37 protein-coding genes and 4 pseudogenes are annotated in these 41,911 nt (G+C 71.3%); 21 read left to right on the top strand and 20 right to left on the bottom strand.

All coding sequences use genetic code 11. From position 1 onward, the window contains the following. Window positions 1-887 precede the first annotated feature (887 nt). The 5 genes from ADK52_RS38545 (at window position 888) to ADK52_RS44715 (ending at window position 5,839) form a co-directional block, all read left to right on the top strand. The gene (locus ADK52_RS38545) at window positions 888-1,616 is read left to right on the top strand and encodes a DUF1775 domain-containing protein (protein ID WP_053694512.1); all 729 of its coding nucleotides are present in this window, start codon (window positions 888-890) and stop codon (window positions 1,614-1,616) included. Window positions 1,617-1,894: 278 nt separating this feature from the next. After that, entirely contained in the window at window positions 1,895-3,805 is a 1,911-nt protein-coding gene (locus tag ADK52_RS38540; protein WP_053694511.1) for a copper resistance CopC/CopD family protein, read from the top strand. A gap of 82 nt (window positions 3,806-3,887) precedes the next feature. Then, a complete protein-coding gene (locus tag ADK52_RS38535) occupies window positions 3,888-4,472 on the top strand; it encodes a TetR/AcrR family transcriptional regulator (protein ID WP_063784056.1) in 585 nt (194 codons plus the stop codon). Window positions 4,473-4,529: 57 nt separating this feature from the next. After that, window positions 4,530-5,537 (top strand): zinc-binding dehydrogenase, encoded by a 1,008-nt coding sequence (locus tag ADK52_RS38530; RefSeq protein WP_234344435.1) that lies wholly within the window; start codon window positions 4,530-4,532, stop codon window positions 5,535-5,537. 179 nt (window positions 5,538-5,716) lie between these two features. Further along, window positions 5,717-5,839: a hypothetical protein gene (locus tag ADK52_RS44715; RefSeq protein WP_267887325.1), complete on the top strand. Its 123-nt coding sequence runs from the start codon at window positions 5,717-5,719 to the stop codon at window positions 5,837-5,839. 163 nt (window positions 5,840-6,002) lie between these two features. Here ADK52_RS44715 and ADK52_RS38525 read toward each other — a convergent pair whose 3' ends face one another. Further along, window positions 6,003-6,344, bottom strand: a complete 342-nt coding sequence (locus ADK52_RS38525) for a hypothetical protein (RefSeq protein WP_053694508.1) — start codon at window positions 6,342-6,344, stop codon at window positions 6,003-6,005. Window positions 6,345-6,575: 231 nt separating this feature from the next. On the opposite strand from ADK52_RS38525, the gene ADK52_RS42015 reads away from it, so the two are divergent. Beyond that, window positions 6,576-7,616, top strand: a complete 1,041-nt coding sequence (locus tag ADK52_RS42015) for an ArsR/SmtB family transcription factor (RefSeq protein WP_053694507.1) — start codon at window positions 6,576-6,578, stop codon at window positions 7,614-7,616. A 112-nt stretch (window positions 7,617-7,728) separates the two neighbouring features. Then, window positions 7,729-7,887, top strand: coding sequence for a hypothetical protein (locus ADK52_RS43240; RefSeq protein ID WP_199828619.1), 159 nt, complete (start codon window positions 7,729-7,731; stop codon window positions 7,885-7,887). A 206-nt stretch (window positions 7,888-8,093) separates the two neighbouring features. Here the strand turns inward: ADK52_RS43240 and ADK52_RS38515 are convergent, their stop codons facing one another. The 4 genes from ADK52_RS38515 to ADK52_RS38500 all read right to left on the bottom strand — a co-directional run bounded on the left by ADK52_RS38515 (window position 8,094) and on the right by ADK52_RS38500 (window position 11,559). Beyond that, window positions 8,094-8,738 (bottom strand): response regulator transcription factor, encoded by a 645-nt coding sequence (locus ADK52_RS38515; protein WP_053694506.1) that lies wholly within the window; start codon window positions 8,736-8,738, stop codon window positions 8,094-8,096. Further along, window positions 8,702-9,982 (bottom strand): sensor histidine kinase, encoded by a 1,281-nt coding sequence (locus ADK52_RS38510; RefSeq protein ID WP_078988932.1) that lies wholly within the window; start codon window positions 9,980-9,982, stop codon window positions 8,702-8,704. Before ADK52_RS38510 ends, ADK52_RS38515 begins: the two co-directional genes overlap by 37 nt. Continuing rightward, a complete protein-coding gene (locus ADK52_RS38505) occupies window positions 9,979-10,815 on the bottom strand; it encodes a CPBP family intramembrane glutamic endopeptidase (RefSeq protein ID WP_107090281.1) in 837 nt (278 codons plus the stop codon). The genes ADK52_RS38510 and ADK52_RS38505 overlap by 4 nt, the downstream gene beginning before the upstream one ends. A 267-nt stretch (window positions 10,816-11,082) precedes the next feature. Continuing rightward, window positions 11,083-11,559 carry a hypothetical protein gene (locus tag ADK52_RS38500; protein WP_053694505.1) on the bottom strand — a complete coding sequence of 159 codons (477 nt, stop codon included), beginning with the start codon at window positions 11,557-11,559 and terminating at the stop codon, window positions 11,083-11,085. 225 nt (window positions 11,560-11,784) lie between these two features. On the opposite strand from ADK52_RS38500, the gene ADK52_RS38495 reads away from it, so the two are divergent. From ADK52_RS38495 to ADK52_RS38480, 4 genes are all read left to right on the top strand, one after another. Continuing rightward, the gene (locus ADK52_RS38495; protein WP_234344434.1) at window positions 11,785-12,036 is read left to right on the top strand and encodes a hypothetical protein; all 252 of its coding nucleotides are present in this window, start codon (window positions 11,785-11,787) and stop codon (window positions 12,034-12,036) included. 417 nt (window positions 12,037-12,453) lie between these two features. Continuing rightward, window positions 12,454-14,178 (top strand): BCCT family transporter, encoded by a 1,725-nt coding sequence (locus ADK52_RS38490; RefSeq protein WP_053694516.1) that lies wholly within the window; start codon window positions 12,454-12,456, stop codon window positions 14,176-14,178. A 382-nt stretch (window positions 14,179-14,560) separates the two neighbouring features. Next, window positions 14,561-14,794 (top strand): hypothetical protein, encoded by a 234-nt coding sequence (locus ADK52_RS38485; protein ID WP_053694503.1) that lies wholly within the window; start codon window positions 14,561-14,563, stop codon window positions 14,792-14,794. 368 nt (window positions 14,795-15,162) lie between these two features. Then, window positions 15,163-15,513, top strand: coding sequence for a VOC family protein (locus tag ADK52_RS38480; RefSeq protein ID WP_053694502.1), 351 nt, complete (start codon window positions 15,163-15,165; stop codon window positions 15,511-15,513). A 142-nt stretch (window positions 15,514-15,655) separates the two neighbouring features. On the opposite strand, the pseudogene ADK52_RS41010 reads toward ADK52_RS38480, so the two are convergent. After that, window positions 15,656-15,855: pseudogene (locus ADK52_RS41010) on the bottom strand (transposase family protein); the annotation flags it as partial. A 130-nt stretch (window positions 15,856-15,985) separates the two neighbouring features. Next, window positions 15,986-16,396: a response regulator transcription factor gene (locus tag ADK52_RS45195; RefSeq protein WP_078988931.1), complete on the bottom strand. Its 411-nt coding sequence runs from the start codon at window positions 16,394-16,396 to the stop codon at window positions 15,986-15,988. A 73-nt stretch (window positions 16,397-16,469) separates the two neighbouring features. On the opposite strand from ADK52_RS45195, the gene ADK52_RS38470 reads away from it, so the two are divergent. From ADK52_RS38470 to ADK52_RS38460, 3 genes are all read left to right on the top strand, one after another. Further along, complete coding sequence (locus ADK52_RS38470) at window positions 16,470-16,877, top strand: hypothetical protein (RefSeq protein ID WP_078988930.1); 408 nt, start codon at window positions 16,470-16,472, stop codon at window positions 16,875-16,877. A 235-nt stretch (window positions 16,878-17,112) separates the two neighbouring features. After that, window positions 17,113-17,325: a hypothetical protein gene (locus ADK52_RS38465; protein WP_053694499.1), complete on the top strand. Its 213-nt coding sequence runs from the start codon at window positions 17,113-17,115 to the stop codon at window positions 17,323-17,325. A 134-nt stretch (window positions 17,326-17,459) separates the two neighbouring features. Then, complete coding sequence (locus ADK52_RS38460) at window positions 17,460-18,617, top strand: RICIN domain-containing protein (protein ID WP_159046135.1); 1,158 nt, start codon at window positions 17,460-17,462, stop codon at window positions 18,615-18,617. Window positions 18,618-18,650: 33 nt separating this feature from the next. Here the strand turns inward: ADK52_RS38460 and ADK52_RS38455 are convergent. Further along, window positions 18,651-19,025, bottom strand: a pseudogene (locus ADK52_RS38455) (substrate-binding domain-containing protein); the annotation flags it as partial. Between the two features lie 790 nt (window positions 19,026-19,815). Continuing rightward, a complete protein-coding gene (locus ADK52_RS38450) occupies window positions 19,816-20,289 on the bottom strand; it encodes a DUF2000 domain-containing protein (protein ID WP_053694496.1) in 474 nt (157 codons plus the stop codon). 49 nt (window positions 20,290-20,338) lie between these two features. On the opposite strand from ADK52_RS38450, the gene ADK52_RS38445 reads away from it, so the two are divergent. Beyond that, window positions 20,339-21,166, top strand: a complete 828-nt coding sequence (locus ADK52_RS38445) for a helix-turn-helix transcriptional regulator (RefSeq protein ID WP_053694495.1) — start codon at window positions 20,339-20,341, stop codon at window positions 21,164-21,166. Window positions 21,167-21,421: 255 nt separating this feature from the next. On the opposite strand, the gene ADK52_RS38440 is transcribed toward ADK52_RS38445, so the two are convergent. Next, window positions 21,422-21,949: a 2'-5' RNA ligase family protein gene (locus ADK52_RS38440; RefSeq protein ID WP_053694494.1), complete on the bottom strand. Its 528-nt coding sequence runs from the start codon at window positions 21,947-21,949 to the stop codon at window positions 21,422-21,424. Window positions 21,950-22,096: 147 nt separating this feature from the next. Between ADK52_RS38440 and ADK52_RS40995 the strand changes: the two are divergent. The 3 genes and pseudogenes from ADK52_RS40995 to ADK52_RS38430 all read left to right on the top strand — a co-directional run. Continuing rightward, window positions 22,097-22,195 (top strand): annotated as a pseudogene (locus ADK52_RS40995) (IS5/IS1182 family transposase); the annotation flags it as partial. A gap of 116 nt (window positions 22,196-22,311) precedes the next feature. Then, complete coding sequence (locus tag ADK52_RS38435) at window positions 22,312-22,686, top strand: hypothetical protein (protein ID WP_053694493.1); 375 nt, start codon at window positions 22,312-22,314, stop codon at window positions 22,684-22,686. A gap of 912 nt (window positions 22,687-23,598) precedes the next feature. Next, on the top strand, window positions 23,599-24,522 hold the full coding sequence (locus tag ADK52_RS38430) for an immunity 49 family protein (protein WP_234344433.1): 924 nt from the start codon (window positions 23,599-23,601) through the stop codon (window positions 24,520-24,522). Window positions 24,523-24,617: 95 nt separating this feature from the next. On the opposite strand, the gene ADK52_RS38425 is transcribed toward ADK52_RS38430, so the two are convergent. The 4 genes from ADK52_RS38425 to ADK52_RS38410 form a co-directional block, all read right to left on the bottom strand. After that, window positions 24,618-26,003, bottom strand: coding sequence for an erythromycin esterase family protein (locus ADK52_RS38425; RefSeq protein WP_053694492.1), 1,386 nt, complete (start codon window positions 26,001-26,003; stop codon window positions 24,618-24,620). A 156-nt stretch (window positions 26,004-26,159) separates the two neighbouring features. Further along, complete coding sequence (locus tag ADK52_RS38420; RefSeq protein WP_053694491.1) at window positions 26,160-27,125, bottom strand: ABC transporter ATP-binding protein; 966 nt, start codon at window positions 27,123-27,125, stop codon at window positions 26,160-26,162. Then, window positions 27,122-29,950, bottom strand: coding sequence for a hypothetical protein (locus tag ADK52_RS38415; RefSeq protein ID WP_053694490.1), 2,829 nt, complete (start codon window positions 29,948-29,950; stop codon window positions 27,122-27,124). Before ADK52_RS38415 ends, ADK52_RS38420 begins: the two co-directional genes overlap by 4 nt. After that, window positions 29,947-33,294 carry an ABC transporter permease gene (locus tag ADK52_RS38410; protein ID WP_053694489.1) on the bottom strand — a complete coding sequence of 1,116 codons (3,348 nt, stop codon included), beginning with the start codon at window positions 33,292-33,294 and terminating at the stop codon, window positions 29,947-29,949. Before ADK52_RS38410 ends, ADK52_RS38415 begins: the two co-directional genes overlap by 4 nt. A 198-nt stretch (window positions 33,295-33,492) precedes the next feature. On the opposite strand from ADK52_RS38410, the gene ADK52_RS38405 reads away from it, so the two are divergent. Then, the gene (locus ADK52_RS38405; protein WP_053694488.1) at window positions 33,493-34,233 is read left to right on the top strand and encodes an ABC transporter ATP-binding protein; all 741 of its coding nucleotides are present in this window, start codon (window positions 33,493-33,495) and stop codon (window positions 34,231-34,233) included. A 300-nt stretch (window positions 34,234-34,533) separates the two neighbouring features. Here ADK52_RS38405 and ADK52_RS38400 read toward each other — a convergent pair whose 3' ends face one another. Then, window positions 34,534-34,932, bottom strand: coding sequence for a hypothetical protein (locus tag ADK52_RS38400; RefSeq protein ID WP_147419960.1), 399 nt, complete (start codon window positions 34,930-34,932; stop codon window positions 34,534-34,536). A gap of 724 nt (window positions 34,933-35,656) precedes the next feature. Here ADK52_RS38400 and ADK52_RS38395 point away from each other — a divergent pair. Continuing rightward, a complete protein-coding gene (locus ADK52_RS38395; protein WP_199828618.1) occupies window positions 35,657-36,547 on the top strand; it encodes an endonuclease/exonuclease/phosphatase family protein in 891 nt (296 codons plus the stop codon). Window positions 36,548-36,796: 249 nt separating this feature from the next. Here ADK52_RS38395 and ADK52_RS38390 read toward each other — a convergent pair whose 3' ends face one another. Next, on the bottom strand, window positions 36,797-37,837 hold the full coding sequence (locus tag ADK52_RS38390) for a hypothetical protein (protein ID WP_053694486.1): 1,041 nt from the start codon (window positions 37,835-37,837) through the stop codon (window positions 36,797-36,799). A gap of 155 nt (window positions 37,838-37,992) precedes the next feature. On the opposite strand from ADK52_RS38390, the gene ADK52_RS38385 reads away from it, so the two are divergent. Next, window positions 37,993-38,931, top strand: coding sequence for an NADP-dependent oxidoreductase (locus ADK52_RS38385; RefSeq protein ID WP_053694513.1), 939 nt, complete (start codon window positions 37,993-37,995; stop codon window positions 38,929-38,931). A 148-nt stretch (window positions 38,932-39,079) separates the two neighbouring features. Here the strand turns inward: ADK52_RS38385 and ADK52_RS38380 are convergent, their stop codons facing one another. The 4 genes and pseudogenes from ADK52_RS38380 to ADK52_RS38370 all read right to left on the bottom strand — a co-directional run bounded on the left by ADK52_RS38380 (window position 39,080) and on the right by ADK52_RS38370 (window position 41,730). Next, the gene (locus tag ADK52_RS38380) at window positions 39,080-40,402 is read right to left on the bottom strand and encodes an APC family permease (protein WP_053694485.1); all 1,323 of its coding nucleotides are present in this window, start codon (window positions 40,400-40,402) and stop codon (window positions 39,080-39,082) included. A 119-nt stretch (window positions 40,403-40,521) separates the two neighbouring features. Continuing rightward, a pseudogene (locus ADK52_RS44315) lies at window positions 40,522-40,698 on the bottom strand (IS5/IS1182 family transposase); the annotation flags it as partial. 68 nt (window positions 40,699-40,766) lie between these two features. Continuing rightward, window positions 40,767-40,976 carry a hypothetical protein gene (locus ADK52_RS38375; protein ID WP_107090280.1) on the bottom strand — a complete coding sequence of 70 codons (210 nt, stop codon included), beginning with the start codon at window positions 40,974-40,976 and terminating at the stop codon, window positions 40,767-40,769. Window positions 40,977-41,163: 187 nt separating this feature from the next. After that, window positions 41,164-41,730 carry a GNAT family N-acetyltransferase gene (locus tag ADK52_RS38370; RefSeq protein WP_053694483.1) on the bottom strand — a complete coding sequence of 189 codons (567 nt, stop codon included), beginning with the start codon at window positions 41,728-41,730 and terminating at the stop codon, window positions 41,164-41,166. Between the last annotated feature and the right edge of the window lie 181 nt (window positions 41,731-41,911).

The raw sequence follows: 41,911 nt of genomic DNA, 5'->3' as shown, positions 1-41,911 counted from the left end.
CCCCCACCCTGGCCCGCACCCGCCCCCCGACCGCCGACACCCCGGAACCCGCCTGACACCGAGCCGGTGACCGGGTGTTCGGACGGGTCCACTTCCCTTCCGATCGGGAAAGCTGCTCGTCTATTGATAGTTGGGGCCTGACGGCGACGGCGGCTGTGGATGATGGGCCCGACATGACCGGAGCCCACGCAAGGACGCGCTCGTGTCCGCAGCCCGAGCGGCTGAGCGGACGCTGGCCGCGGGCTGTCGTGTTCACGCTGCTCAGCTCGGCGTTGGCCGTCGTGAGCCATCACCTGGCGTCGGGGGAGCCGATCGCCGGGTGCCGGCTGGCGGGCGGGGCGGCGATCACCTTCGTCCTGTCGTGGCTGGTGGCGCGGACATCCCGCCCTTGGTGGCACGTGGTCACGGCCACCGGAATCGCTCAACTCGGCCTGCACCGCATGCTGTCCGTCCAGCAGGCGGTAGGTCATGGACCGGCCGAGGGTCACGGCGCGGGACCGCACGTCGCGCGCGCCGCACACCACGGCATGTGGGAGATGGCGGCAGCCCATGGTGTGGCCGCATGGGTGATGGCTCTGCTCATGTACCGCGCCGACCGGGAGCTCAGCCGCCTGCCGGAGACGGTGAGCCTCTGGGCCCAGAGGGCGGTGGCAGCCGCAGCCGCGGCCTTCGGCGCCCTCTGCCGCCCGTGGCTCGGGCCCCACCCACACGCCGGGCCCGTGCGGCACGACGGCCTCGCCCCAAGTCCGTTGGCGGCAGCGATGCTCTGCCATGCAGTGGTACGCCGGGGGCCTCCTGCCGGATGTGCAGGAGACGTTCCCCTTGATCCCGGCGGGCAGCGCCCCCGCGGGATGAAGTCCGCCCCCGTACCGAGAGGCTCCTCCATCATGACCGGAACACCCACCCGCCCTCGTCCCCGCACCCTGGCACTCGCGGCCCTCGGCGCCCTGGTGGCCATCGGCGTGAGCGCCGGGCCCGCCGCCGCACACGCCGAGGTCACGGCCTCCGACGCACGCGCCCTCGCCGAGAACGTCACCCTCTCCTTCGCTTCCGAGGCGGAGTCGGACAGTGCGGGCATCTCGGAGCTGCGGGTCGTACTCCCGAAGGGCATCACCCCGGACGCCGTGACGCTGAAGGAGGCTCCCAAGGAGTGGAAGCTCACGGCCACCCCCGACGGCTACACCGTCGGCGGCACTGCTCTGGCCACCGGTGTCGACGCCGAGTACAGCATCACGGTGCGTCAGCTGCCCGACGAGAAGTCGCTGGCCTTCAAGACCCTCGAAACCTACGGCGACGGGAAGGTCGCTCGCTGGATCGAGGTCCCCACCGACGGGCAGAAGGTCGACAATCCGGCCCCCGTGCTCGAACTGAAGGCGGCCGCACCCGGGGCCGAGCCGATCGCCAAGAACGCCCCGCAGACGCCGAGCGCCGTCCCGTCCGTACAGCCGTCGGCGGCGGCTCCTTCCGCTCTCGCCGCTGCCGCGAGCGCGGAGACGGCGAACGGCAAGGAGGCGGGCGGCAATACCGGAGCGGTGCTCGGCGTGGCAGCGGTCGTCGTGGCGCTGACCGCCGCCGGCACCCTGTGGTGGCTGCGCCGCAGCCGCAGCCGGGCCTGACCGAAGTGGCAGGGGCGGGGAGGCCGGAACAGCGGGTGCAATGTACACGGAGAACGCCCGATCCGAGACGCGCGTAACCGGCTTTAGCGGAAGTTGCTTAACCGGCCCGGGGCTGCGTCCGGCGGCACTATGGTCCACATCTCGTCATCAGTCCCAGCCCCGCCGCAGTCCGCCGTGCCGCCTCCCGTGAGCCACACCGTCCGACCGCCGCTCCGCACGATCGAGTCCCGGGCGGCGACGGCCCCGGCTCACGACAGCCACCCCGGAGACCGCTCGTCATGTACACAGGATCACCTCCTGCCAGGAAGCCGCTGACCGTCCTGGTACTGGTCGGGGCCGTACTCGCCCTGCTGCTCGGCGGGGCCGGCCCCGCCCTCGCGCACACCGCTCTCAGCGGTTCCGATCCCGCGGACGGAACCGTCCTCGACGCACCGCCCCGCCAGGTCACGCTCACGTTCACCGAGTCGGTCAGCTTTCCCGACGACGCACTCAGGGTGCTGTCCCCGGCCAACGAACGCGTGAACCCCCGCCCGGCGCGGCATGCCGACGGCAAGGAGAACACGGCCCGGGTGGAGCTGTCCGACAAGCTGCCCCAAGGCACCTACACGGTCGCCTGGCGGGTCGTCTCCGCCGACAGCCACCCGGTCTCCGGCGCGTTCACCTTCTCCGTCGGCAAGCCCTCCGATACCGCCGTCGCGGTGACGACCGGTTCGCCGGACGACACGGTAGTCGGCCGCCTCCACGGCCTCTTCCGCTACGTCGCCTACAGCGGCCTCGCCCTCCTCGTGGGCGCGGCCGCGTTCATCCTCATGTGCTGGTCCGGGGCGGCCGCGCTCCGCCCGGTACGACGGCTGCTGGTTGCCGGATGGGCAACCCTGGCGGCATCCACCGTGGCCCTGTTCCTCCTGCGCGGCCCGTACGAGACGGCGGGACCGCTGACGTCGGCGTTCGACCTGGCCCAGCTCGGCCGAACCGCCACCGGGAGGCCCGGCATCGCGCTGCTCGCACGGCTCGTACTGCTGCTCGCGGCCGCCGCTGTGATGCGGTGGCGCCCGCCTGTGCGCCTCGCCGAGTCGGACGAGGAATCGCAACCGCCGGACCTCGATCTCCGTGTCCGCCTGACCGGGGCAGGGCTCGCCTTGGGCCTGGCCTTCACCTGGACCGCCGCCGAACATGCCTCCGCCGGGCCCCAGGTGCTGCTCGCCGTTCCGGTCGCCGCGCTCCATCTCCTGGCCATGGGAGTCTGGTTGGGCGGGCTGATCACGCTGGTGATCGCCCTGCGACCCCGCGGGACAGCCGGCCACGGCATTCCCGCGCCCGCGGTGGGCCGCTTCTCGACGCTGGCCTTCACCGCGGTCGCCGTTCTGGTCGGCACCGGGGTGTACCAGTCCTGGCGGCAGGTCGGCTCATGGCAGGCGCTGACCACCACGTCGTACGGCAAGACCCTCATCGTGAAGGTCGCCGTCGTGGTCCTCGTCCTGTACGTGGCGTCGTACTCCCGCCGTTGGACCGCCCGCCTCCGCAACGAACCACCACCGGCCGCTGAGGCATCGAGCACGCGCGAACATGATCAGGTGAGAGTGGCGGAGATGGTGGGGGCGCCCGGTTCCCCGGGGGCGACGGGCCTCGGCAGCGCGCCCGACACCTCTGCCGCAGGCCAGACGGGCGATGCCACCGGGGCCCCGCCCGTCGAGGGGGCCGACGGGTACCGGCGTGGCCTGCGCCGCACCGTGATGGCCGAAGCCGCACTCGGCGTGGTGGTCCTGGCGATCACCACCCTGCTCACCGGAACCCAGCCCAGCCGGGCCGCGGCCGCCGAGTCGTCCTCGGTCGCCGTCGGGCAGGAGCCGCAGGTGAAGGTGATCACGCTTCCCTTCGACATGGGGACGGCCAACCACCGCGGCAAGATCCAGATCACGCTGGCTCCGGGACGGGTGGGCGAGAATTCGGTCGAGGCGGTCGTCTACACCGACGACGGCGGCCTCGCCACCGTCCCCGAGCTCCGCCTCGCCCTCACCCAGCCCGACCTGGCGATCGGCCCGCTCGATGCCAAGCTCAAGAACCAGAAGGGGTACTGGGCCACGTACGACCTGCGGCTGCCCATGCCCGGCGAGTGGACCATCGATCTCACGGTGCGCACCTCCGACATCGACCAGATCACCGTGCACGGGACCGTGCGCATCACGTAGCCGCGGCGCTCGATCGGGGCGCGGATGCGGAGAGGGTGCCGGATGCATTGTTCTTGAATGGTCGTTCATGTATTTTCTTCTCATGCCCAGACCGCGAGAGTTCGAGCCCGACGCCGTTGTGAACGCGGCCATGCTGCGGTTCTGGGAGCGCGGGTACCGGGCGGTGTCCGTCGAGGACCTGGTGAAGGCGACCGGCGTCAAGCCCGGCAGCCTCTACAGCGCCTTCCCCGGCGGCAAGCACGCGCTGTTCCTGAAGTCGCTGGAGCGGTACTCGCGGCTGGTCGTCCCCGAGAAGCTGGGCGAGCTGGAGGCCCCGGGCGCTTCGGTGGGCGAGGTCCGCGGCTACTTCGACGGACTCGTCCGCGATCTGCTCAGTCCCGAAGGCCGGCAGGGCTGCCTGCTCGTCAACACGGCGATCGAGAACGCCGCCGAGGACGACGAGGCGGCGGCCGTCGTCCGCGGCCACCTGGCGCGGCTCGAACGGTGCATGACCCACGCGCTGGAGAACGCGGCCCGCAGGGGGCAGGTCCGAGCCTCCCTGGACTGCGCCGGCAGCGCCAAGCTGCTGGTCGCCGCCTGCCAGGGGCTCATGGTCGTCGGGAAGGCGAACCCCGACGAGGTGCTCCTGCGCGCGATCGTCGACAACGCCTTCGCCGCTCTCGCCTGACGGCGAGGCGTACGGGCCACCGTTCGAGGTGGCCCTTTTCTTCGCACCAATAGTTGAATGAGTGCTCAAGAATGGAGCTGGGACATGAAGGCCATCGTCATCTCCGCCCACGGCGGCCCCGAGGTGCTCACCCTCACCGAACTGCCCGACCCCGTGCCCGCCGACGGCGAAGTGCTGATCCGGGTCATGGCGTTCGGCCTCAACCACGCCGAGGCGTACATGCGCAGCGGCGCCTGGGGGAAGGTCGCCGCCGTACCCGGGATCGAGTGCGCCGGGGTGGTGGAGGACGACCCGTCCGGTGAACTCCCCGCCGGAACGAGGGTGGTGGCGATCCTGGGAGGCATGGGACGGACCCGCAACGGAAGTTACGCGGAGCTGGTGACCGTGCCGGCGACCAACGTGGTGGCCGTGCGCACATCCATGGACTGGGCTGATCTTGCGGCGGTGCCCGAGGTGTACGCGACGGCCTGGAGCGGCCTGTTCGGCAATCTGGACCTACGGCCGGGCGAGACCGTCCTGGTGCGGGGAGCGACCTCCTCACTCGGCCAGGCCGCCCTCAACCTGGCGGTCGACCACGGCGCGACCGTCTTCGCCACGACCCGGGACCCGCAGCGGGCACCACTGCTGAAGGAGCTCGGGGCCGCCGACGTCCTCATCGACGACGGCGCGCTCGCCACCCGGGTCGCGGAGCGGCAGGCCGGCGTCGACGCGGTGTTCGACGTCGTCGGCAACAGCGTCCTGCGCGACTCGCTGGCCCTGGTCCGGCCGCGCGGCCGGGTGTGCCAGCTCGGCTTCCTGGGCGGATTCGACCCGGTACGGGACTTCGACCCGATCGCCGATCTCCCCAGCGGAGTCCGCCTCAGCTTCTTCGGCAGCGCCTTCGTCCTGGGCACCCCCGCATTCCCGCTCACCGACGTACCGTTGGACGAGATCTACGCCAAGGTCGACGCCGGTGCCCTGCGGGCCCGTCCCACCCGGGTCTTCCGGTTCGACGAGATCGTCGAGGCCCACCGGACCATGGAGGCCGGGGAAGCCCTCGGGAAGATGGTCGTCACCGTCAGCTGAAGCGCCAGATGCCCGGCCGCGCCGGCTCCGCGCTCCCGCGCGAGAGGGCCCTGCGCTACTCCTGAAATTGCTCAGGGCGCATCGATCTCTTCGCGGTCGCCGATGGGCCGTACTCGGAGGGACTCCGCCCGATACTGCACAGCCGCCACCTCGGGCGGGTCTTCGCGGCGGCCGTACCCTTGACCACCACCCAGCTGATCGAGACCGCGAAGGAAGCGGATCGACTGAGCGGGCGTGAGGACCACGGCGTATGGCAGCCCGTCTCGCAGGGCTTTGCCGAGGAGTGCCCGGACTTCCCCTGACAACAAGCGCCGCCGTGGGCGTACTCGCCTGCGTCCTCCCCGTATACCACCGGACGCAGGCGAGTACGTGCACCATGACCACATTTTCGCGGCTTCCCCTCAGACGGGGATCCAGGTGCACGAGACAGGATCACTCAGTGCCAGGGTTGCCGTTTCCGCGACCTCAGCATTCGTAGGCGTACTCCGCCTTGCCCTTGCCGGGGTCCCAGGTGAGGGCGCGGGTCTTGCCGGGGTTGATGTCGATGCAGGTCGGGTCCCACGACCAGTCCACGGAGACCGTGGCCCAGACCTTGTAGCTGCAGATGTTCTTCACGGTTGCCCGGCCGGCCGCATTGCTGACGAGCGACGCGCAGCCGTCCATGGTCGCGACAGGGCTGGCTGCGGTGGCCGAGGATGTGCTGCTCCGGTGCACGTCGGCCGCCGCCGGGGTAGCGGCGAGCGCGGTGGTCAGGGCGACGCCGGCCACCATGGATGAGAGCACGGCCGTCCTCTTGGTCTTGAACACAGGATTCCCTTCATGGGATCAGCGGATGAGCCGGGCACCGCACGGCAGACGGACACGGCCTGCACATCTCCACGGACCGTGCGCTGGTGGGCTTTCCGGCGGATTGCCTTTGGACATGACCAGATTCGGCGCGCCCGACGGCGGAGTCGACTCGTTTCGGGCTCCTCCGAATCGAGCGGAGCCGTCAGGATCGTCCCGCGGCAATCACTCTTGGCCCGGGGAGGACGAGGCATGCTGCGGTTGCACTTCACCACCGAGGACCTGGCCAACGTGCAGCTGGCCGTGCTGGGTCCGCTGGCCGAGACCCAGCTCGCCCTGGGGAACCTCCAGCGACGCGACCGTCCAGTGGTGTTCGGCAGCTGGAGGTCCCGCTCGGCGGCTTCCATCAACTCCGACGGCCGGGACGTGGCCCGCTTCCTCGCCGCGCCCCGAGCGGGTCCGGGCGGCCAGGGGCAGGTCGACCTGTTCACTCTGACCGGCCCTGCTGCCACCATCGACGAGGGCCTGGACCGACTGCGCGGGGTGCCGTGCCGAGACGTAAGAGAAGAATTCACCGTCCACCCGGGCCTCAACCGGCGGCGAGTGCCGTGGCTGGGCCAGAGCCTGAGCGGTGCCCGCGGATCCTGCAACCGGCTGGCGGATACCCTGGCTCACTGCCACGACGTGCTCCTCGCCCCGTACTGGGACCGCATCCATGACCACCTGCACTCCGAGCAGGCACTCCGCACGCGGCTCATGGCGCAAGGCGGGGTAGCGGGGCTGTTCGACGGCTTGCGGCCCCTGCTCTCCTGGAAACCCCCCGTTTTGGAGATCCCCTCCTACCAACCTCTGCTCAGCCGAAGTGACTTCCCCGTCGCGGGCCGTCACGTGATCCTCGCACCATCCGTCCAGTGCGGGCCCGTGCCGCAACTGTTCGTCCGTCCCGACCGGCCGAGTCTGCTGCTGATCTACCCCGCGCTCGACGACCCGGCGGATGCCTGCCGCTTATGGGAACCGCCGATCCGGCACTCCAGCCCGAACGCCGGCATACCCGGCCCGTTGAAAGCGCTCCTGGGCCGCACTCGCGCCACCGTCCTGTGCGTGATCGCGGATCATCCTGCCTGCACGACGACCCAGCTTGCCCGGCACGCCCACATTTCCCCGGCCAGTGCCAGCGAACACGCCACCACCCTGCGCCACGCCGGACTCACCGCCCTCAACCGCCATGGCAAGAGCGCGATCCACTCCCTCACCCTCGCCGGTCAGACACTTCTCACCTCCACTGCCCCGTAAGGGCGGTTCGTGCAGGTCGAGGACCATCCCGAGGGGGAACCCGGCTTTCACTGATCTTCCTGGCCAGGAACCGCACCGGTACGGTGATCCGCGCGGCGTCCTCGGCCGGCCCGTGCGCACCGAGCAGCCCCAGTACCGCGGCGCGGATCCGGGGCTCCGCGGCGATGAGCGGTACCCCGAGCCTGCAGCCGCCGACGCCGACGCCGACCTGGTCGAGGCGCTGGACCGCGGTCAGGACTGCCTGCCCGCCTGCCCGCCTGCCAGTCCGTGACAGCCCGACCAGCCGGATGGCTGTGCATGCCGGTGGCCGATTCGCCGGGATTCTCACCGGCGCCCATGCCGGCCCGCATCCGGGCCGCGATCCGACCGAACTCCTCGTCCGGGGGCCGGTCGCCGTGGTGGGGCGCGTCGGTCCCGACGACCGCGAGACCTTCCGCCCCGCCCCGGGGATCTTGCCCGGTGGGCGCGGCCGGGCCTTCAGCGTCGCAGGTAGGCGAGGACGGCGAGGACCCGCCGGTTGTCCTCGGCCGAGGGGGCGATGCCGAGCTTCGCGAAGATGCTCGCGGTGTGCTTGGCGACGGCGCTCTCGCTGAAGTGGAGTGTTCCCGCGATGGCGGCGTTGGAGCGGCCCTGCGCCATGAGTTCCAGCACGTCGCGTTCGCGCGGGGTGAGGGCCGAGATGGTGCCGCGGGCCTCGCCCCGCGACAGCAGCCGTCCGATCACCTGCGGGTCCAGGACGGTGCCGCCCGCGGCGACGCGGCGTACGGCGTCGATGAACTGGCCGGTGTCTGTGACCCGGTCCTTCAGCAGGTAGCCCACCCCGCCGTCGTCGCCCGACAGGAGCTCGTTCGCATAGAGCTGGTCGACGTACTGCGACAGCACGAGCACCGGCAGACCGCGATGGCGGCGCCGGGCTTCGAGGGCGGCCTGGAGGCCCTCGTCCGTGTAGGTCGGCGGCAGGCGCACGTCGACGACCGCCACGTCCGGTCGCTCCTCCAGCAGGGCGCGCGAGAGACCGGGGCCGTTGTCCACGGCGGCGACGACGTCGAAGCCGTGCTCGGTGAGCGTGCGGACCAGGCCGTCCCTCAGAAGGAAGAGGTCTTCGGCAAGGACGACGCGCACGGGATCTCCAAGGTGACTGTGGTCGGGCCGCCTTGCGGGCTGTGCAAGACGAGGGTTCCGTCGAAGGTAGCCAATCGCCCTCGGACACCGAGCAGCCCGGTCCCCCGGGAGGGGTCCGCGCCACCGCGGCCGTCGTCGGTGACGGTGACGCGCAGCCGCGGGCCGCCGGCGCCCGCGGCGTCGTGTGCGAGGGCGATGTCCACGCGGCCGGCACCGGAGTGCTTCGCCGCGTTGGCCAGCAGCTCGTTGACGGCGAAGTAGGCGGCCGACTCCACAGCGGCGGCCAGCCGCCCGGCCAGCCGGACCTCGACATGCACGTCGAGGAAGCTGTCGAGGGCCAGGGAGCGCACGGCGTCGCCCAAACCGCGGTCGGTGAGGACGGGCGGCTGGATGCCGCGGACCAGGCCGCGCAGGTCCTCGAGCGCCCGTCCGGACAGTTCGCGTACCTCGATCAGCGCGGCCCGGGCGGCCGGCGGATCGTCCTCGAGCAGACGCGTCGCGCTGTCCAGGCGCATCCCGAGGGCGACGAGCCGGGCCTGCGCCCCGTCGTGCAGGTCCCGCTCGATGCGCCGCAGCTCAGCCGCCCGGTCGTCCAGCACCTCGGCTCGGCTGTCCGTCAACTGTCCAATACGGCGCTGGAGTTCGGTGGTCCGCGGGCCGGCGAGCAGTCGTCGCCCCCACCGCGCGTGCAGGCCCAGGACGGGCGGCGCGAGGAGGAGCCCCGCCACCGTGAAGCCGAGGCCCAGCACGAACGCCGCGAGCATCAGGGCGGTGCTGTGCACGGGGACGAAGGCGTACCAGTTGCCGTCGTCCAGGAGCCGCCACACGAAGGGCTGCACGAGCACCCCGAACAGCCCGTACACGGTCAGGGACGGCGGTACGGCGACCAGCAGACCGCCCACCACGGGCTCCAGCCACGCCCAGGTCAGGTCCCGCCAGAACCCCGCGTCGGCCAGGACCGCGCGCGTCCCCGCGGTCCTCGGGAGCGGATCCGGCGCAGCGATCCGCACCCCCGACCACTGCGCCGCCCGCTGCCGGGCGCGGTCACCGCACCGGCGCAACGCGGCCGCGGCGGGCGGCAGCACTCGGAAGCCCAGGCCGACGGGCAGCAACAGCAAGGCTCCCACGACGCCCGCTCCGATGGCCGCCACCCACAGGCCCAGCAGACCGGCGAGCTGGCAGCGGCCGACCGCGGCCGTGCGACGGGACAACTCCCTACGGAGCCGGCGAAGGTTCGAACTCATGTCCCGTGCAGGGTAGCCGGTACAGGCGCCGCCGGGTCCGGTGCACGCCGACCCGCCCGCAGCGCCGCCACGATCACGGCCACGGCCACGGCCAGACAGGACAGCCCGAAGCAGACCATGGGCAGGACCGCCCCTGACTCCTCGTCCATGAAGAGGAGCAGTCCGAGGTTGACCAGGGCGTGGAAGCCACCCGCGAGCAGCAACCGCCGCCACCCGCCCGTTCCCTCGAGCGCGACGCCCAAGACCACCGACATCGCCACGGTGGCCACGAGGAACCCGGCGGCGTAGGCGGGAGCCCGCCCGAAGACCGGCACGTGCCAGGCCCCCCACAGCACTCCCACCGCCACCGAAGAGGCGAGCGTACCCAGCCGGGTGCGCAGCAGCGGCTGGAGGAAACAGCGCCAGCCGACCTCCTCCCCGCAGGCCCCCACCAGCTGGGCCGCGGCGATCAGCGCGAACGAGTGGTGCAGCGAACCCGGCGGCGTGAAGCGCGCCTCCCCGCCGACCGCCTTGTACCCGAGCACGGCGAGCGCGACGATCAGCCCGGCAGCACCGAGCAGCACCACACCGCTGACGGATCGAGCGCCCGCTCCCGTCTCCGCGCCCCGGAGCAGCGCACGCGTCTGCCGGCGCCGGTACAGTGCAGCCGCACCCACCGCGAGGGCCGGCCCGAACTGGGTCAGCTGCACGACCTCGTCCGGTACACCGGTCGCCGGCTGCGCCGCCCCCAACGCTCCGGCCGCCACGAAGGCCACGGCAGTGAACACCCCCACCGTGCTCCACACCGCGACACGCTCCGCCCGCCCCACAGAGTCGCCATCCGTGCGTCCCATGAGCATCTTCCCTGTCCGTCCGCCGCATCAGTACCCGGACCACGATGCCGCCCGCCACCCGACGAACCACTGCACCTGGCAACCGGGTTGGGGTGGAGCTGGATACACCCGTTGCCGGTCAGCACGCGCCCGTCGGTGACGCCTCGTGCGCCGGACCATGCCGTTGCGCGGGTGAGGAAGCCGGTGCGGGTCGGGCGATCTCGTCGGGATTCCGCCCGGCGTGCGACGGCTTGGAGGATGCTCCTCGCCAGTCATGTGCGACGCGCTTCAGGCCGGCCAGTCGACCTGCCCGTTCTTGACGTGGAGTACCTCCGGAACCTCGGCTTCATAGGACCTGAGGGATCCGATCCCGACTCCGCTGTCCCCGAGCAGGTTCGTTTCGTGAGCCCTCGTGGCCAACCAGCAGAGCAGCTCGCCGACCTTCTCGAACTCGTCCGGATGGACCTCCTGGCGGGACGTCAGCGACCAGCCCTGCCCCGGCAGATCCGCGCGACTGGTCAGTGCGGAGGAGAGCACGCCGCCTACCCGCCATGCCGCGCCGTGCCCGGCCAGCAGCGGGTACGGCTCGTCCTCGATCACTGGGATCCCTGAGTCGTCCACCACGACGACGGGGAACTCGGTGACGATCGACAGGCGTTCCGGTTGGGGTCCGGTTCCCAGGTGCCAGTTCAGCTCGGCGAGTTCCTGCTCGGAGATCTCGTCCCGCAGGTCGACGGCGATCATCAGTTCATGGATGTCACTCACCTGGTGAACCCTACGGTCGGCCTCCGACAAGGCGAGCGGCGCCGGCAGGCTCGTCAGTGACCTGGGCCCTGGTACTCACGCTTGGTTGAGTACCTCCGCTCCTGTGCCGGGCTCTACGGTCGTGTGGGATCGGGCCATGAACGAAACCGCCCCCCTCCGATGCCTCCGGCCGACGCGGCCGCAGGAAGGGACCGCTCGCGCCTCTGGTCCGTACTGTGCGCCGGCTTGTTCGTCCCGGCAGTGTTGGCGGCCGGTGTGGTGGTCCTGTCCTCCGAGCGCGCGGCGCGTTGCCTGACGTACGGAGAGGAATGCACGGCAGGACTGCCCGGGGTGCTGTTCGGCTGGGCTGCCGGCCTTGGCGCAGTCGCGTTCGTCGTCGCCCTGGCCGCGCCCGTCGGACGGGTACGGCAGGTGGCGCTCGCCGCCCAGCTTCTCGCGGAGTGCGCGGCGCTGCTGGTGGTCCTCAGCTACGCGTGACCACCGCTCGCGTTGTGCTGTCCTGCCCGGCGGACGCCGAGTGCGAGGAACTCGGCTTCGACAGGGGAGGGAGTCGTGCCCCGCCCTCCGCAGCCGCATGTGATTCCCCAAAGGTGAGACAGCGGCGGCCACCGAGGTGACCGGATCCCACCCACCCCTGAACCGGTTCGGCGAGACCGCTCCCAGCGGCGCGCCTCCCGCTGCCTGGCCGACAACCCGCTGGCCGAACCCCCGTGCCGCTCCTCCTTGACACCTGTGCGGCCTATCGCCCGGCAGAGGGGAGCCCCTCGACGCCTGTTGATGCCGGGACACGGGTGCGCGCCGTGGTAGGGGATGTCAGAAGCCGAAATCGGCCTGTGATCGCGAAAGGTGCCGCCTGTGTCTCAGGAGCAACACAAACCGGGGCCACGGCGGCGGCTGCCCGTGAAGGCGGCCTTGCCCGGCCGCCACCCGCACGAGGACGAGACGGCCGTCACCGACCGGGTGGTCTTCGGTGTGACGGCCGTGCTGACCTTGGGCTTCGTGATCTGGGGTGTCACGGCCACCAGCTCGCTGGAGAGTGTCTCCGACACCCTGCTGAACGGCCTGATGCACAACGCCGGCTGGGCGTTCGTCCTGGCAGCCTCGGGGTTCGTCGTCTTCGCGCTCTGGCTCGCCATCAGCCGGTACGGACGGATCGAACTGGGCCAGGAGCACGAGAAGCCGGAGTTCAGCACCGTCTCCTGGGTCGCCATGATGTTCAGTGCCGGCATGGGCATCGGCCTGATGTTCTACGGCGTCAGCGAACCCCTCGCGCACTACACCGATCCGCCGCCGGGCACCGACCCCGCCGACTCGGCGGACGCCATGCAGACGGCGCTCGCCACCACGCTCTTCCACTGGACGCTGCACCCGTGGGCCATCTACGCGGTGGTCGGCCTGGCCATCGCGTACAGCACCTTCCGACGCCGCAGGCGGCAGACGATCAGCGCCGTTTTCGTCCCGCTCCTCGGGAAGAAGCGCGCCGAGGGCGCGCCCGGCCGGGTGATCGACATCTTGGCGATCTTCGCCACGCTGTTCGGCTCGGCCACGTCGCTGGGACTCGGCGCGCTCCAGATCGGCAGCGGCATGCACGAGGTGGGCTGGCTGAACAAGGCCGGGACGGGGCTGCTCGTCGTCATCATCGGCGTGCTGACCGTCTGCTTCGTCTTCTCCGCCGTCTCCGGAGTGGAGAAGGGCATCCAGTGGCTCTCCAACATCAACATGGTGCTGGCCGTCATCCTCGCGGTCTTTGTGTTCGTCGTCGGCCCCACCATCCTGGTCCTCGACCTGATCCCCACCTCCCTCGCCGCGTACTTCGACGAGCTGCCCCAGCTGATCGGCCGCACCGAGGCGTCCACCGGCGGCAATGACGTCGCCGACTGGCTGAGCAGCTGGACGGTCTTCTACTGGGCCTGGTGGATCTCGTGGACGCCGTTCGTCGGCATGTTCATCGCGCGCATCAGCCGGGGCCGCACGATCCGTCAGTTCGTCGGCGGCGTCATCCTGGTGCCCAGCAGCGTGAGCCTGGTCTGGTTCGCCATCTTCGGCGGTACGGCCATGAGCCTGAAGGAGCAGGGAAAGCTCGGCGGCGCGACCACGCCCGAGGCGCAGCTCTTCGGAGTGCTTCAGGAGTTCCCGATCGCCGGTGTGATGAGCCTGCTGGTGATGATCCTGGTCGGCATCTTCTTCGTCTCCGGCGCCGACGCGGCGTCAATCGTGATGGGTACCCTGTCCCAGAAGGGCACCTTCGAACCCGACCGGTTCGTCGTCGTCTTCTGGGGTGTGGTGACCGGTGGTGTGGCGGCCGTGATGCTGCTCGTCGGTGAGGGCAAGGGCGAGGCTCTCGCGGGCCTGCAACACTTGACGATCCTCGTCGCGGCCCCGTTCGTCCTGGTGATGATCGGCATGTGCTGGGCCCTCTTGCGCGACCTCCGCCAGGACCCGCTGATCGTCCGGAGCGAACTCGCGGAGGAGGCGGTGGAAGAAGCCGTGATCGCGGGCCATGAGAAGTACGCGGGCGGGTTCGAGATCCGCATCGGCCCGGCGCAGGACGAGGCACCCGGCAAAACGAAGGACGACCGCGAACGCAAAGACCCGGGATCCCCACCCCCGACCCCCTGACGGGTACACCCGCCGTACGCCGCCCGGCCGGGCCGGGCCCCGCGCCACGGCCCGGCTTGCGCGGGGGACTCTATGAAGGGCGACGGGGACATCGAAGCCATCAGCGGACACAAGCAGGGGCCGGCCCGGGACAAGGGCTCCACGGGCTTCGCCCCGGAGTTCGGCGCGGATGCGGAGATCGCGGACGCATGGTCCGATCGCGCTCGGGAAAGGCACTGCCGGAGGACCAGTTGCTGCCCAAGCTCGGGCTCGCCGAGCTGGCGTTTTTGAGCGAGAACCAGGGGGCGCCTACCAGCGGGCACACCGAGTGCCAAACGAGACGTACACATGGCAGAAATCGGGACCGCTGGACAAGCGTGGAGACTTCGAAGGGGAACGGTAAATGGCTGCGATCGTTTATTTCCGGAAAATCTCGGAGACCGACGAGCTCGTGGAATACGAATTCGGTGACGACCCCGACGACTTCGAGCGGCGATTGACCGTGGACAGGGCGTCCTGCACCTCGACGGTCCAGGACGCGCAGATCGACTACACGTTCCTGAAAGCCTCGCGGAAGCTCAACGCGCTGCACACGGAGCGGGGTGTGTGGCCGGAGCGGGGGATGAGCGTGAGCTGATCTCGGCTCGCTGGGTGAGGCTGGGGTGGGACTGGCGGTCGTGGTGCCGGGGCAGCCACCCCGTACGTTAAGTGCTGAAGGCCCTGCCGGCCGGTCAGGGGCGCTTCCGGCGGCGGTACGCGCTTGCCTTCGACCGACGACCTGGACCGTCCTCGCCGATCCTGGACCTGGGCCACCGACGAAATGGCCGGCCACGGGGTGCGGAATCGCTCGACCTCTCCGTGGCCGGAACCGGTCCCAGATACCGCTGTCCATTGACATCCAACTCAGTCGCCGTGTCGCCGAACCCAGCCGAGGATGTTCTTGACCTCGGCGTGCCAGGATGCCGGGAACACGACCGTCAGCGCGTCGAAGGACAGGGGCTAGCCATGATCAGTGGTGCGCATGTCATCCTCTACAGCCACGACGCCGAGGCGGACCGTGCTTTCATCCGCGACGTCCTCGGTTTCCCCGGCGTCGACGCGGGCGGTGGCTGGCTCATCTTCACGTTGCCCCCGTCCGAGATCGCCGTGCACCCGGCCGATGGCCCACCCCGGCACGAGTTCTACCTGATGTGCGACGACCTTGATTCCCAGCTCGGCGAGTTCCGCGCCAAGGGCGTCGAGATCAGCCGCCCGGTCAGCGAACAGCGCTGGGGAAGACTGACTGCGGTCCGCCTTCCCAGCGGCGCCGAACTCCCGCTGTACGAACCACTGCACCCCACCGCCCACGGCTTGTGACCCCACAGCACTCGGCGCGGCCCATCCCACGACGCGTCGCAGATACTCCGTCAACGAACTCAGCCGTTGCAGGTCAAGGCGTCGCGACCGACTCACTTCCATGACACCGGACACCCGCACCGGCCATGCGACCGGGCCGCCATCGTGCCATCCCGCGTTCGACGGGTGCCCGGGCCTGGGCCCGTGCTCGGTTGACTGTGCGCTGGGTCGGGGACAGTTCGCCGCCGGGAGGCCGTCGGCGCCCGGTGGTCACCCACGGTCCGGCTCCTGGTAGGCGCGGTCGGCGAGGACAGGAACACCCCGGCGTTCGCAGATCCGGATGATCCGGTGCGCGCGGGCCGCTTACGGCACGGAGCGGGCGATGCCTTGATGTTGGTCCTGGCGAGACCGGTGAAGGTCCCCGGCCCGGCTGTCCCGTGACCGGCTGGCACGGCCGTGCACCGAAAGCAGTCCGGCCCGTGGGGGAGTTTCGTCACGCGGGTGGCGGGTTTCGTGACGGATGGGCGGTGTCCGCCTGCGGGAGTGTGTCCCTCGGGGATTTCGTGTGCGGTAGGCGCGGGAGCGGCATTTGGGGGAGCAAAAGCGGGCCGGTCGGCCGGTGGCTCGTGCTGAGGTCCGTGTGGGCAGGGCCGCGCCGCAGACCGTGCGCGGAGGGTACCGGGTCGGGCCGGACGGTATCCGGGGCGGCTTCCGTTGCGGGTACGGGCAGGGGCGGGGATGCCGGATGGCGGGTGAGTCCTTGTCGTTCGGCGATGACGCCTGCTTCGAAGCGGCTGGGGGCGCTGAGGGCGTCGAGGAGTTCGGAGACGTGCCGGCGGCAGGTGCGCAGTGAGATGCCGAGGCGGCGGGCGATGGTGTCGTCCTTGATGCCTTTGGCGACCATGACCAGGATGGTCTGTCCTCATGGTCTGGGAGACGGTTTGGGTGGCGTGGGGTCCGGTGGCGTAGGGGGTGGCGTGCTGGTAGAGGCTGCGCATGCGGATGCCGCGTTCGGGGAGGGCGAGGTCGCGGGGGAGGGCTTCGCTTACAGCGGGGACGGGGAAGGAGCCGCCGTCTTTGGAAACCAGGACTTCGCTGTGGCAGGAGTCGATGACCTCGGTGAGCAGCGTGCGGACCGCGAACTTGTCGGGCAGGCGGTCGATGGTGCCCTGCGGGAAAGCGTGCTGGCGGGCCTGGAGGTAGACGGGCATGAGGGCCGCGAGTCCGTCGTGCTGCTCCTGGATCTGCCGGCGCTGGGTACGCAGGGCTTCTTCTTGGGCGCGGAGGGCGGCGTCGCGGTCGGAGAGCAGTTGGTTCCGGTCTCGGCGGCGGCCCGGGACAAGGCGGCGGGGGTGAGGCTCTGGTGGACAACGGTCCAGCGGTAGAGCAGGACCGCGGCGCTCCCCGGTTCGGGTATGCCCGTAGGCCCGCTGTCACCTGACGCGTTGCCCATGGGACCCCTCCTAAAAGTGCATGGCACACAGATGACGCCCCGTGGGACTGCCGCGGGCGGCGCCGGGTCGGCACAGTGGTGATCACAGCCGGCACAAGCGGCCGGCGACCAGAGCACGACACCAGCGGACTGACCGCTGCCGGGCGACACAGCAGGAGTTGACGCACATGCGGGGAATCACGGCCCGGGCACTGGTGGCCCTCGTACTGGCCGCGGGCATCGGATGGGGCGGCGCCGCCGTTTCCGCCGCTTCGGACAGGCCCGGCGCCGGCCACCGCGTCAGGGCCGACGCGGAACTTCCCGGGTGGCTCGACCCGGGCAAGGACTGCCCCGTGACGACCGCGTGGGGCGACGAGCGCTGCCCGCCCCGGCAGTACTAACGCGGTGCGGTCCGCATCGTTAGCGGCTCCTGACAGAGTCCCTCCATCTCATCTCCTGCCTAGGAAAGGCGCCGACCTTGCCACGCTCCGACGTTCTTCACCCACGCACCAGGACGCTCGCCACGCTGATGGCGATGGCCGCGCTCGTCGGCTTGCTGATCGGCCTGCCGGCATCGCCGGCCGCAGCGGACGCGCCCAACGCCCACACCATCGCGACCTACAACTCGCAAGGCGCCCGCTGGTCCGACGTCCGGCAGCTCAGCAACGAGAACGACATCGTCGCCGTCCAGGAGGCGGGGTCCGAACCGAGTTTGTACGGCATGATCCTCCAGCAGTCCTACAACCGCAGCGGTTACACCGTCCACCTGTATCGCTGGGGCGCCCGCTACGTGTACTGGATGAGTCCGCTGGGAGACACCCGCGTCAACCTCGCCATGGTCACGCACACCATGGCCCACGAGGTCCACGTCGCCCCGCCCGGCCGGGCCGGCGCCCGCCCCGCGCTGGGGCTGCGCTTCGACGACGACATCTACTACAACGTGCACGCGCTGGCTTCGGGAGCGCACAACGAAGCGCAGGAGCTGGTACGCCAGGTCCGCAACCAAGCGACCGCGGCGGGCCGCGCGTGGACCGTCATGGGCGACTTCAACCGTGACCCGGACCAGGGCATGCACACCCTCGCCGCGGGTCTGGGCGCCCAGGTCTACCACACCGGCGATGCGACCCAGCAGAGCGGCGGCGAACTCGACTACATGATCTCCTCGCGCGTGCTGGCGAACTACCGCGGGGTACGCATGGGCGGCCGCAGCTCCGACCACTACCCGGTCTACTTCCGCACGCAGATGGTGGCGAACGGGTCCGTGGTCGAGCTGATCAGCGACAGCGACCACGAGAAGTACCTCACGTTCGAACGCGGGAGCAACGCCAACGGCACGCACCTGGTCAGCGACACCTGGAACCCCAGCAAATCCCAGTGGAAGCTGCGCAGCGTTCCCGGCGCCGGCAAGTACGACTTCAACTTCGTCAACAGGTCGACAGGCAAATGCATCGACGTCGACAACGGCCGCTTCGCGAAGATGGGCGACGGCCTCAACGAATGGGACTGCGAGGGGCAGACCTCCCAGGTCTTCAGCATCTACTACTGGGGCGAGGAGCCGGGGACCTGGCTGATCAAGCAGAAGAACACCGACTTGTGCGTGAACACCACGGGCGCCAAACCCAGGGTCATCTCCCTGTGGACGTGCGCTGACGGCACCCCCAGCCAGCGCTTCCTGCCGCACTTCTACGGCTAGGATCGTCCACTTCCGGTATCGGCTGCCGTCAGGTCAGGCCGAATCCCGGATGACCAGCCGCGGCTCGAACAGCACCGGCGTGGCGGCTTCCACCGCGGTCCCGACCGCCATGGGAGCCGCCACGGCGTCGAGCAGCATCCGGACCATCTCCGCCGCCATGTTTTTCACCGGCCGGCGTACGGTCGTCAGCCGCGGCCGGCAGGAAAGGGCGGTACTGGAGTCGTCGAAGCCGACGACGGCCACGTCCTCCGGGATCCGCCTGCCGTGCTCGCGCAGCACCAGGCAGGCCATCAGGTCGTTGGCCGCGAACACCCCGTCCAGATCCGAGTGTTCGGCGAGCAGCTGACGCATGACCCCTTCGCCGCCCTCGACCGTGAAGTCCGCCCCGGCGACGGCGAGCGGCTGCCCCGCGTTGTCGTCGGTCACCGACGTCCCCCAGCTACCGCTGGGAGGTGCCCCCACCGCGTCGATTCCCTCCTCCGCCTTGCGATCGCACGCACCAGACCTCGCCAGCCCCGCCCTTCGGGCGGCCGACGCTACTTTGACGACACTCCCTAGGCCTGTGTGATGTCGTGATCAGCAGAGCCTCGCGTACCAGCCGACGATGAACGGCGTACGTGCGGGCCAACGCCCGCATCCACAGCCCCTCCTGCCAGGAGCCACGGCGGATCCGCAGGAACGGCTCCTGCCTCGACAACTCCATCCGGCGTCACTCTCACGCGGTGGCCCACCACGACCCCCGCCACCCGCCGTTCGGTGGGGCAAGATGAGACCGGAACAACCCGGCGGGACCGGTGCTGGCGCAGCGGCGCAGGCCGCGAAGTTGGTGCCAGGCACGGCGGCGTTGCGCGTAGAGGATGACGTCGTCGTTCGGCCAGCAGTTGGCCGTCCGCTCCCTCTGGCCCGGCCGAAGGCGGCCGCGCGCCGCTGGCGGGCCGGTCGCTCTGGACTACGCGTGGCCCAGGGACGCCACGGGTAACTCCACTGCCGCCACGGCCGGGTCGGCGGCAGCCGTGGAGACGGTGGTGGTGCGGAGGGGCAGGGGGCGAGTGCGGGCAGGCCGCGCCGCAGCCGGGTGGTGACCACGCCCCGGGTGTAGCCATCGGGGCGGGCCGGCGGGAGAGCACTCCGATTCACCGCAGCCTCGGCGTCGCGCATGGCCAAGGCGGTGAGGGACGTTCATGGGCCAGGGCGCCGCTCACCTGTGCATGCGGGTGCCCTTGAGGACCTTGTCCACGGAGTTGCGCGGCCCGTGGACGGCGATCCCGACCAGGTCGAGCTGGTCCTTGCCCACCGCCGCCACCGCTGCCCGGTTCGCGCGGTCGTGACCCGTGCCGAACAGGTCCGAGGTGAACACCGCGGTCGGCAGTCCGCGCCGCACCGCGCGCTCGTGCGCCGCCGTCACCGCTTCCTTCCCGCCCTCGAAGACCAGAACGGGCTGACGGAACATGGGCAGGTAGGGGGTGCCATCGGCGTCCTGGTACGGCTCGCCGACCACCTCGGGGAGGACCGTTCCGAGCCCGCTGACGAGGAACGCGGTGACATTCAGCCGCTGCCACGTCTCCAGGTCGTCGCGCAGCAGCACCGCGATCTTGGTGTCGAAGCGCACGGGCACGTCCGCGCCTCCCGCTTCGACCCGCTCGTCGTTCTCGTTCTTCGTCTCGTTGCTCATGGACTGAGACTGCCGGGCTCGGCCTCGCGCGGTCTTGTACGTTCTTTGCGTGCAGCCCCAGCAGGAAGTCTCGGCCTGGCGCCCGCGGGTCGCGGGTGTCGTCGAGGTCTTCCACGCCCGTTTCACCGCGCACGCGTACCCCATGCACGTCCACGACGAGTGGACCCTGCTGATCGTCGATGACGGCGCCGTCCGCTACGACCTGGACCGCCATCGGCGCGGCACCCCAGGCGGTACCGTGAGCCTGCTCCCGCCCCAGGTTCCGCACAACGGCTCCGCCGCCACCTCACACGGGTTCCGCAAGCGCGTCGTCTACTTCGACACGACGGTGCTGGACGAGCGCTTCGTCGGCGCCGCCGTAGACGGTCCGGACCTCGCTGACTCGGTCCTGCGCCGGCGCGTCGGGCAGCTCCACAGGGCCCTGACCTCTCCTGGTGACGAATTCGAGGCGGAGAGCCGGCTGGCCCTGATCGGCGAGCGGCTGCGCGTACTGCTCCAGCCGCGACTCGAACTTCCGGGTGACCACACGGCATCGCTCGGCGCCGGCACCCGCCAGGGCATCGCGAGCAGCCTGCGCGAACTTCTCGACGAGCGGGTGGTCGCGGGCATCTCCCTGCCGGAAGCGGCCGGTCTGGTTCAGGCCCACCCCGCCCATCTTGTTCGCTCGTTCAGCGCCGCCTTTGGCATCGCCCCGCACCAGTACCTCATCTCGCGCCGAGTAGCCCTGGCTCGCCGACTGCTCCTCGATGGCCGCCCGGCCGCCGAGGTGGCGGTGGAGGCGGGATTCCACGACCAGTCCCACTTCACCCGGCACTTCAAGCGAATCGTGGGCACCACCCCCGGGCGCTACGCCTGCTCCGCCGCGTCCTGCTACTGAGGACTTCGGGCAAGGCGTTCGCCTGACATCCCCGGCCTCTCGAACCGAGATACGGACACCTCGGATCGAGCGCGCTGCCCGGTGTGCGATGGCAATGTCCCTTGGCCAACGAGACCATCGCCGACCTGATGCGGAACCTGCCCCACCTCGACGGTGATCTGGAAGTAATCGGAGCGAACACCCCTGAGTGGCCAGGGGTGGGGTGCCGGCCTCGGGCCGTGGTCGCGGTCAGGGCGAGGAACTGGGGGGTGGTGTTCACGGCCCGTACGGGACGCCGAGCGGTGCGGCGAACCGCGACTGCCAGCCTTCCTCCGTCAGCACCACCAGCTGGACCGCCGCCGCATGGGTGCGTAGCGGCAGCAGACTGCCGACCACAGCGCGGACATCGGCGGCAACTGTCGCGTCGTCCGCACCCATGGCGACCGTGACATGGGCAGCGGGCCGAGTCCCGAAGCGGCCGTTGTACGGGCGCAACCCGGGCCAGTGAGCGCGGAACGCATCAACGATCGGTTGGAGTTCCGGAACGGTGACGCCGACGAAGCCGGACGCCGTCACGAGCTCCTCCAAGAGCAGATCAACTGCCGGAAAACTCGCCGCCAGGGAACGCACGACCTTCTCGTCCTGACCTGTCAGCTCCGATTCCGGCACGAACGGGTAGAGGAGCGAGACGTGCGCCGGCATCCCACGACGCACCAGAGCCGGGTCGATACGCCACGCCGCATCGAGGAGCGGGGCGGCATCGGGCAAGACAATGACGACGGCAGTGGTCCCTGGATCTGGCATACCGTCATCATCGCAGGCCAGCCCGCCACTGCGCCCACCGCGCTCCGAGGTGTGCGAGGGCGGCGAGTTGGGCGTGGTCGAGCCGCGGGTAGCCGTCGTGGAGGTTGACGGGAGCGGCCATGACGAGCAGCGGGAGGCGGCCGCGAGGCCCGCAGACACGCACACGACTACGAACGACTCGTCCAGCACTCCGAAACCCCCCTCATCACCGGGGCGGCCATCACCCTCATGACCCGCCGGATCACCAAGGACGTAAAGTTACGACCCGCACCGCCTCACGGAACCACAGCGCCAGGTGGTGGACGCGGTGAAGGACCCCGCGAGGAACATCGCCAGCCTGGACGACGCGGGAGAGCGTTGCGATGAACGAGACGAAGATCGAGACGAAGAACCAGACGAAGAACCAGACGAAGAAGCAGACCGAGCAGCGTCCCAGCCCCGCTGCGAGTCGGACAGGCACGGTCGTGTGCTCCCTCGTCCTCACCATGGGCAACTTGGTGACGGCTTACCTCGAACTGCTCGCGTACGCAGTCGAACCGGCAGGCCCCTGGGACAGCGAGGCCATCGCCCACTCCAACTTCGCAGCAGGCCTGGCTCTGGTCCTGGCCGTCGTGACGGCACTGCTGTCATGGGTGTTCATGAAGGCCGAGTGGCTGCGCAGGTGGTGGATCGCCGTTCCGGCGGCCCTGGTCCTGGCCGCGATTCTGCGCCTGACGCTCCTCGCGCCTGACTTCTGAGAGCTCGCGGCGAGCCGTCCTGCGCGTACGCCGGGTGCAGCTGGACAGATCATGCCTGCAGAGCCCGCTTCTTCACGCTGGCAGCTCGGGAACCGCGGAGTGGAGTCTCGCGCTTGAACCCCATCAGGCGGAGCGGGAGGTTCCACATTGCGCACTGCCCACAGCCTGCGCCGTTGGCCCGCAACGCCTGCACCAGCCGGGACCCGCCCGTTTCGCAGTGCTGCAGCGGTTCCAGCGGCGCGGACGCCCACTACTACCGGCGCCGTCGGGTAGGAGGGGACGGACTGGCACGTGCAGGCGCTCCGGCACTTGTTCAACCGGTTGCCCGGCCGGCTCCACCACTGCCGTCAGGCCCGAGTTCCCGTCGACGAATCCATGGCCTTCCCCGCCGTTTGTGCTGGACAGGCAGCCTGAGCAGAGGAACGCGGCGCGACTGACGCTGTCGTTGGGATGCAACGGTAGGTATGACGGTCTTCCACTGCGCGAAGTGCGGTGCCGAACTCACCCCGGACCTGCGGGACTTCAGGGCATCCCGGACGCCTCCGTGTGTGACCGGGACCGGCACCGGACACCCAGGCGGTGTCCGCGCCTATGACCCGGGCTCGTCTCATGCCGCCCGCCATGTGCATGTGCGGGGCTGGCGTGGCAACTCCTGCGGCCGACCGCATGGGCCCGCACGAGCTACACCTGGATCCCCTTCGGACGTACGCCTTCACGCCCGACGCATCCCTGTGATCATGAATCTTTTGAAGCCTTCGGACCGGTGTCCCTCCCGGACTCCTTGACTCCTTGACTGCATGAGGCGCTTTCCCACGCGGTAGCCGAGTGGAGAGTCTTTGTCCGACCGGCGCAATACGTGCCTGGGAGGTGCGGGGGACCGCGCTGTCGGTGGCCGCTGCCATGATGGCGGGCATGACGATCAAGGAAGTATCACGTCACGCGGTCTCAGAACAGCGGATCGAACCGGCCCTTGCGGACATGTGGGGTCGGGCCTTCAGCTTGTGGCACAACATGCGCTACGGCGACAAGCCGCTACGGCGAGGGCTCAGGGAACTCGGCGAGGAACTGGCCGACCACGTCGCCGCGCGCACCGTGCCCGATCCCGCCCTGCGTACACCCGACTCGCGCGCCGCACTGATCACAGCCGCGGAATGTGCCATGGGCGTGCTGAGTCTCGCGTGTTTCCCCGACGGTGACTTTTCGGTACCCCTCACGCTCGTGGCGAAGACGCTCAGCAGCGAGGAGCTCCACTACGAGGAGAGCTGGGAGCCGACAAACCCGATGACCTCGGCGCGGACGTGGACGGAAGCGTTCGCGTGGTCCGTGATCAGTGGACTGATATGGGAGCGGAAACTGGTGATCGGCCCTCTGCTGCGCGAGGACTATGCGCCCGCCATCCGTGACGGCGTTCCGTACTCGGAGCGGGAGTCGGTGTCCGACCCGGCCGACCTCGCAGAGATGGACGCGTTGTGCGGCTACCTGACCGTCGTTCAGGGGCCGTATCCCGGCGCGCTCCCCGGCCCGGTGCCGCTGGGCAAGCCGGACACCGCCGAGCGGGCGCGTACGGCCGAGCAGCTCGATACGGCCGGGACGCTGACGCCGGACCAGCGGCTGTTGCGCGTCCTGCTCGACGACGACCAGGCCGCGTTCGAGCGGGCCCTTCAGGAACGACTCGTGGCGCATCGCGAGAGCGTCGGCGCCGACCCGGCCGCCCGGAGCCTGCTTCCTGTGGGGGCCGTCACGCTGGCCGCCCTCGCCTGTCTCGCGCACGGCTGGCAGTTGGGCACCCGGTCCGCCTATATACCGGAAGCGCTGGTGAGTGCCCCGCAGCAGTAGACGGCCGGCGCCCCGCTGACACACCCGGCGCACGACCAGCGTGGACGTCAGCGCGATGAGGCTTGGAGCATGGCCGCTCGGCCGGCATCAACCGGTCATGGGGCGATGTTCATCGCTGCGTGGATCTGGTTGAGGTGGATGAGGATGTCGTAGGCCCGGGTGATGGCGAGGGTGGGGAGCGGGTCCTTCTTGAAGGACGAGCCGGCCTCGTACGTGGGGCGGGGGGTGTTCAGCCAGGTGCGGCCCGCGGCGGGCAGGGCGCGCAGGTCGAGGTAGTAGTCGCGGTGGTGCACCCGGTCCAGGGTGTACTCCTGCATGTCGGGGGTGGCTGCGGGGACGGTGACCTTGTTCCAAGGGCTGCCGAGGGTGGTCGCGGTGAGGAACGAGCCGCGGCCGAAGGTGAAACCGATGGCGGCGTAGTCCCGGCCGAGGGCCTCGCGCAGGAAGGCGCCCTGGGTCGTGGGGTACATCACCGGGTCGGTGGCCAGGTAGCCCACGTGGCCGTTGTGCGCCGAGAGCAGCATCTTGTCGCCGGTCCGGCGGTGCCACCAGGCGGTGTTGTCGGCCATGACCCGGTCGCGGAGGTGCTCCGCGGCGGACACCGACGTGGGGTCGGACAGGTCGAGCGAGGCGAACTCGAAGGTCTGGGCGATGCTGCGGGCGTGCTGCTCGGCCCATTCGTAGGCGTCGCCGCCGGCCCCTTTGTGCGCGGTGACCAGGTCGAACGCCTTCTGGGCGGTGGCGGCGTTGAGGCGACGCTCGGCGACGGGCTTGCGCAGGTAGGCGAAGACGTCGTCGAGGGGGCGCAGGCCCGCGTACAGCTCCTCAAGGAGTGCGACGTTCTGGGGGTGGCTCGTGCGGACGTACGAGAGGACCCGGTCGAAGACGGCGTCGCCGAGCTTGGGCGCTCCGATGTCGTTGCCCATGAAGTGGACCTTGCGGCCGGGGTGGCGGTCGTTGTAGCGCCGCATCCAGGCGATGAGGCTGACGAACTCCTCGCGTTCCCAGGGCGATCCGGCCAGGGTCTCCATGGCGATCCGCCGGGCGTCGCCGGGACCGCCCTGGAGGTACTCGTCGATCCGCAGGCCGGCCGTCCAGCTCATCTCCAAGCAGAAGGTGGTGAAGCCCTTCTCCTCGACGAGGCGACTGAAGACGCGTTGCTTCATGGCGAAGAACTCGTGCGAGCCGTGGGTGGCTTCGCCCAGCCCGACCACCTTGGCGTCGCCGATCATGGCGTCCAGCGCGCGCAGGTCCGTGGTGCTGCCGCCGGGTTCGGTCGAGCGCAGGGGGTGGGCGGCGCGCTCCAGCGCGCGGAGCGCCTCGGCCTGCCCGCCTTTCGCCGCCGGGGTGGGGGGCGGGGTGGCGGGCGGGGTGGGTGCGGTGGTGGCGGAGGCCGTGGGGGCCAGCAGGGCCGTGGCCGCGAGTCCGGCCGTCGCGGCGAGCATCCTCCGTCGGCCGATCTTTTGGTGGTGCGCGGTCATGCTGAACTCCTCGGCTCGTTCGTGTTCCCCTGGGCGGTGAAACGATCATGGCCTGAGGTAGGAGTGGGACGCGCTGGGGGCTTCCTCCGGGTTCGACCGGGGGATATCCCCCCTTTCCCGTGCGTACCTAGCCCCCCGACACGTCCAGCGCCTTCGTCAGGACCTCTCAGGGTGGTCCGGGCGGAGTTCTATGTGGTCGGGGGCCAGGTCCACCGCCACGCGGTGTTCCATGGACAGGGCCTCCAGGAACTTCGGGGGGAGCTGGACGCGGCCGAAGCGGTCGAGGACCACGTACTCGCGTTCGCTGACGGATTCCTCGCCGTGCTCGTCGGTGACCGTGCGGCGCAGGACCTCGCTGCTGGTGCGGCCGTCGCGGATGGCCACGGTGCGACGGACCTCGCCCGCCACCATCGGGTCGTGCGTCACGATGACCACCGTCACGCCGAGCTCCTTGTTCACGGTGCGGAAGGTCTCGAAGACCGCCGCGGCCGTCTCCGAGTCCAGTTCGCCCGTCGGTTCGTCGGCCAGGAGCACCGAGGGGTCGTTCGCCATCGCCACGGCGATGGCGACGCGCTGCTGCTGGCCGCCGGAGAGCTCGGCCGGGCGCCGGTGCGCCAGGTCGCCGATCCCGAGGGCGTCCAGGACCTCCGCGACCCGGGCGGAGTGGCGTGCGGCCGCGCCGCGCCGGGAGGAGCCGCCCTTCAACTGCATGGGCAGGGCGACGTTCTGGGCGGCCGTCAGGAAGGGCAGCAGGTTGCGGGCCGTCTGCTGGAAGACGAACCCGACCGCCTCGCGCCGGTAGCGCAGCCGGTCCCGCGCCGTCAGCTCCAGCAGGTCGTAGCCGGCGACCGTCGCGCTGCCCGCCGTCGGGACGTCCAGGCCCGCCAGGATGTTCAGGAGGGTGGACTTGCCGCTGCCCGAGGCGCCGACGAGGGCCACCAGATCGCCCTGGGCGACCGTCAGTTCCAGCCCCTGCAGGGCCTGTACCTCGATGCCGTCCGTACTGAAGATCCGGACCAGGCGGTCGACGGCGATGGCGGCGTCCGCCGTCGGGGTGCGGGGCTCGGCCGCGGCCGTCGCCCGGTGGCGCAGCTCCTCGTACGTCGGCTGGTCGCTGTTCAACTCTGGTCTCCCGCTCTCAACTCGGTGGTGATCTGCCGGCGCCCGGAGGTCGCCGCCTCGACGAGCACCGCCGCGGCGACCAGGGCGGCCAGGCCCAGGGCCTGGGTCAGTACGGGCCCCGCTGTGAGCCGTACGCCGGTCGGCACGCTCGCTCCGACCAGCGTGGACAGGTCCATCGCCGGTCCCAGCAGGGCCACTGCGGCCGCCGCCACCAGGGCGCCGCCCGCCGCCGCGGCCAGGGTCTGCGGCAGGGCTTCGGCGAGGATCAGCGCCACGCCCTGCCGGCGGCGCAGCCCCATGGTGCGCAGCCGGGCCAGCAGCGCCGCACGTTCGGGGACGGTCCGCATCAGCGTCAGCAGTACGGCCAGCAGGGCGAAGCCGGCCGCTCCGGCCACGGAGGCCCAGAAGAGCCGCTGCGCCGACCGCTGCAGTGGATCGGCGCTCAGCTCGGCGAGGGCCTCGGCGCTGGTGCGTACGGGGTACAACTCCTCGGTCGACGGCGCCCGGGGCACCGAGCCCTCGGCCGGGGCCGGGGCCGAAGGCTTCGGCAGCGCGGAGCTGAGCAGTGCGCGCAGCCGCTTCCCGTCGGGGGAGCCGAGGGCGAACCACCGGTTCGCGTGGTCGGCGCCGCGGACGAGGGCCACCGTCGCGGGACCCGCGGGAAGGACGACGGTCGCGGCGTTCCGGGCCGGCCGGGCCGGGGTGCAGTCGATCACGCCGGCGACCCGTGTCCGCAGCTCTCCACCACTGCCGGGCCGCAGCGTGTACGTGCCCGGGGCGGCCTGCCGGGCAAGGCCGGAGCTGAACAGCGCGGGCACCGGGGCCCCGGCGGAATCCGCGCCGCCCGCGGCCAGCAGGGCGGGGTCGAAGGAGCCGCAGCCGAGGGCCCGGGAGAGCTCCGCGTACGCCGCCGGCTCGGCGACGATCACGGTGACCTGGGTGGGCCCCTGGGCGGTGCCGAGGACGGAGGAGTCGTGGTCGATCCACAGCGGCACGGACGTCCGTACGCCGGGCAGCTCGCCCGCGGCCTTGACGAGCCCGTCGGGGAGCGGCGACCTCCCGTACGCGGCGATCGACGCGTCACCCCCGACCGTCAGCCGGGCGACGCCCAGCCGGGCCGAGTCCGCCGACTCCAGGACGGCGGCCCCGAAGCCGCCGCTGGTGATGGCGAGGAGCAGCGCGATCAGCGGCAGGACGGAGGGGCCGGTCCGGCCGCGGACGGGCGCCCCCGCGCCCCGTGCGGCCCGCGCCAGTCCGAGGAAGCCGACCAGTCCGGAGCGGCGTGCGGCCGCCCGGGCGAGCCATCCCGTCACCACCGGCTGGAGCCGGGCCAGCAGCAGCGCCCCGCACAGGGCGAGCAGCAGCGGAGCCGCGACCAGCAGGGGGTCGAGGTCGGCGCCGGCCGGGGCGACCCCGCGGCGGCGGACCTCCAGTACGGCCGCACCGGTGGCGATGAGGACGAGGAGCTCGGCCACCGGCCTGCGCCACCGTGCGGCGGGGCGCGGCGGGGTCAGCAGTACGGCCGCCCGTACGGGGAAGGCCAGCAGCGTGAGCAGCGCGACGGCCGCGGCGGCCAGCAGCGAGGGCGCCAGCCGGGGCGTGGGCAGCAGGAGGACGGCGAGCGAGGTGGCGACGGCGGCCGCCGGGAGCACCGTGACGGCGCCCTCGCCGAGGAGCCGGCCGACGATGCCGGAGCGCGAGCCGCCGCGTGCCAGGAGGAGCCTCAGTTCGGCTTCCCGCCGGTCCGCGGTGAGCGCGCCGGCCAGGCACAGGACGACGAACGCGACTCCGGCGACCCCGAGCGGTCCGATCGCGGCGAGCGGCGCCGCGGCCTGCCTGCGGGCGCGGGCCTCCTCGAACAGCTCGGGCAGCCGGGAGGAGGACCGCAGCAGCTCGCGACGGGTCTCCCCGGGCAGTGCGGCGGCGATGGGACCGGCGATGTACGAGGCGATGTGCGCGCTCGTGGCGTCGAGGCGGTCGGCCCGCAGGCGGTCGACGTCCACGGGGAGCCGCCAGAAGTCCTCGGCGGTGCGGCCCCAGGTGTCGAGCCGGCCGAGGCTCCCGGCCCCGACGAAGGCATCGGCGTCCCAGGAGAGCTTGTCCCCGGTGTAGTGCTCGCAGGCGCGGTTGAAGCACCCCAGCTCGGCCCAGAAGTCCTCGGTCTCGTCGATGGCCGTGTAGAGGCCGACGACCTCGGCCGAGGGTGCGCCGCCGGTCACGGTGGAGGTCTTGAGGACCGAGCCGAGGCGGGCGCCGATGGTCTCGGCGGCGCTCCGCGAGAGGGCGATCTGCATCGGTGGCGCGGCGCCGGAGGCGGCATCGGAGGACGGCGCGGCTGTGTCGGCCGGCCAGTGTCCCGCGACCAGTTTCACGTGCGTCTCGGCCTGCCGGACGTACAGCAGGGACATGCCGGGCGGGATGCCGGACGGGCTGGTGAGTTCCGGCTCGACCAGCGGCTGGCGTTTGACGGTCCGGCTGCCGTACACCACCTCGTCGCGGACGATGTCGAAGTCACCGCCGGTACGGGCGAGCAGGCCCTTCAGCGTCGTGTCCAGTGCCTCGGGGCCCTGCCCCGCGTCGAGCGGCGGAGCGGTGGCCAGCAGGCTGGTGCCGATCGGGCCGCTGCGGTGCAGGAACGCCCGCAGGGCCTGGTCGGCGCCGCGGTCCTGGGCCCGGGGGAGCGCCGCGGCCAGCAGGACGGCCACGAAGGCCAGCGCGGCGCCCAGCAGGGTGCCCAGCGGGGCCGCGCGCAGCCGGGTCCTGATCCACGGCGCGGGCCGGGGTGCGGACCCCGGCGAAGGGGTGGAGGGCCGGGGGGTGGTCACATCTCCTCCACGGGGCGCAGCCGGGCGGCGATGTCGCGGCCGCGGGGGCCGCCGAGGGCGGCCGACAGCAGGGGAACGGCCGCGATGGCGGCGGCCGTCAGCAGGGTCTGCCAGAACGGCATGTCGACGCGTACCGGCGGGAAGGGCCGCCGTGCGGCGGGTGTCAGCACGACCAGGGGCGCCATCAGGTGGACGAGGCCGACACCCAGCGCGGTCCCGGCCGCGGTGCCCAGGGCGATCAGTACGCCGCCCTCGGCGAAGGCCGCCCGGGCCAGCGAACGGCGGGGTGCGCCGAGGGCGAGCAGGATCGAGAACTCCCGTCCGCGTACGCGCCGTTCGGCGGCGGTGGAGGTGGCGAAGCCGATGGCCGCGAGGACCGCGCAGGCGGCCGCGAGGGCGGCCAGCGCGCTCTGCGGGCCGGCGCTGAGCGGGTCGTCCAGCAGCCCCGCGGTGATTTCCTCGCGCAATTGGACGCGCTCGGTGCGGGCGCCGGCGCGCAGTGCGGCCGCCGCGCGGCCCGGTGCCGGGTCGGTGGCGGAGGCGGCGGGCAGCCACCATTCGCCGGGCGGGTCCGGCTGTTGACCGGCGCTCTCCAGGAGGTAGCGGCCGAGGGTGCGCAGGTCGACGGCGAGCGCCGTCCGGCCGGCCACGGGCAGGCAGTCCACCGCGGCGGTGATCCGCACCGGGACGGTCGCGCCGCTCATCGTGACGTTGACGGTCTTGCCCACGGACGCGCCGATGGCGCGCAGGTACCCGGTGGTGGCGACGGCGGGGACGGCGACGGCGGGCGGCGCGGCGGGGGCCGGGAACAGGACGGCCCGAACGCCCTTCTCGGTGCCGAAGCCGCCCCAGAAGCGCAGGCGCAGCACGTCCGCGGAGCCGGCCGGGACGGGGGCGAGGGCGGGGGCCGTGAGGTTGCGGGGGCCGCCCTGCGGGGGCGCCGACCGCCAGGCGGGCGCGCCTGACTGCGGATCCGTGCTCGTCGTGGTGACGGGTACGGCGCCGCCGCTCGTGGTGTCGGAGACCGCGATCCTGCGTACGGTCAGTTCGTTGCCTTCCCCGGCGGGGCCGTCCTCCCCGGCGTACGAGAGGCGCACCCCGGCGAGGCTCAGCGGGGTGGCGGCCGAGCCGATCGGGGCGCCGGTCAGCGCGTCCAGGGCGAACGGCAGGGTGGCTTCGCCGTTCGCGGGCAGGGTGGCCGGTGATGTCGCGTGGACGGCCCCGAAGCGGTCGCGCAGCAGCAGGCTCACGGTGGCCCAGCTCGTGCCGGACGTCCGCACGGTCACGTCGAGGTCGATGCGGCGGGGCGATCCGGGCAGCGTGATCCCGGGGGCGGTCGCCGTCCCGGCGGCGGTCCCGGAGGCAGCTGACGCGGAGGGGGCCGTCCCCGGCCGGGGGTTGCGGTCGGCCGCGGCGAGCGGGGCGAACAGCTCCCGCATCTCCCGGCCGTCCCGCAGGTCGGCGCGCAGCGGCACCCGCCCGGCGGCCTCCGCCGCGTCCAGCGCGAGGATCTCACCCACTCCACCGCCCGGGAGCTGCTGTTGCCGGCGGACCACCGGGATCAGCCGCTCCGCGCCCGGCAGGGCCCCGTAGCGTCCGGCCTGGCCCATCGCGGCCATGCTGCTGCCGGAGATCCGCAGGCCGCCCGCGGTCGCGAAGTCGGCCTGGTCGCGCTGGGAATCCGACCAGGCGGTGTGCTGGCCGAGGGCCAGGATCCCGCTGGAGACGGCGAGGACGAGCAGCAGTACGGGTCCGGTGGCCCGCCCGGGGCGGCGGGCGAGCTGCCAGCCGAAGAGCGCCGGGGCCAGGCTCCGGCCGCGGGCCGCCAGCCGTCCCCCGGCACGCGCCGCGAAGGGCAGCAGCCGCAGGACCAGTAGCGTGCCCGCGCACAGGGCGAGGGCCGGGGCGGCGACGAGCACGGGGTCCACGCCGAGCCCGCCGTCCGCGGGCCCGTCCGGCGTGGTGCCTTCCGTACCGCCGTACTGAGACAGCTGCTGGTAGCCGAGGACGGCGAGGGCCACCAGGGCGAGGTCCAGGCCGGAGCGCGCGGCGCCGGTGGCCAGCGCCTGCCGGCTGCCGACCCGGCGCAGTACGGCGGCCGAGGCGCCGCGCAGGGCGGCGGGCAGTGTGGTCAGCAGGACGCAGGCCAGGGCGCAGCCGGCCGCCACGGGCCAGACCAGCCAGGTGCCCGGGATCTCCAGATGGAGCCGGCCGAGCGGCCCGAACCCGCCGAACAGCCGCAGCAGGGGCGGGGTGAGCAGCGGTGCCAGGACGGCGGCGGGCAGGGCGAGCAGCAGTGATTCGGCCGCGCTGAGCGCTCCGAGCCGTCGGCGGGAGGCGCCGCGGGCGGTGAGCAGGACGCGCTCCGGTTCTTGACGGACCATCAGGATGTGGGAGACGAGCAGCAGTGCGGCCGCCGAGAGGACGGCGAGCTGCAGTGCGCCGAGCAGCAGGGTGGACCGGGCGACGAGCAGTCCCGAGTCCAACTGGGCCAGCAGTTCGGGAAGTTCGGTGGCGGCCTGGAGCGAGGAGGCGCGTTCGAGGGAGACGGCCGCGGGTTTCGCCGCGGTCCGGACGGCGGCGGCCTCCGTCGCGCGGATGGTGCGCAGGTCGGGGGTCAGGAGCGTGCCGCGGTAGTTCTGCGGGAGGCCGCCCGTGGTGAAGGCGGCGTCGTCCACCAGGAGCGGGCCGTAGGTGGTGAAGGTGGTGGCCTGGATCTCGCGGCCGCCGAGCGGGTCGAGCCGCCAGTAGGCCGAGTCCGGATCGGAGGCCCGGTAGACGCCGGTGACCAGCACGTTCAGGGGCGGGCCGCCGAAGCGGTCGTCCAGCCGGACCGGTGCGGGCAGCGCGGACTCGGTCAGACCGAGCCGGGCCAGCGCCGCGCGGGGTACGGCGGTCTGAAGTGCCGCTCCCGCGGAGCCCGTTGCGGCCTCGGCGGGCTGCGGCCACTGCCCGGCGAGCAGCTGTACGTGGTCCCTGCCGAGGGAGGCCAGCAGTGTCAGGTCGGCATCGCTCCCGGAGGCGGCCGGTCCGGGCAGCCCGTACGAGCGGCTGCGCGCCATGTTCTCCACGGTCACCGGCAGTCGGCCGAACACCTCGTCCGCGTAGGCCCGGACGGACTCATCGTCCTTGGTGCGCACGGCCGTTGGGTGGCTACTGGTGATCACGACCGCGGTCCGGGGTCTCTCCGGGCCGGTCAGGGCCCGCCGGAGGCCCTCCTCACCCACGCCGCGGGTGAACGCCGTCAGCGCGGTCAGGGCCGTCGCGGTGATCAGTACGGTGAGCAGTACGGCAACGGCGAGCGGCCATCGCCCGCGCAGTCGGCGCACGACGAAGCCGAGCACGTGTTCAGTTCCTCCCCCGTCCGGACTCCTGGTACCGGATAGCGGACGATGCTGTCAGATTCGGGCGAAAGAGGGAAGGTGCTTGCGTGAATGGTGTGACAGATGCGCAAATGCGATCAGAAGGTGGAGCGGCGCGACGCGCCGCACGACGCGGTGCCGGACGCTCCGCGTGGACAACTCGACGGGGGAATGCGCGTGATGAGTGACCATCAGGAACCGGCCGCGGTGGCCGCGGCGCGGGAGGGCGGCGGCACGCCGATCGTCGTGGTGGACGACGTGCACCACAGCTTCGGCAGCGGACCGCGGGCCGTCCACGCCCTGCGCGGCGTGTCCTTCGAGGTCCGCCGCGCCGAACTCACCGTCCTCAGGGGCCGGTCGGGCTCCGGCAAGACCACCCTGCTGAACCTCGTCGGCGGACTCGACACCCCGACCGGCGGCCGGATCACCCTCGACGGCACCGACCTGGCGACCCTCGACGAGCCGGGCCTGCTCGCGCTGCGCCGCGACCGCATCGGCTTCGTCTTCCAGTCCTTCGGCCTGATACCCGCCCTCACCGCCGCCGAGAACGTGGGCGTACCGATGCGACTGCGCCGCGTCCCCGCCAAGGAGCGCGAGGAGCGCGCCCGCACCCTGCTCGGCCTGGTCGGCCTCGCGGACCACGCGGAGCAGCGGCCCGGTGAACTCTCCGGCGGCCAGCAGCAGCGCGTCGCGGTGGCCCGCGCGCTGGCCAACGACCCCGACCTGATCATCGCGGACGAACCCACGGGCCAGCTCGACTCGGAGACGGGCCGGTCGGTCATGGAACTGCTGTGCGCGGTGGTGCGCAGCGAGTCGGTCACCATCCTCGTCGCCACCCACGACCCCAACCTGATCGAACTGGCCGACCGGGTCGTGGAACTGCGCGACGGCCACATCATCGGGCCCGACACCCCACGGTGAAGCGGGTGTCCCCGTGAACCCTCTACCCGGCAGGCCGCGTGAGGAGGCACTCCGGCCACTGGGTGCGGGTGGTGCAGGTGGTGCGGGCGTGCCGGGGGGAGAGCGGCGTCGGGGCCAGGAAGCCGAAGCCGTGGCCGGCGGGGGACCGGGCCGTACGTGCGGTTCGGTCCGGCCCCGCCCACCACAGCAGCCGTGTCCTGCACGGCAGGTCGCGCAGGACCGCCAGGACGCGGAGTGCGATCAGGAGGAAGAGGTTGGGCCGTGTGGCAGGGACTCAGCTTCCCGAGGTGCGTTCCCACCTCAGGTTGGCTGATGATCGAACCAAGCACGGCTTTCCGGCTGGTTGGGGCGGACGATTGCCAGGATGGCCGGCACGAGCCAGACCAGTCCAAGAACGGGTGCCACCTTGAAGAATGCCAGCGTGAAGGGTAGCGCCGTCCAACCGTAGGCGAAGGCGGACACACGCAGATTGAGGTGGCGCGTGGGGAACTTCAAGGCGGTGGTAACGCCCCATGCAGCAACCGCAAGTACGAGCAATCCGGCGCATACGATGATCCCGGAGTGAGCCTCGCCCGGCGTGGTACAGCACGGGGTCGAGGCGTCGGCCTCGCCCCAGATGGCGGTGGCGATGGCCACGCTGTTGGTCAGCAGAGCGAGTCCGAGGACGGCCTGCATTCCGCCCAGAACCATCATCAGCACGCGGAGGCTCTTTACCGGCTGGGGCATCTGCGCCCCTGAGGGGATCGGCTCGTGGCCGAGTCCCCCCGGCCCACGGGGTCCTCCAGACCCAGCCGCTCCCGGGTTGCCGCTCGCGCGCGACCGCTGCCACGGCCGCTGTCCGCCCGGCTCTTCCCCCTCGTTCAAACCCATGCTGGTCCCTTCCCCGAAAGGCCGCGCCTGCGCCGTCATGCTCCGGCGACCCATGTCGACTGTCCAGCCCCAATCCGGCCAGGGCTGCCTCTGCTCAGCCTGGTGGCCGACAGGCTGTCGTCTGGTGGGGAGGAGGAGAGCCTCAGGGCAGAAGCCCCTGCCGTTTGAGCCGGAGGGAACGGATGATCGACGCATGGAGCGAGGTGCCTTCGACGACGTCCCCTTGGCCGGGCCGTCCCGCACCGCCCCGTCACAACTCCACAGGATCCGTATCCGTTGCCGGGCGCGCACGGAGTTCCACGTCAAAGCGCACACCGTCACGGGGTCACCAGCTCATATGACTGAGTGATTGGTTCGCACGTATGAGCAACCTCTGTCGATGGGACCGCATCTATCCCCCCGTAAGCATGTCAACCGGTGTAGGGGTGGATTGATGGTGCAAACCGACGAAGCAGAGCAGGTGAGGGCCCGGGAGTCGGTGCCGGCACCGGTACGGCGGAAGTCGTGGCGGGAGGGGTCCTGGCGGCGTGGCCGGATTCTCGCGGGGCTGGCGGTGCTCGCAGCAGTCACCCTGGCGCTGCACAGCCTGCTGCCCAACCCCGCCAATCTGGCTGGGCTGCTGGAGACCTTCTTGCCCTGGTTCGGCCTGATCGTCCCGGTGCTGCTGGTGCCCGCGCTGTTGCGGCGTTCGGCCATCGCGCTGGTCGCGCTGCTGGTAGCCGCTGCCGTCTGGCTGGCCATGTTCGGTGGGATGCTCGGCGACCGGAGCACCGGCAAGGGCGATCTCACCGTCGTCACGCACAACGTGGCCGCCGCCAACACCGATGTTGCAGGCACGGTGAAGATGCTGATCGACTCGGGCGCCGACCTCATTGCACTCCAGGAGCTGGATCCGGGGGTGCTGCCCGAGTACGAGCGGGGCCTGGCCGCCGTGTACCCGCACCACGTGGCCGGCATCGCCGCCGACGGGCTCTGGTCGAAGTACCCGGTCGGCGGCAGCACGATAGCGAAGGGCCCGGCCGGCGAGGGCAACGGAACGGTGTTCCGGTCGGTGGTGACCACTCCGAAGGGAGAGATAGCGGTCTACGTCGGGCATCTGGACTCGGTCCGGGTCACCCTCGGGAAGGGGTTCGGCGCGGAGCTCCGGGGCTACAGCATCGCCGCGACGAGCTCCGCGATCGAGGCCGAGCCGCTGGACCGGGTGCTGCTGATGGGTGACCTGAACGGCAGTCTGGCGGACCGCGCCTTCGCCCCGATCGCCGAGCAGATGACGTCCGCCCATGAGGCCGCCGGTTCCGGATTCGGCTTCACCTGGCCGACCGCCTTCCCGGCAGTGAGGATCGACCACATCCTCAGCAAGGGGCGGCTGACCGCGACCGACTCCTGGGTGCTGCCCGCCGACGGCAGCGACCACCGCGCGGTGGCGGCGTCCTATCGGTACTGAGCCGCCCGCTCACACCCATCGCACGGGGGATCTGTCCGTGTGCCGGTCGACTCGGAACACGTGGTGATGTGGTGGGCCGGATGCCGGATGCCGGATGCCGGATGCCGGATCCCCGGGTGGCCCGGTACACCCGGCGCCCCGGCTCCGGCGCCCCTGCCCCGGCGCACCCGCCCCGGCGCACCCGCCCCGGCGCTCCGGCTCCGGGGCCGGCGTCCGGGTGCCCTCGTGCCGTGGTGGTCCGTAGGGCAGCTACTGGATGCTCGTGAGGTGCGGGTGTCCCGGGTCGGCGGGGCAGGCGAAGACGTTCAGCTTGCCCCAGCGGCCCACCTGGACCTCGGTGGGCTCGCAGCCCCCGCCGACGGCCGGGTCCCGTTCCTCCAGCGGCATCCAGCTGACGCTCCCGCCGTCCCACTCCGAGCTGGCGATGGTCAGCAGCAGTTCCATCGGGGCCGCGCAGGCCGGGCAGTGCAAGGTGGCGGCGTCGGTCAGGTTCCAGGACGCGTAGCCCCCGGCGCGCCAGCCGGGCGGGACGGACAGGTCGAACTGGTAGGTCGGCCAGTCCCATTCCTCCACGCCCGCTTCCTCGGCCTCCTCTTCGAGGGCCTCTTCCCTGGCCTCGATCCGGGCGCACAGCTCTTCGGGCAGCAGCCCGGTGAAGGGGTACGTGACCACCTGCTCGGGGTGCAGCACGCACGGCTCGGGTACGTAACCCTCGAAGCCCACGACCTCCGGCACGGGCGGCCGCGCCATCACCCTGACGACCTCCCGCGACCGGCGCCAGCGCAGGTCCAGCAGCATGCCGGTCCGGTTCTCGCCGTGTGCGTCGAAGGGGCACCAGAACACCTGGAGCAGATCGCAGTTCTCAGGCCCCGCGAGCAGGTCGGGCACGTCCCGGCGGTACAGCTGGGCCAGAGCGATCATCGGGAGCGGATCCGTCACCCCGCTCTCCCCGCTCTCCGCCGCCACCCGGTGCCTGCGCCTGAGCTCCTCCAGCAGCCGCCGCTCCTCGTCCGTGGGGCCGGAGTCCGGCTTCCGGGCCCACGCGGCGGCCAGGAGCTGCCGCTCCCGGTGGATGTCTGCCGGGCGCCGGCCGCGCCCGTGGGGGTGCGGATCGGTGCACACCGGCCACGGTTCGTCCGCCGGCCAGAGTATCGGCCCGCCCACGGAGCTGACCGACGCGTCGGGGCTGCCCGGCCGCGGGTGCAGCCGCGTGGTCGTGCCGCGGTGGGCGGCGAGCCCGGGGAAGAGCGCCTCGACGTCGAGCGGGCGCGGTGGCGTGGTCCTCGTCATGATCCCGGACCCTAACGGGTTGGCCCTCGATTGATCTTGGGTGCGGCCGAACGTTCGGGCGGGTGCAGTCCCGTGAGTCCCGTGACCGGTTCACGGTTGCGGCCGCGGGGCGAAGTCGCTTCTCTTTCATGATCATCAGGCGCAGAATGCTCTGCATGACGACGACACGGGTGATCACACAGCAGGCCCTCGGTGGCCCCGACGTGCTGGAACTTGCCGAGATGCCCCTTCCCTCGCCGGGCCCGGGCGAGGTCCTGGTGCGCGTACGGGCCACCGGCATGAACCCTGCGGATTGGAAGGTCCGTATCGGCAAGGTGGACTTCTTCGGCCCGCCGCCGTTCGTGCTCGGCCACGAGTTCAGCGGCATGGTGGAGGCCATCGGCGAGGGCGCCACCCGCTTCACGGTGGGCGAGGAGGTCTACGGCTGGACCGTCCCGCCGCATGGCAGCCACGCCGACCGCGTGGTGGTGACCGAAGACCGGATCGCGCCCAAGCCGCGCACCCTCGACCACGTCGGCTCCGCGGCACTGCCGATCTCCGGCTTCACCGCCTACCAGGCCCTGGTCACCCTCTCCGACGTACAGCCCGGCCAGCGGGTGCTGATCCACGGCGCGGCCGGCGGCGTCGGCCACATCGCCGTGCAGATCGCCAAGTCCCGGGGCGCGTACGTCATCGGCACGGCCCGCGCAGCCAAGCACGACTACCTGCGCGGGCTCGGCGCTGACGAGCTGATCGACTACACGGTGGAGGACTTCTCGGCCCTGCGCGGCATCGACGTGGTGCTGGACACCATCAGCAACGACTACGGCCCGCGTTCCCTGCCCACCCTCAAGCCGGGCGGCATCCTGGTCGACGTCGTCGGCGTCGGCGTGGACCGCACCGAGGTGACGGCCCGCGCCGCCGAACTCGGCGTACGATTCGTGGAGTTCTTCCTGGAACCCACCCCCGCCGTGCTGACCGCCTTCGCCGAACTCGTCGACACCCATGGCCTGAGCCCCACGATCGCCGACACCCTCCCGCTCACCGAGGCCGCGAAGGCCCACGAGCTCAGCGAAACCGGCCGGGTCCAGGGCAAGATCGTCCTCGTTCCGTAGTCCTGACGTCCTCGATCCATCAGGTCGAGCAGGTGGGCGCCCCGACTCCGGCTGAACTCGCCGGGCCGGGTGCCCGGTCCTCGTTCGTCCATGGCGTCGGGCCCCGACCAGCCGCATACCCCGCACGGCTGCGTGGGCTCCTCCCGCCTCACGAGGACCGGGTGGGCTGGAGGAACAGCAAGGGCGTACCCACGAGCAGCACCACGACACCGAGAACGGCCCCCCATCCGGCGTGGAAGAGGCTGGACCAGAGCACCCACAGGCAACTGAGCGCGAAGAGCGCAGGGGTCACCGGATAGAGGGGCACCCGATAGTGCGGCGCCGCGCCCGGCTCCCTCCTGCGAAAGACGTAGAGCGACAGGGCCACCAGGAACATGAAGAACCAGAACACCGGCGCGGTGTAGGCGACCATCGCTCGGAACCCCACGCGCGTGACGGCTCCGAAGACGACCAGCGCCGCGGAGACCGCGCCCTGCAGCACGAGCGCGTTCGCAGGGGTCGAACCGCGCTCCTTCCAGGTGCCGATCGAACGCAGCGCGGCCACGTCCCGGCCGAGCGCGTAGTACGAACGGGCCCCGGTGATCATCAGCCCGTTGAGCGTGGTCAGGGTGGAGAGCATGACGACGACGCTGAGGACCGTCGCCCCCGCGTCGCCGGCGACGGCGCGCATCATGTCGGCGCCGACGGCATCGCTGTCACGGACCCCTTCGAGGCCCAACACGTGCAGATAGGCCAGGTTGATCGCGAGGGTCACGGCGATGACGACGAGCACGCCGAGGACCAGGGCGCGGGCCATGTTGTGCCGGGCGTCCTGGAGTTCGCCCGAGAGGTACGCGGCCTCGTTCCAGCCGCCGTACGTCAGGAGGATGTACATCATCGCGAGGCCGATACCGGCCACGGACGTCTCCTGAGGGGTGCTCGGGCGAGGTGCGGGAGCCGTCGTGGCGAACGCCGAGACGACGATGGCGACGAGCGCGAGGACGACGACGACCTCGACGAACCGCTGGGTCAGCTTCCCGGGTGTGATGCCCACCCGGTTGACGAGGGTGAAGACGGTGATCGCGACGAGGGCGTACAGGCCCGGACCGTACGGTCCGAGCGGCAGGGCCGTGTTCGCGTAGTCGCCCATCACGAAGGCGGCGGCCGCGATGGCACCCGGTTGGATCACCGCGCAGCGCGCCCAGGCGAACAGCAGGGCGACCTTCCGCCCGTAGGCCTCGTTCAGGAAGGCGTACTCGCCGCCCGCGTCGGGCCGCGCGCTGCCCAGCTCGGCGTAGCAGACCGCACCGATCAGCGTCACCAGCCCGCCCAGCAGCCACAGCGACACGAACACGGCCTCGTCGCTCGAATACTTCGCGACCAGCGCCGGGGTCGCGAAGATGCCGAAACCCAGGACGATTCCGACCACCATGATCGCGACGTCCGCGGGTGTCAGCGCGGCCCGGGGGACCGCGCCGGAGGTTTCGGACAAGGCACACCTCGGGACGTCGCAGGCCGCGGGAAGGCAGAACGGGACATCGGGGACGCCCCTGACAGGATGCCAGGCGAAGTAGGGCCGGGCGGCGATGACGCGGTCCGCCGTCCGACCGGATTCGCGCGGTAGTACACGGCCACCAGCAGCACCCGGTCCGTCAGGGGCAGGCGCCACGGCCGGCCGCCCCCGGGTCCGTTCCCGCCCCGCTCCCGCACCACCTTCACCAGCCTCGCGAACCGGTCGATCCGCAAGCCCGTGAACGTCTCCACCCACACCGGCTCAGCCCGCAACACCCCACCCGTACAGGCAAAATGCCCAAAGCTGAGCCTTGTGCAACACCCTTTAGTGCAAGGCCGTGAAGTTACGGGCTGATTGGCTCTGTCAACAGGATGTCGATGCTGAAGGTGGCCTTGTAGGTGCGGCGGTCGACGCGCAGGCTCTTGTACGCGTAGCGGGATAGGGGGCGCTTGACCGCGCGGGGGCTGAGGCGGAGCCGGCGGGCGGGCATGGCCCGGTCCAGGACCGCGCGGCCGATGGCGCCGACGAGGTCGATGACGGTGCCGGCGATCACGCCCGTGGCTTGTATGACCTGGTCACGGGCGGTCTGCAGGGCGATGCTGAAGCTGGTGAACGACTCGTCTGAGCAGACAACGTCGTTCTACCGGGGCTCTGCTCTCCACGTCAGGTGGTCCGCCAGAACCACCTGGTGGAACGGCCGACCTATGACCAAGCCCCTCAAGCAGCACTGCCTAAACTTCTCATTGAGCCCGATCGGCCTTCCACTCCCGGGCAAGCGTCGCATAGACGTACTCGCTGCCCCAGCGCTCGTTGTCGAGGTCGTTCTCGACAAGGTGCGCCTCCCGGCGCATGCCGAGGCGCTCGCACACGCGCACCGACCCGGTGTTGAGTACGTCGAGGCGGGCGAAGAGCCGGTGGACGCCCAACTCGGCGAAAGCCAGCGCGGCGGTCGCACGCGCGGCCTCGGTCGCGTAACCCCGGCCGCCGTACGCTGGGTTGAAGATCCAGCCGATCTCGACCTGGCGTGCTCGCGCGCTCGTGAGCTTCAGGACAACCTCGCCGACGACCGTTGCTTCGCCGACCGGGCAGACGGCGACCACGAGGTCGTCGCCGTCCTCGGCCCACGCCGTGCCAGCCGCGCGCCTCGTCAGGCTCTGCGCGCACCGTTCACGAGTGAGCGGCTCCCGGTAGAGGTAGCGAGCGACTTCGGGGAGGCCCTGGTACGCGTACAAGTCATCGAGGTCGTCCGGCGTGAACATACGCAAAAGGAGCCGTTCGGTGCTGAAGGGCAGCGAGAGCATGGTCATCGATCTGGTGTTTCTCCCCCCGGGGGGCTACCGCGCCAGCCTGAGTGACCGGACCGCGGACCTCCCAACGACTCATCTTGGGCAACAACGCCGTTCTAACCCCCTTGCCACCAGCAGCGCAACCGTAATTTCACGGCCTTGCCCTTTAGTGCATCGGAGGGAGGGGGGCGGGGCGGGGCAC

It is taken from the genome of Streptomyces sp. WM6372, from assembly GCF_001279655.1.
Classification (GTDB): domain Bacteria; phylum Actinomycetota; class Actinomycetes; order Streptomycetales; family Streptomycetaceae; genus Streptomyces.
This window is presented reverse-complemented; position numbering and strand designations above follow the sequence as displayed.

Bases quoted from the DNA above. Each gene is read 5' to 3' on its own strand.
- ADK52_RS38430 (WP_234344433.1), top strand. From the start codon at position 23,599: ATGACGATCAAGGAAGTATCACGTCACGCGGTCTCAGAACAGCGGATC.
- ADK52_RS42015 (WP_053694507.1), top strand. From the start codon at position 6,576: ATGCTGCGGTTGCACTTCACCACCGAGGACCTGGCCAACGTGCAGCTG.
- ADK52_RS38535 (WP_063784056.1), top strand. From the start codon at position 3,888: ATGCCCAGACCGCGAGAGTTCGAGCCCGACGCCGTTGTGAACGCGGCC.
- ADK52_RS38440 (WP_053694494.1), bottom strand. From the start codon at position 21,949: ATGCCAGATCCAGGGACCACTGCCGTCGTCATTGTCTTGCCCGATGCC.
- ADK52_RS38540 (WP_053694511.1), top strand. From the start codon at position 1,895: ATGTACACAGGATCACCTCCTGCCAGGAAGCCGCTGACCGTCCTGGTA.
- ADK52_RS38450 (WP_053694496.1), bottom strand. From the start codon at position 20,289: ATGAGCAACGAGACGAAGAACGAGAACGACGAGCGGGTCGAAGCGGGA.
- ADK52_RS38425 (WP_053694492.1), bottom strand. From the start codon at position 26,003: ATGACCGCGCACCACCAAAAGATCGGCCGACGGAGGATGCTCGCCGCG.
- ADK52_RS38480 (WP_053694502.1), top strand. From the start codon at position 15,163: ATGATCAGTGGTGCGCATGTCATCCTCTACAGCCACGACGCCGAGGCG.
- ADK52_RS38435 (WP_053694493.1), top strand. From the start codon at position 22,312: ATGAACGAGACGAAGATCGAGACGAAGAACCAGACGAAGAACCAGACG.
- ADK52_RS38545 (WP_053694512.1), top strand. From the start codon at position 888: ATGACCGGAACACCCACCCGCCCTCGTCCCCGCACCCTGGCACTCGCG.
- ADK52_RS38385 (WP_053694513.1), top strand. From the start codon at position 37,993: ATGACGACGACACGGGTGATCACACAGCAGGCCCTCGGTGGCCCCGAC.
- ADK52_RS38390 (WP_053694486.1), bottom strand. From the start codon at position 37,837: ATGACGAGGACCACGCCACCGCGCCCGCTCGACGTCGAGGCGCTCTTC.
- ADK52_RS38405 (WP_053694488.1), top strand. From the start codon at position 33,493: ATGAGTGACCATCAGGAACCGGCCGCGGTGGCCGCGGCGCGGGAGGGC.
- ADK52_RS38465 (WP_053694499.1), top strand. From the start codon at position 17,113: ATGCGGGGAATCACGGCCCGGGCACTGGTGGCCCTCGTACTGGCCGCG.
- ADK52_RS38530 (WP_234344435.1), top strand. From the start codon at position 4,530: ATGAGTGCTCAAGAATGGAGCTGGGACATGAAGGCCATCGTCATCTCC.
- ADK52_RS38505 (WP_107090281.1), bottom strand. From the start codon at position 10,815: ATGGGACGCACGGATGGCGACTCTGTGGGGCGGGCGGAGCGTGTCGCG.
- ADK52_RS38370 (WP_053694483.1), bottom strand. From the start codon at position 41,730: ATGACCATGCTCTCGCTGCCCTTCAGCACCGAACGGCTCCTTTTGCGT.
- ADK52_RS45195 (WP_078988931.1), bottom strand. From the start codon at position 16,396: ATGGTCGCCAAAGGCATCAAGGACGACACCATCGCCCGCCGCCTCGGC.
- ADK52_RS38460 (WP_159046135.1), top strand. From the start codon at position 17,460: ATGGCCGCGCTCGTCGGCTTGCTGATCGGCCTGCCGGCATCGCCGGCC.
- ADK52_RS38510 (WP_078988932.1), bottom strand. From the start codon at position 9,982: ATGAGTTCGAACCTTCGCCGGCTCCGTAGGGAGTTGTCCCGTCGCACG.
- ADK52_RS38485 (WP_053694503.1), top strand. From the start codon at position 14,561: ATGGCTGCGATCGTTTATTTCCGGAAAATCTCGGAGACCGACGAGCTC.